The sequence below is a fragment of the Alteromonas sp. a30 genome, from assembly GCF_026788005.1.
GTDB lineage: Bacteria > Pseudomonadota > Gammaproteobacteria > Enterobacterales > Alteromonadaceae > Paraneptunicella.
On sequence record NZ_JABEPE010000018.1, the window covers coordinates 1 to 57,671 of the forward strand.

At 42.1% G+C, this 57,671-nt stretch carries 45 protein-coding genes and 1 tRNA gene (1 of these 46 running past the window's edge); 27 read left to right on the plus strand and 19 right to left on the minus strand.

The window, feature by feature from the left end; all coding sequences use genetic code 11:
* The first annotated feature begins 102 nt into the window (after nt 1-102).
* Nucleotides 103-179: transfer RNA gene (locus tag HJG39_RS15430), tRNA-Arg, on the plus strand.
* A gap of 128 nt (nt 180-307) precedes the next feature.
* On the opposite strand, the gene HJG39_RS15435 is transcribed toward HJG39_RS15430, so the two are convergent.
* Nucleotides 308-1,522 (minus strand): saccharopine dehydrogenase family protein, encoded by a 1,215-nt coding sequence (locus tag HJG39_RS15435; protein ID WP_268410377.1) that lies wholly within the window; start codon nt 1,520-1,522, stop codon nt 308-310.
* A 28-nt stretch (nt 1,523-1,550) separates the two neighbouring features.
* Complete coding sequence (locus HJG39_RS15440; RefSeq protein ID WP_268410379.1) at nt 1,551-2,402, minus strand: peroxiredoxin-like family protein; 852 nt, start codon at nt 2,400-2,402, stop codon at nt 1,551-1,553.
* Between the two features lie 212 nt (nt 2,403-2,614).
* Here HJG39_RS15440 and HJG39_RS15445 point away from each other — a divergent pair, with 212 nt between their 5' ends.
* From HJG39_RS15445 to HJG39_RS15495, 11 genes are all read left to right on the plus strand, one after another.
* On the plus strand, nt 2,615-3,487 hold the full coding sequence (locus tag HJG39_RS15445; protein ID WP_268410381.1) for a sulfite exporter TauE/SafE family protein: 873 nt from the start codon (nt 2,615-2,617) through the stop codon (nt 3,485-3,487).
* A 31-nt stretch (nt 3,488-3,518) separates the two neighbouring features.
* On the plus strand, nt 3,519-5,435 hold the full coding sequence (locus HJG39_RS15450) for an ATP-dependent DNA helicase (RefSeq protein ID WP_268410382.1): 1,917 nt from the start codon (nt 3,519-3,521) through the stop codon (nt 5,433-5,435).
* Nucleotides 5,435-6,142 (plus strand): tRNA (adenosine(37)-N6)-threonylcarbamoyltransferase complex dimerization subunit type 1 TsaB, encoded by a 708-nt coding sequence (gene tsaB / locus HJG39_RS15455; RefSeq protein WP_268410385.1) that lies wholly within the window; start codon nt 5,435-5,437, stop codon nt 6,140-6,142. The genes HJG39_RS15450 and tsaB overlap by 1 nt, the downstream gene beginning before the upstream one ends.
* A 72-nt stretch (nt 6,143-6,214) precedes the next feature.
* A complete protein-coding gene (locus tag HJG39_RS15460) occupies nt 6,215-6,544 on the plus strand; it encodes a hypothetical protein (RefSeq protein ID WP_268410387.1) in 330 nt (109 codons plus the stop codon).
* 174 nt (nt 6,545-6,718) lie between these two features.
* Nucleotides 6,719-7,438 carry a Slp family lipoprotein gene (locus HJG39_RS15465; protein ID WP_268410389.1) on the plus strand — a complete coding sequence of 240 codons (720 nt, stop codon included), beginning with the start codon at nt 6,719-6,721 and terminating at the stop codon, nt 7,436-7,438.
* Nucleotides 7,439-7,513: 75 nt separating this feature from the next.
* Complete coding sequence (locus HJG39_RS15470) at nt 7,514-8,368, plus strand: alpha/beta fold hydrolase (RefSeq protein ID WP_268410391.1); 855 nt, start codon at nt 7,514-7,516, stop codon at nt 8,366-8,368.
* 150 nt (nt 8,369-8,518) lie between these two features.
* Nucleotides 8,519-10,168 (plus strand): long-chain-fatty-acid--CoA ligase FadD, encoded by a 1,650-nt coding sequence (gene fadD / locus HJG39_RS15475; RefSeq protein WP_268410393.1) that lies wholly within the window; start codon nt 8,519-8,521, stop codon nt 10,166-10,168.
* Nucleotides 10,155-11,342 (plus strand): ribonuclease D, encoded by a 1,188-nt coding sequence (gene rnd, locus HJG39_RS15480; RefSeq protein ID WP_268410394.1) that lies wholly within the window; start codon nt 10,155-10,157, stop codon nt 11,340-11,342. Before fadD ends, rnd begins: the two co-directional genes overlap by 14 nt.
* A gap of 54 nt (nt 11,343-11,396) precedes the next feature.
* Nucleotides 11,397-11,726: a YcgL domain-containing protein gene (locus HJG39_RS15485; protein ID WP_268410396.1), complete on the plus strand. Its 330-nt coding sequence runs from the start codon at nt 11,397-11,399 to the stop codon at nt 11,724-11,726.
* Between the two features lie 42 nt (nt 11,727-11,768).
* Entirely contained in the window at nt 11,769-12,449 is a 681-nt protein-coding gene (locus HJG39_RS15490) for a fumarylacetoacetate hydrolase family protein (RefSeq protein ID WP_268410398.1), read from the plus strand.
* A gap of 16 nt (nt 12,450-12,465) precedes the next feature.
* On the plus strand, nt 12,466-12,963 hold the full coding sequence (locus tag HJG39_RS15495) for a YcgN family cysteine cluster protein (protein WP_268410400.1): 498 nt from the start codon (nt 12,466-12,468) through the stop codon (nt 12,961-12,963).
* Nucleotides 12,964-13,040: 77 nt separating this feature from the next.
* Here the strand turns inward: HJG39_RS15495 and dsbB are convergent, their stop codons facing one another.
* Nucleotides 13,041-13,553, minus strand: a complete 513-nt coding sequence (gene dsbB / locus HJG39_RS15500) for a disulfide bond formation protein DsbB (RefSeq protein ID WP_268410402.1) — start codon at nt 13,551-13,553, stop codon at nt 13,041-13,043.
* Nucleotides 13,554-14,236: 683 nt separating this feature from the next.
* Between dsbB and HJG39_RS15505 the strand changes: the two genes are divergently transcribed.
* Nucleotides 14,237-15,556, plus strand: coding sequence for a methyl-accepting chemotaxis protein (locus tag HJG39_RS15505; RefSeq protein ID WP_268410404.1), 1,320 nt, complete (start codon nt 14,237-14,239; stop codon nt 15,554-15,556).
* A gap of 543 nt (nt 15,557-16,099) precedes the next feature.
* Here the strand turns inward: HJG39_RS15505 and nhaB are convergent.
* On the minus strand, nt 16,100-17,677 hold the full coding sequence (gene nhaB / locus HJG39_RS15510) for a sodium/proton antiporter NhaB (protein WP_268410406.1): 1,578 nt from the start codon (nt 17,675-17,677) through the stop codon (nt 16,100-16,102).
* Nucleotides 17,678-18,064: 387 nt separating this feature from the next.
* Between nhaB and fadR the strand changes: the two genes are divergently transcribed.
* The 3 genes from fadR to HJG39_RS15525 all read left to right on the plus strand — a co-directional run bounded on the left by fadR (nt 18,065) and on the right by HJG39_RS15525 (nt 20,024).
* Nucleotides 18,065-18,775 (plus strand): fatty acid metabolism transcriptional regulator FadR, encoded by a 711-nt coding sequence (gene fadR / locus HJG39_RS15515; protein ID WP_268410407.1) that lies wholly within the window; start codon nt 18,065-18,067, stop codon nt 18,773-18,775.
* Between the two features lie 168 nt (nt 18,776-18,943).
* Complete coding sequence (locus tag HJG39_RS15520; RefSeq protein ID WP_268410409.1) at nt 18,944-19,300, plus strand: phasin-related domain-containing protein; 357 nt, start codon at nt 18,944-18,946, stop codon at nt 19,298-19,300.
* Between the two features lie 73 nt (nt 19,301-19,373).
* On the plus strand, nt 19,374-20,024 hold the full coding sequence (locus tag HJG39_RS15525) for a hypothetical protein (RefSeq protein ID WP_268410410.1): 651 nt from the start codon (nt 19,374-19,376) through the stop codon (nt 20,022-20,024).
* Between the two features lie 27 nt (nt 20,025-20,051).
* Here the strand turns inward: HJG39_RS15525 and HJG39_RS15530 are convergent, their stop codons facing one another.
* The gene (locus HJG39_RS15530) at nt 20,052-20,396 is read right to left on the minus strand and encodes a hypothetical protein (RefSeq protein ID WP_268410412.1); all 345 of its coding nucleotides are present in this window, start codon (nt 20,394-20,396) and stop codon (nt 20,052-20,054) included.
* Nucleotides 20,397-20,638: 242 nt separating this feature from the next.
* Nucleotides 20,639-22,117, minus strand: a complete 1,479-nt coding sequence (locus HJG39_RS15535; protein ID WP_268410414.1) for a DUF3336 domain-containing protein — start codon at nt 22,115-22,117, stop codon at nt 20,639-20,641.
* Nucleotides 22,118-22,461: 344 nt separating this feature from the next.
* Between HJG39_RS15535 and HJG39_RS15540 the strand changes: the two genes are divergently transcribed.
* Nucleotides 22,462-23,670 carry a DUF445 domain-containing protein gene (locus HJG39_RS15540; RefSeq protein ID WP_268410417.1) on the plus strand — a complete coding sequence of 403 codons (1,209 nt, stop codon included), beginning with the start codon at nt 22,462-22,464 and terminating at the stop codon, nt 23,668-23,670.
* Between the two features lie 14 nt (nt 23,671-23,684).
* Here the strand turns inward: HJG39_RS15540 and HJG39_RS15545 are convergent, their stop codons facing one another.
* On the minus strand, nt 23,685-24,449 hold the full coding sequence (locus HJG39_RS15545; RefSeq protein WP_268410420.1) for a ParA family protein: 765 nt from the start codon (nt 24,447-24,449) through the stop codon (nt 23,685-23,687).
* A gap of 222 nt (nt 24,450-24,671) precedes the next feature.
* Here HJG39_RS15545 and HJG39_RS15550 point away from each other — a divergent pair, with 222 nt between their 5' ends.
* Nucleotides 24,672-25,301, plus strand: coding sequence for a TetR/AcrR family transcriptional regulator (locus HJG39_RS15550; protein ID WP_268410421.1), 630 nt, complete (start codon nt 24,672-24,674; stop codon nt 25,299-25,301).
* Nucleotides 25,302-25,317: 16 nt separating this feature from the next.
* Nucleotides 25,318-26,793 carry a wax ester/triacylglycerol synthase domain-containing protein gene (locus HJG39_RS15555; protein WP_268410423.1) on the plus strand — a complete coding sequence of 492 codons (1,476 nt, stop codon included), beginning with the start codon at nt 25,318-25,320 and terminating at the stop codon, nt 26,791-26,793.
* Nucleotides 26,794-26,837: 44 nt separating this feature from the next.
* Here HJG39_RS15555 and HJG39_RS15560 read toward each other — a convergent pair whose 3' ends face one another.
* A complete protein-coding gene (locus HJG39_RS15560) occupies nt 26,838-27,557 on the minus strand; it encodes a hypothetical protein (protein ID WP_268410424.1) in 720 nt (239 codons plus the stop codon).
* A gap of 219 nt (nt 27,558-27,776) precedes the next feature.
* Between HJG39_RS15560 and HJG39_RS15565 the strand changes: the two genes are divergently transcribed.
* Nucleotides 27,777-29,333: a hydroxymethylglutaryl-CoA reductase gene (locus tag HJG39_RS15565; protein ID WP_326849267.1), complete on the plus strand. Its 1,557-nt coding sequence runs from the start codon at nt 27,777-27,779 to the stop codon at nt 29,331-29,333.
* A 131-nt stretch (nt 29,334-29,464) separates the two neighbouring features.
* Entirely contained in the window at nt 29,465-30,274 is an 810-nt protein-coding gene (locus HJG39_RS15570; protein ID WP_268410426.1) for a M23 family metallopeptidase, read from the plus strand.
* Nucleotides 30,275-30,279: 5 nt separating this feature from the next.
* Here HJG39_RS15570 and HJG39_RS15575 read toward each other — a convergent pair whose 3' ends face one another.
* The 4 genes from HJG39_RS15575 to HJG39_RS15590 form a co-directional block, all read right to left on the minus strand.
* Nucleotides 30,280-31,806: a SpoVR family protein gene (locus HJG39_RS15575; RefSeq protein ID WP_268410503.1), complete on the minus strand. Its 1,527-nt coding sequence runs from the start codon at nt 31,804-31,806 to the stop codon at nt 30,280-30,282.
* A gap of 35 nt (nt 31,807-31,841) precedes the next feature.
* Nucleotides 31,842-33,125, minus strand: a complete 1,284-nt coding sequence (locus HJG39_RS15580) for a YeaH/YhbH family protein (RefSeq protein ID WP_268410428.1) — start codon at nt 33,123-33,125, stop codon at nt 31,842-31,844.
* A gap of 15 nt (nt 33,126-33,140) precedes the next feature.
* Complete coding sequence (locus HJG39_RS15585) at nt 33,141-35,063, minus strand: PrkA family serine protein kinase (protein WP_268410429.1); 1,923 nt, start codon at nt 35,061-35,063, stop codon at nt 33,141-33,143.
* A 459-nt stretch (nt 35,064-35,522) separates the two neighbouring features.
* Nucleotides 35,523-36,104, minus strand: coding sequence for a Fe-Mn family superoxide dismutase (locus HJG39_RS15590; RefSeq protein ID WP_268410432.1), 582 nt, complete (start codon nt 36,102-36,104; stop codon nt 35,523-35,525).
* Between the two features lie 321 nt (nt 36,105-36,425).
* On the opposite strand from HJG39_RS15590, the gene HJG39_RS15595 reads away from it, so the two are divergent.
* The gene (locus HJG39_RS15595) at nt 36,426-36,773 is read left to right on the plus strand and encodes a Grx4 family monothiol glutaredoxin (protein ID WP_268410433.1); all 348 of its coding nucleotides are present in this window, start codon (nt 36,426-36,428) and stop codon (nt 36,771-36,773) included.
* Between the two features lie 262 nt (nt 36,774-37,035).
* Here HJG39_RS15595 and HJG39_RS15600 read toward each other — a convergent pair whose 3' ends face one another.
* A complete protein-coding gene (locus HJG39_RS15600; RefSeq protein ID WP_268410435.1) occupies nt 37,036-37,227 on the minus strand; it encodes a bacterioferritin-associated ferredoxin in 192 nt (63 codons plus the stop codon).
* A gap of 491 nt (nt 37,228-37,718) precedes the next feature.
* On the opposite strand from HJG39_RS15600, the gene HJG39_RS15605 reads away from it, so the two are divergent.
* Nucleotides 37,719-38,324, plus strand: coding sequence for a peroxiredoxin (locus HJG39_RS15605; RefSeq protein ID WP_268410438.1), 606 nt, complete (start codon nt 37,719-37,721; stop codon nt 38,322-38,324).
* Between the two features lie 84 nt (nt 38,325-38,408).
* Here the strand turns inward: HJG39_RS15605 and rnt are convergent, their stop codons facing one another.
* Nucleotides 38,409-39,062, minus strand: a complete 654-nt coding sequence (gene rnt, locus HJG39_RS15610) for a ribonuclease T (RefSeq protein ID WP_268410440.1) — start codon at nt 39,060-39,062, stop codon at nt 38,409-38,411.
* 411 nt (nt 39,063-39,473) lie between these two features.
* Between rnt and HJG39_RS15615 the strand changes: the two genes are divergently transcribed.
* The gene (locus HJG39_RS15615; protein WP_268410442.1) at nt 39,474-40,349 is read left to right on the plus strand and encodes a flagellar protein MotY; all 876 of its coding nucleotides are present in this window, start codon (nt 39,474-39,476) and stop codon (nt 40,347-40,349) included.
* Nucleotides 40,350-40,420: 71 nt separating this feature from the next.
* Here the strand turns inward: HJG39_RS15615 and HJG39_RS15620 are convergent, their stop codons facing one another.
* The 3 genes from HJG39_RS15620 to HJG39_RS15630 are packed head-to-tail and all read right to left on the minus strand — an operon-like array spanning nt 40,421 to nt 43,614.
* The gene (locus tag HJG39_RS15620) at nt 40,421-41,200 is read right to left on the minus strand and encodes a 3-hydroxybutyrate dehydrogenase (RefSeq protein ID WP_268410444.1); all 780 of its coding nucleotides are present in this window, start codon (nt 41,198-41,200) and stop codon (nt 40,421-40,423) included.
* Nucleotide 41,201: 1 nt separating this feature from the next.
* A complete protein-coding gene (locus HJG39_RS15625; protein ID WP_268410447.1) occupies nt 41,202-42,257 on the minus strand; it encodes an extracellular catalytic domain type 2 short-chain-length polyhydroxyalkanoate depolymerase in 1,056 nt (351 codons plus the stop codon).
* Between the two features lie 58 nt (nt 42,258-42,315).
* Entirely contained in the window at nt 42,316-43,614 is a 1,299-nt protein-coding gene (locus tag HJG39_RS15630; protein WP_268410449.1) for a GntP family permease, read from the minus strand.
* A gap of 208 nt (nt 43,615-43,822) precedes the next feature.
* Between HJG39_RS15630 and HJG39_RS15635 the strand changes: the two genes are divergently transcribed.
* The 3 genes from HJG39_RS15635 to HJG39_RS15645 all read left to right on the plus strand — a co-directional run bounded on the left by HJG39_RS15635 (nt 43,823) and on the right by HJG39_RS15645 (nt 49,828).
* Nucleotides 43,823-46,165 (plus strand): TonB-dependent receptor, encoded by a 2,343-nt coding sequence (locus tag HJG39_RS15635; protein ID WP_268410451.1) that lies wholly within the window; start codon nt 43,823-43,825, stop codon nt 46,163-46,165.
* A 132-nt stretch (nt 46,166-46,297) separates the two neighbouring features.
* A complete protein-coding gene (locus HJG39_RS15640) occupies nt 46,298-46,957 on the plus strand; it encodes a response regulator transcription factor (RefSeq protein ID WP_268410453.1) in 660 nt (219 codons plus the stop codon).
* Nucleotides 46,958-48,322: 1,365 nt separating this feature from the next.
* Nucleotides 48,323-49,828 (plus strand): AraC family transcriptional regulator, encoded by a 1,506-nt coding sequence (locus HJG39_RS15645; RefSeq protein WP_268410454.1) that lies wholly within the window; start codon nt 48,323-48,325, stop codon nt 49,826-49,828.
* 129 nt (nt 49,829-49,957) lie between these two features.
* Here the strand turns inward: HJG39_RS15645 and HJG39_RS15650 are convergent, their stop codons facing one another.
* Together HJG39_RS15650 and HJG39_RS15655 are read right to left on the minus strand one after the other, a co-directional pair.
* The gene (locus HJG39_RS15650) at nt 49,958-53,314 is read right to left on the minus strand and encodes a PAS domain-containing hybrid sensor histidine kinase/response regulator (protein WP_268410456.1); all 3,357 of its coding nucleotides are present in this window, start codon (nt 53,312-53,314) and stop codon (nt 49,958-49,960) included.
* A 79-nt stretch (nt 53,315-53,393) separates the two neighbouring features.
* A protein-coding gene (locus HJG39_RS15655) for an EAL domain-containing protein (protein WP_268410458.1) crosses the window boundary here: on the minus strand, nt 53,394-57,671 show its 3' portion. Its footprint extends 270 nt past the window's final position; 4,278 of the gene's 4,548 nt are visible here — the last part of the coding sequence; the start codon falls outside the window, past its right edge; it ends in the stop codon at nt 53,394-53,396.

The following is a 57,671-nucleotide window of genomic DNA, read 5'->3' on the forward strand; positions in this document are numbered from 1 at the left end:
TGTGTAGCTCAGCTGGATAGAGTACCTGGCTACGAACCAGGCGGTCGGAGGTTCGAATCCTTCCACACGCGCCATTTTTCAAAAGTAAATATTATCTTCTGCGCGTGTGTAGCTCAGCTGGATAGAGTACCTGGCTACGAACCAGGCGGTCGGAGGTTCGAATCCTTCCACACGCGCCATTTCTCCTGATTCCTTTTACACTTTACTTTCAGTTCGCTAAGCTAAATATCCTCAGCGTTTTAACCATCAAAGCCAAACACGCGTCCTTGCGTTTTGCTAATTGATAGTTCAGGGCTTTACCTAAATACTATTGCATTACTTCAAATTTGAGACCGGCTTTATCTTCTAGTCGGCTGACTAGGTCCATGCCAAATAGGCTTGCAGGTGTCCAGAATCCGCCGGTTTTTTCACTTTCCAAATTAGCGAAGAAGATAGCTGTTTCTGCTAACATTTTCGCTGTTGAGCCATAACCTGGGTCCCGATCACCAGTCACTTTTGTACGGATTTGCTTACCGCTAGCGGTTTCGCCAAAAAACTGTAGGTTAAAGAAGCCCTTTTCTTGTTCTTCTTTAGATGGCCCTTGCCCCGGTTTCGGTAAAAAGAAGCGTTCCATCAAAGCGCGAGTGGGTTTCATGGATGCTCCAAGCATAAACAACCCCATAACCAATCCCGTCATTTTAGCCGCCCGTTTTGATTTCATTAACATTGCTTCGTCATATTGGAAGTTGTTACCAAAACGAGCGTCAAGCAAGGCATTGGTCCGATGAACGATGCGTGTATTAATGGCAGCCATGACAAAGGGGGCAATCCAGCGTTTGAAATCGCTATCAAATTTAGGGCTGTTATTACTTGCTTGTCTAACAAAGAATGGATGCCCGTCGCCGCATAGGGCATAAGGGTTTGATAATTCGCGGCGAAGTCCCGGGTTTGAAGATGCCTCTTTTACTACGTTAATTAAGCTAGCAACGGTTCCGCCGGAAAAGCCGCCATTTGCTGCTTTAACACGCATCTTGATGCGGTAACAATCTTCTTTGAAGGCTTCTTGGCTTTTCTCTTGAAGGAAAAGCACGCCTAAATCGGATGGGATGGAGTCGAAGCCACAACTATTCACAATACGAGCGCCAGAGGCTTGAGCTGTGGTGTGATATTTTTTTATCATGGCACCAATCCAATGCGCTTCACCGGTTAGGTCGCAATAATCCGTTCCTGTTTCAGCACATACTTTTACCAATGCCTCACCGTAAAGGGCGTACGGCCCCACAGTGGAAACCACTACCTTTGTTTGCGCACAAAGCGATTGCAAGCTAGTTTCATCGTTGGAATCGGCAATGATCTCTGGAATATCTGAAGCTTTACTTCCTAACTCAGATTTAAGCTCTGAAATTTTACTTTTAGAGCGGCCAGCAATAGCCCATTTCACTTCATCTTCTGAATAGGTATTAACCATGTATTCGCAGATGATTTTACCAACGAAGCTGGTGGCACCAAATAATACGAAATCAAACTGTGTATTTTCCGTCATCGTTTTTCCTGCGTTACTTATGTTGACGTTATGCTTTTAGCTCGCGGAGCACTTTAATAAATAATTCGGGTTCTGGGCGAACGCGATAATTATCGGTTTCATGGGACCAAAGTACAGTATTGTTTTCGTCAGTAATAATGACGGTTGGTAATACCGTGTCGCTATCGTAACCCATGACCTGAAGTCCCATCGGTAAGCCATTTGGGCTATCAATTCCCAGTTTTTTAGCGGCTTGATTATTTAAGTCAGAATAAAACTCAAAGTTCACCTTGAATTTGTCTGCTAGAATTTGCGTTTGCTTCTCTGACTGAGGTGAAATAAGGGCCACTCGAACGCCCATATTATCAAGTTCTTGATAAAGGCTGACCATTTCTTTTACTTGTGCGACGCATAAAGGGCACCAGTTACCTCTAAAGAACATTAGAATGCTCGTTTTTCCTGTTTTGTCGTTAAAGTTAACTTTGTTACCGTCTTTGTCGGTCAGTGTAATGTCGGGCAGCGTTTTTCCTACTGCAAAAGTCGCGTTTTCCCGCTTCCCAAAGCGAGAGTACCAGAAAATATAGATAAGTAAGCCAACCCAAACAATCAATGATAGTGTTGGTGCGAATGTGCTTATGCTTTGTGATGTTGCTTGCCACGTTGTTAATACCACGCCAATAATAGCGAGTATATTGAGTACGGCTAAATTTCCAGAGGTTCGCGCTTGGCTTTCCATCACAAGCCACGCATTGATCATGACTGCGAAAGGCCCTGCACTAAGTAGTACGCCGACCCATAACAAGCTGTTTGGGGACACAAAAAGCTGGTAAATAGCATAAACTGAAGTGATGTTGGTAAAGGTAATAAAGCTGGTAATAAAAAAGGATTTAAGCAAGTTCATCCATCTCTCCTGAATGGGAAGCCTATCTGAAGGTCAACTCTGAGTTGTTCGCATCATACACGAATCTTAGGAGTGGGTAATCCTTTACTCAATCCATTAATGAATTGAAGGTAAAATAAAGGGACTTATTTTATATTCTTGTGTTAGTATCACGCGCTTATTTTTAGTCGTGAATGTGGTATTTCTTCAACGTCTTTTTAGGTGATGATGGTATGAAACTATCTAGTTTAACCTTGGTTCAATGGCGTATATTGCTCTTTTTGTGCTGGTTGACTGTGGTCATATTCTTCAGCGCAGAGCCTATTGCACTATTCCTAGAATATGGTGCCTACGCTTTTGTTGGTGTATTGGCGGCAATTTTTGCGAATGCAACTGGTGCCGGTGGTGGTGTTGTTTTTGTGCCGTTTTTTTCACAACTGCAATTTGAGCAAACTACGATTGTTGCCACTAGCTTTGGTATTCAGTGCTTTGGCATGACATCAGGCTCGATAACGTGGTTTTCCCACTATCGAAAAGAGCGACAAAATGACGAGAAATGGTCGTCGTTATTCAACATTCTGTTGTACACCATTCCATTCTCTATTATTGGCTTAGTTGCTGCTCAATTTTTAGAGTTTGGAGCACCTCAAGGTTTAAATATGACCTTCGGAGTGTTCTCGATTATTTTGGCTTTTGCTTTGTATGCCACTATTCCTATTTTAAAAAGTGGTAGCAATCGCACACAATTAACGCAACTTGATAAAGCTCTGTTACCTATTATTTGCTTAGTTGGTGGTGTGATTACCGCATGGTTATCGGTAGGGGTCGGGGAGTTAGTTGCCATCTATCTTATTTTTCGCAGATTCGATGCACCATTTGCCATTGCATGTGCTGTCATACTCACAGCGTTTTCAGTTTGGAGCGGAGTTATGTATCATACATTCGTCAGTAACCATATCTTTTGGCCCATTGTTGCTTGTGCAGGACTAGGCGCAGTCATTGGAGGGGTTATTGCAAAACGCGTGGTGTTATTTTTCTCAGCAACAAATCTAAAACTTTTCTTCGCAAGCTGGGTACTACTTTCAGGAATAGCATCAATTACCTAATCTTTATTTAAAGAATCATTTAGTCAGTTTGATGCGAAACGTTAACGATATTTTTTCCGCTGAAGGCCCTCTCGCGAAGGCTATCAGCGGCTTCCTTCCACGCCAACCGCAAATTGATATGGCGTTGGCTGTAGAAACAGCCATAAAGAAGCAGCAAACTTTGTTGGTCGAAGCCGGAACGGGCACTGGGAAAACCTTTGCTTACCTAACGCCGCTATTTGCATCCCAGAAAAAGGCCATTGTTTCAACAGGGACAAAAAACCTTCAAGAGCAGCTTTATCACCGCGATTTACCGCTAGTGAAAAAGGCGTTGGGATCTCACAAAAAAACCGCTTTACTAAAAGGGCGTTCAAATTATCTATGTTTGTTTAGGCTACGTCAGCACAGTCATGGCAATACTTTTTACGACAAGCAAACCTTAACCGAACTGAATTTAGTTAAAGAATGGGCTAATTCCACCAAGATGGGGGACGTTGGCGAACTTGATAGCATTCAAGAAGGGGCAGCGGTGCTCCCTTATGTGACTTCTACCGTTGATAATTGCCTTGGCCGCGATTGCCCAGATTACGAAGCATGTTATTTGGTGAAAGCGCGAAAAGAGGCGTTAGAAGCGGATCTCATTGTCGTAAATCATCATTTATTTTTTGCTGATCTGGCACTCAAAGACACTGGTTTTGGTGAATTAGTGCCGGAAGCTGATTGCATTGTCTTTGATGAAGCACATCAGGTGCCTGATATTGCCACTGAATACTTTGGGGAGTCAGTGTCGAGTAGGCAAATCCAAGAGTTATGTAAAGACATCGAAATGCTGCAAAGGACGGTGTTAAAAGATGCGGATCAACTTACCAAGGCCGCAAATAAATTATATTTATTAACGGCAGACTTGCGGATTCTAATGCCTGCATCTCCGCAGAAAGGCAATTGGCGGGATGCGCAAGAGCGCGACGACATTGCTGAACAGATTGGTAAAATTCAGGATGGCTTCGATGTATTGTATGAAGTGGTAAAAGTGCATCTCGGAAGGGAGAAAGCCTTAGATCAGATGTTTGAGCGCACCACCGAATTACGCACACTGTTTACACGTCTAAATGAAACGGAACACCCCGGAGTCAGCCTTTGGTACGAAACCACGCAAAAGCACATCATCTTACATCTCACACCGCTAAGCATTGCTAAACGTTTTAATGCGATTGTCACTGAACCTTCTCGGACGTGGGTTTTCACCTCAGCCACCATTAGCGTTAATAATGACTTTAAACATTTTAAGCGTCAGTTGGGGCTAGAAGACACACAAGAAATGATTTTGCCCAGCCCTTTCGATTATCCTAATCAAGCGTTGTTATGTGTGCCTCGTTACTTACCGGCACCGAATCATAAAGAAATGGGACGCTTTTTGTGTGATGTAGGTAAAAAGCTGATTGCCGCTAGCAGAGGGCGTTGCTTTTTGCTGTTTACCAGTCATTACATGATGCGCACGGTGGCAGAATTATTAGAAGAAGCGGTGGATAATCCAATTCTTGTACAAGGTGAAACCAGTAAACGTCGACTATTAGACCGATATATCCAAGAAAAAGATGCTGTATTGTGCGCGACAGGTTCGTTCTGGGAAGGGGTTGATGTGCGTGGCAACGACTTGACCTGTGTGATGATTGATAAATTACCTTTTGCTTCCCCAGATGATCCGTTATTGCAGGCCAGAACCGAGAATTGTCGAAAAGCTGGGGTCAATCCCTTTGCGACCTTACAAATACCGCAAGCGGTTATTACTCTGAAACAGGGCGCCGGCAGGTTGATTCGTGACCAAAAAGACAAAGGAGTGTTAGTCATCTGTGACAATCGGTTGGTTTCCAAAGAATATGGTGATATTTTCCTGCGCAGTTTACCGAATATGAAACGCACTCGAGACTTAAACGGCGTGTTGAGCTTTTTGAAGGACATACCTTACTAATGAATATCCTTGCTATTGAAACCGCAACTGAAGCGTGTTCTGCCGCCCTTGTAACAAAGGATGAGACATTGAAGGAATATCAAGTCGCACCGCAAAAACATAGCCAGTTGATTCTACCCATGGTGGATAATTTGTTATCTCAGGCTAAACTGGATGTAGCGCAATTGCATTACCTTGCGTTTGGTCGCGGACCGGGGTCGTTCACGGGAGTGAGGATTGCGACGGGGGTAGTTCAGGGGTTGGCTATGTCAGCATCGTTGCCTGTGGTCGCGGTGTCGACGTTAGCAACGATGGCACAGCAAGCGTTTGCTACGCATGATACTCATTATGTGGCATCTGCTATCGACGCCAGAATGGGTGAAGTTTATTTTGCACTTTACACTAAAGATGCCAGTGGTGTAGCGCAGCTAGTCAATGAGGAAGCTGTGTTGTCGCCTGAAAAAGCCTGTGCATTACTTGAGGCGTTTGTGAAAGATAAACAAACCTCTTTTGTTAGTGTTGGTACTGGCTGGGAATCGTATCCTCAGCTTTTATCAGGTGAAACAGCGCCTTTTCAACAATCCTCCGTTGTGCAGCTTCCTGATGCTGAGTACATGTTGCCCATCGCTAAAACGTTAGCTGAAAAGGGTGAGGTATTGGCAATTGATGAGATTCAACCCGTCTATGTTCGTGATGAAGTGACGTGGAAAAAGCTGCCCGGCAGATAGAAGTGGTATAAATTTTGCTGTGGCTAGTGACGTAGATTATTCAAGAAGAATCGATTTAGAGCTGGTCACTAAGTGGAAATAGAATCCTCTGTAGTCGCATCACAAAACGCTATTATTAGTAATCCTCCGGTTAGAGAACCACAGAAGGAGGTTGACACTCGCCAGCAACAAGAGCAACGCAAAAATACCGAACTGCCGAAAACACAAACCGTCATTCGCTCGGGTAATAATCAAGTTTTCGAACAAGCAGAAAAATTCCGCGAAAAGCAATCCTTCAACGAAACATTTAGAGAGCCGAAAGACGCGCGCGCGCAGCAAGCTATTTCCGCTTATCAAAGCTTAGATAAAGAAGCACGACGAGCAGAAATTCAAGCGTTAATGGGCGTCGACACTTACGTCTAGTTACGGTTTTTGATACAGTAACCGCGAGTTTATTTAAACCCTTGCGAATGTTTTTATTATCGCGTATTGACCGTAAAGCCATCCGGTTCAGTCAAGATTCACTCCATCAGTTAATACTGATTTTAATGGCTGACGCACTTTGGTCGGTTATCTTACATTAAGATTGAGGTTGTCATGTTTTTACGCACTGTTATGTTAGCTGGCGTTCTTCTATTATCAGGTTGTGCTAGCTTCCCTGAGTCTGTCCAATTACCGCCTGATACGCCAACCGTTAGTTATGAACAAGTCGCCTCGGAACCTGAACGAGCTAAAGACCAATTAGCTCAGTGGGGCGGAGTGGTTGCACAAATTCAAAATTTAAAAGATGCCACGATGGTGGAAATGGTTTTTTATCCGTTGAGAAGTTACGGACGTCCGTTGTTAGGCAAAGAAAGTATTGGTCGTTTCCGAGTTTATGTTGACGGATTTTTAGATCCAATGGTTTACCAAAAGGGGCGCAGTATGACCTTTTCCGGTGTCGTTCAGGGAGTCGAAGAAGGAATGGTTGGTGAACATCAATACATTTTCCCAACCCTAAAGGCGAAGGGCTACTATTTATGGGAAGACATTGATCGAATTGATGTAACATCAGTTTCTGTTTGGCCTTATCCATATTATGGTGGTTGGTATGGTCGTCGTTATTGGGATGGTTGGTATGGAACGCCGTTCTATACACAGCAACACACTATTCGTATCAAACATGATCATTACCGCTATTCCAATGATGCAAGTTCCAATTCATCTGTCAATCAGCCAGCGGCAAAACCTAAAAAGCCGCCTGTTAATAAAACACCCAATGTCGATCCTCGACCAGCGTTGAAAAAGGCGGCAAAGGGCGGCAAAAACATTCCGTAGGTGGCAAACTGTTACCTGTTTTGAAGGTTGAAGCGGCAAACATTTGCCGCTTTTTTGTGTTCAAGAGATTTAAAAATGAAAAACGTTTCGTTTCAATTAGATCATATAAAATTGGAAGGCTTATCCTTCGGTAATGCAAACAAACCTGTCGTACTAGCGACACATGGTTGGTTAGATAACGCGGCAAGTTTCATTCCTCTTGCTGAGCGTTTAAATGATTATCATATTGTTGCGGTGGATTATGCCGGTCATGGGTTATCTGAGCCAAGGCCCAAAGGGGGACACTATCACTTTCTCGATAATATCTTTGATATGAATGCGCTAATTCAACAGCAAGGTTGGCAGGATGTTATTTTACTTGGGCATTCAATGGGGGGCATTTTAGCCAGTATTTATGCTGCGTCTTTCCCTGAACACGTCCGAGCTTTAGTTATGGTAGAAGCGTTTGGTCCCCTAACAAAAGGTGAAGAAACGAGTCCTCAACAACTTCATGATGCAATTAAGAGTCGTCATGCTGTTGCCAGTAAGGCTGTTCATCACCCGAGTTCTTTTGAAATGGCGGTTCAGGCACGTTTGGCTGCGGGAAAAATGAATACGGCATCAGCCGAGTTATTGATGCAGCGAAACGTAAAAGAACAAAATGGCATGTTTAGTTGGCGAACCGATCCTCGCTTGCGAACATTGTCGCCTTTACGCTTAACGGAAAATCAAGCGAAAGCATTTCTATCTGCAATAACATGCCCAACACTCTCCATTTTAGGGAAGCAAGGGTTTACCGAATTGAGGGATGCTCAGGAAAAGGATGCACATTTAATTCAGGATTTTCATACCGCAGAATTCGAAGGGGGACATCATGTTCATATGGATTCCCCGGAGTTAGTATCGGAGGCTATGCTTGCATTCTTTAACAAGGTGTTAAAAGTAGGTTAATTATTGTGCGAATGATGAAAATATTTTCAATGAATATTAATTTGCATTTAACTTTCTTGTGCCATTCGATACTATCCTAACGAAAACATCGGATCTGATAAAAATATTACCGCTAAGAGCATAATTAAAAATATCTGGGAGCAAATAAGAGTGGAAAAAATCTGGCTTAAGAATTATGAAGAAGGTATATCGGAAGAGATCAACCCAGATGGATATGCTTCTCTCATGCATGTTTTTGAGGAGTCGGTTGCCAAATACGGGGATAAAGTGGCATTCCTCAACATGGACCAGAAACTGACATTCAATGAACTTGATCGTCTAAGCAAAAACTTTGCTGCCTACCTGCAAAATAGTGGTCTTAAAAAAGGCGATGCCGTTGCTATTATGATGCCGAACCTTTTGCAATATCCCATTGCGTTATTTGGTGTGTTACGAGCAGGTATGACGGTGGTCAATGTAAACCCGATGTATACCAATCGTGAATTAAAACACCAACTCAACGATTCCGGTGCCAAAGCGATTATTATTGTTGAAAATTTTGCTCATACACTAGCAGAGGTCATTGCGGAAACACCGACTAACTTGGTGATTACGACACAAATTGGCGACATGTTACCGATTCCAAAGCGTTGGATTGTTAACTTTGTGGTCAAAAAAGTTAAAAAGATGGTTCCCGATTTTAACCTGCCAAGCCGTAAAACTTTTCAATCCGCACTATCTGAAGGGCAGAAGCAAAGCTATAAGCGCCCGGAACTTACTGGTGAAGACTTAGCATTTTTACAATATACCGGCGGAACAACGGGGGTATCCAAAGGGGCGATGTTGACGCATCGCAATATGGTAAGCAATTTAGAACAAGTGTCTGGCTTATTGGAGCTTGTCGTCGTAGAAGGCAAAGACATGATAGTGACGGCGTTACCGCTGTATCATATCTTCGCGCTTACCGCTAATTGCCTCACTTTTTTAAAGTATGGTTGTGAAAACCTGCTTATTACCAATCCAAGGGATCTCCCCGGTTTCGTTAAAGAGTTATCGAATAACCCATTTACTATTTTATTTGGTGTTAACACTTTATTTAATGGCTTACTGAATACACCTGGATTTAAGGAATTAGATTTCTCTAAATTCAAATTAGCGTTGGGCGGCGGGGCTGCGGTTCAACGTCCGGTTGCGGAAAGGTGGCATGCGGTAACAGGCAAGCCATTATTAGAAGGTTATGGTTTGACTGAATGTAGCCCCGTAGTAACTGTTAATCCGACTAATCTGAAAGAATATAAAGGCTCCATCGGTATCCCCGTTCCTTCAACCGATATTCGCTTGATAGATGATGATGGAAACGAAGTGCCACTCGGCGAATCGGGTGAAATGTACGTTCGTGGACCTCAAGTGATGAAAGGGTACTTGAATCGTCAAGAAGCAACGGAAGAAATATTAAAAGACGGTTGGTTGGCAACTGGGGATGTGGCCAAGTGCGACGAAGAAGGTTTCTTCTATATTGTCGACCGTAAAAAAGATATGATTCTGGTTTCAGGCTTTAACGTCTTCCCTAACGAGATTGAAGAAGTGGCTGCGATGATGGATGAAGTGGTTGAAGCAGCGGCCGTAGGTATTCCACATGATGTTTCAGGAGAAGTTGTGAAACTGTTTATTGTTAGAAAAGGCAATGACCTGACGGATAAGCAAGTTATCGAACACTGTCGTAAACATTTAACTGGTTATAAAGTACCGAAAATAATCGAGTTTAGAGAAGAATTACCGAAAACCAATGTAGGAAAGATTCTTCGTCGTGAGTTGCGCTAAGGCGTATACTCCGATTAATCACAATGCTATGCAATTCCAATTTATTAACTCTCAGGACGCGTTCAATGCGGTTTGTAAATCCGCGCTGAACGCCTCTTTTGTCGCACTTGATACTGAGTTTGTCAGAACTCGAACTTACTACCCTAAATTAGGACTTATCCAGTTATTTGACGGCACGCATTTGTCGTTAATTGATCCCCTTGAAATTAACGATTGGCAGCCGTTTATCCAATTATTGGAAAATGAAGCCACTGTAAAAGTGCTGCATTCATGCTCAGAGGATATGGAAGTCTTTTTATGTTACTTCAAAACGGTTCCCACGCCTCTATTTGATACCCAATTTGCAGCGGGCTTACTTGGGTTTGGCGCTTCACTTGGCTATGCCAAATTAGTCGCTGATTTCCTCGATGTGGCGTTGGATAAAGGCGAGTCCAGAACCGATTGGTTGCAGCGCCCGCTAAGTGCTGAACAGTTACAATATGCCGCGAACGATGTTGAGTATTTGTATCAACTTTATCCACTGTTGAAAGCTAAAACTGATGAATGTCAACGAACCCAATGGGTATTTGACGAAATGGCGCAATTGGCTTTGAAAAAGCGTCATGGACTGCCTAGCGATTATGCCTATCTGACGATTAAAAATAACTGGCAATTAAGTGGGAAATCACTGATGGCGCTGAAGTTAATTGCCGGTTGGCGTTTGGATAAAGCGCGAGAGCAAGATATGGCGTTAAACTTTATTATTCGAGAAACGAGTGTGCTCGACATTGCCAGAAATTGTCCAACAGATAAGCGTACTTTGGCTAACCTAGGGTGCTTAAGTGGCAAGGAACTACGTTTGTACGGCGATGAAATCATTGCTTTAGTGAAACAGGCTCTGGATTCTGATGAGTCCGCGTATCCAACAAAAGTGAAGCGTTTACCCGATGTGTCGGGTTACAAGAAAACCCTTCATGCACTAAGAGAAATTTGCCTGAAGAAATCAGAGTCAGACAACATCAAGCCCGAACTCTTAGCGTCGAAAAATCAAATTAATCAATTGCTGAAGTGGCATTGGTTCACGCCAAATGAATTTGAAGCCAGTGGTCTCTTGCCCGATTTAGCGACAGGTTGGCGTAAGCATATCGTGTACGATGAGTTGATGGCGTTTTTAACACGAACGTCGCCTGAATAGCGTAACTTAGGTATACTGCGCGAACTCAGAAATTGATATTTTGGCGACCCTTTTATGTTGAGTTCCATCTATAAAAGTACACGTAAACACGACACCTATCTATATATTGAAAAAGCCGGGGACTTTTCTCGGGTTCCTGATGCTTTAATGGATACATTTGGTAAGCCTGTTTTGGTTATGACGCTTAATTTGAGTAAACAGAAAAAGCTTGCTGGTGCAGATATTGAAACGGTTTTATCCGACCTCAAAGAAAAGGGGTTTTATTTACAACTATCCAAATCAGAAGAAGATATGCTCGCAATGCATAAAGCTATGCAAAAAGCCGATTTGGAGCTGGAAAAGCAAAATGCTGCGGATGCAGCTGAGAATGCGCCGAAACATTAATTAGGTTGCTCAATTTTCATTCACCTCTTTCAGAAGCGATTTATGTCCTATTCTCATCAATTTTTGGAAAATGCACCACTAGATTTGCCGGTAGGTAAAGTCGTCTGTGTGGGGCGTAATTATGCCGATCACATCGCAGAACTGAATAACGCTATCCCCGATGAGCCTTTGCTGTTTATTAAGCCTAATACAGCATGTGTGGATATGTGTTCTCCTGTGGGGATTCCTACGTCTAGCACTTGCCACAATGAACTGGAAGTGGCGTTGCTGATCACACAACCATTGATATCTGGTCAGTTATATAGTGATACCGAGCTCTTAGATGCCGTGGGCGGCCTTGGCTTAGGGCTTGATCTTACTTTAAGAGATAAGCAGTCTGAATTAAAAAGTAAAGGTCATCCTTGGGAGCGAGCAAAATCGTTTGATGCAAGTTGTCCTCTTTCTCCCTTTGTTCGGTTTAATGTTGATACTGATTTACAAGATTTGCATTTTGAATTGAAGGTTAATGATAACGTGCGTCAAAGTGGGCACACTGCCAATATGATGCATCCTTGTTTTGCACTTATTCGGGAGATACTGTCTTGTTTCAGTTTACTGCCGGGTGACGTTGTGATGACAGGAACACCAAAAGGTGTTGGTCCGTTGTTGGTTGGAGACAAGTTAGCAGCACGTTTATGTTATCAACAAAACGAATTGCTCAATATTAAAACCCAAGTTGAGTAGTGTTTAGGTAAAAGCGATGCACGATGAACGTTTTTGGGAGACCAAAGATCTCCACGAAATGACCCGAGAAGAATGGGAGTCCCTTTGTGATGGTTGCGGCAAGTGTTGTTTGCATAAATTTATTGAAGATGATGATGTAGACGAACAAGCACCAACCGATCGCATTGAAGATGGTGAGCAGATTCATTTCACCAATATTGTTTGTGGATTATTGAATACCAAAACCTGTAGTTGTACACGGTATCAGGACAGAACAACGCTTGTGCCAGATTGTGTGCGTTTAACCAGAGAAAACCTTGATAGCATTTTCTTTATGCCGCCTAGTTGCACTTATCGACGGTTGCATGAGGGCCGTGGAATTCCTTCTTGGCATCCGCTGCTTCACCGGGGGGCAAAGAGCAAAATGCACAAAGAAGGCATGTCAGTTCGTGGTAAAACTGTTTATGAGCACGATGTCGACTTGGAGCAATTTGAGGATTATATCGTGACGTGGCCTTTGGGCGATGAAGATTAACCTTCATCGCGCTTTCCAAAGCAGGCTATACAAAATAGGCTGATATAGTGAAAGTGTAGAGAGTTAAAGTCACTTACCTACACTCTATGATGCGATATCAATCTACAAAGTAATACACCAATAAATACAAGGCTATACGCGCCAAAAATCACAATCATCCACTGTGGCATACTCAATGAAAGAAATGACCAATCTATATCGCCACAGTCTCCCGTTGCAGCGAAAAAGGCAGGAACCCAGTCATGCAGTGGAACAGGAAAGTTCGGTACAATTTCACAAGTGACGAAAAAAGGATTGGCTGCTGTTTGAATGTCGACATGCTCAATCGCGATAAATAACCCCCAAATTGCCGACACTCCCCAGCCGATAAAACCAAGTAGGCGAGTCAGCGTGTTATTGATAAGGTACACGAGAAGGCCAGATAGTAGCACTCCCAGCACAGCAGTACGTTGATAGATACACATGATGCAAGGTTCCAATCCCATACCGTATTGGAAGTAAAGCGCGCTTAATTCAAGGCAGAGAGCGGAGAAGAACAAAACTCCCCAAGCGGACTTATTTTCAGTAAGTTGAGCTAAAGTACGGATCATAATGATGCTCTTATTGTTGTTGTAAAAGAATGCGAAGCTGTTAAAACAAAAGCAAACACCGCTTGCGCTGAATTTGCTTGTTGGGTCTTAATCGATTTGCTTTTTTGCCGTTAGCAATATGCTAGCACCTCTTTAGGGGGGAATCTCCCACAAATTCGTGAGAGAGAAGACTTGTCATAAAGTTAAACTAAAGTGAAAAATGTTTTGTCATATCCCACTTGCTTCATCGAAGATATAGTTAGCGAGCTTTAAGTCACAAGCTGGATATAGCACTTGATCTGCGCCAAATATGTGTTTTTCATGTGTGGGCTGAAGTGCTTTGAACTTATCGCTAATATTGATCAAATTTTCAATCACTTAGTTTTGGCTGTGTTTTGAAAAGTAGGCATGCCGAGAGTTCGTAGTAAAGCGTTATATAAATGTCATGTATACGTATACGCCCCCTAGTCGATTTGCTGTAAAAATGGACTACTATTAAATACAAAACTATTGAAAAAGTAAGCCGCAGAGTGATTTTCTTCCTGAATTTCAGGGTGTTGTAAATTAGCGTTTTTTACAAGATCTATTCTGAGGGAGAGTTATGCATTATGGATAACCAATCTGTTCTGATAGAAGCACCATGAGGCCGAAAATTTCCAGTTTTAGGTTTTATGAGTTTTGGTAGAGCTTCAAGAGGAAAGGGCGTGAAAAAATACTATCATTTGGCGCTAGGTGTCAATATCGTATCTATGGCTGTTGCCTTGCTATTCTCCATAGAAAATGTGAATTTTCTGATTTTGGTTGCAGCAATGATTGGGTCGCTCGGCTGCTTGATTAAAATGGATCATTGGGCAAAAGAGAAATTCAACTTTTATGAACAGGTTCTCGATACTATTCCAAATCCTCTCTCTGTCACTGATATGGATATGAAATGGACGTTTGTCAATCGAGCGGCTACCGAGCCTCTAGGCGTAACACGCGAAGATGTACTCGGACAGCACTGTTCAAACTGGGGGGCGAAGATCTGTAATACCGAAGACTGTGGTGTGAACTGTTTAAGAAAAGGTAAGCCTGTTACTTTATTTAATCAGTGGGATAAGGAATTTCGAGTGGATGCTTTTTACATCAAAGGATTAAATGGCAACAAGATAGGCCATGTTGAATACGTGCAGGAAATATCAGAAAAAGTCGCGCTAAAAGCAGTTTACAAAGATGTGGATGACATTAGTGAGAACCTAACGGCAGGGGCAAATGAGCTCAATATTGCTAGCCATGCTCTGACATTAGGGTCAAATCAGCAAGCCGCTTCCATTTCTCAAATCGGCAACTCGCTCAATGAGATTCTTGCTCAGGCCAATGACAACGCCAAGCGAGCATCAAAGGCTAGTGCGGTCTCATCTGAGGCGCAGCAAGCTGCGACTGTGGCCTCCGATGGAATAAAAGAACTTGAACAAGCAATGCAGGAAATTAATCGTTCAAGTGAAGCGATTAGCGATATTCTTAATGTGATTGACGATATAGCATCCCAAACTAATTTACTTGCACTTAATGCTTCCATTGAGGCCGCTCGTGCAGGCGAAATGGGTCGCGGTTTTGCAGTGGTCGCAGATGAAGTAAGAACGCTTGCTGAGCGCAGTACAAAAGCCGCTAAGGAGTCAGCGCAGTATATTCAATCATCAGTGGAAAATGTTGAAAGGGGAAATTCGATATCACAAAAATGTGTGAGTGCATTGAGCAAGATTGTTAAGCACGTAGAAGCAGTCTCCGGCACCATCAAAGAAATAGATGATGCATCGCAAAGTCAAGCGACGGGATTGAGTCAGGTAAATCAGGGGGTGTCAGAAATTGATGAGGTGACTCATTCCACGGCAGCGTCTGCAGAAGAAACTTCCCTCTCTGCTACTCAGCTGAGCAAGCTTTCATTGCAACTCCAAGCCCAGCTCGAAAACATGAGAAAAATCGATGGATTAATTGATGACGAAAAAACACACAGTAACCTTATTGAGGTTAAAGATGTGTCATAACATAAATAAAAAAATCTAAAATGTAATGGGTCTATAACAAGACATTATGGCGTCAATAGCTAAGCTTGAGCCGTTGACGCTTCCCACATTACTCCGTCTCTGAGCATCGAGTTTAAGATAACCACTATCTTTCTATCACAAGCTATTATCGCTACTTTCACGGTTCAGAGGCGCGACACCGACTAATGTAAAAGCTTGCTTGTTGATTATTTAACCTCACTCATCCCTCATTGGAGCCAAAGGCTTGGAAAAAATCTATGCTTGCTCGACAACTGTCAGCCGGAGTTGGTGAGCTTCAATGTAAAGATTTTGGAGAAAGAGTTTTAACTTTAGGCAAAGCAGTCACATATTTAGAAGGGTTTATGACTATCTAAATCTATTAGAAGTATTTCAATTAAGCTGCCCGCTTGACAGAGTATTAGAGGTTAATGCAATGGGTGCCATATACGAAAATTTCTGACGAGATCGTGTGATAAGAATGTTTGAATAACTGGAAAAGTGTGGCAAGCGATAGAGTGTATCAACTTGCCACAACATAATGGATTAGTGTGATGGAGCCGTGCCTAAATTGGCAGTGTGGTGGTTAATCCAGTGCATATCGTAGAACCATTCAGTCATGCCATAAAGGTTTAAATAAACCGAGGCCAAACCAACGATGGTTAATACGATTGTGTAAGGTAAAGCCATATAAACCATCTTACCGTAAGATAAGCGAAGCAGAGGTGCTAAAGCAGACGTTAGCATGAACAAGAAGGCTGCTTGTCCGTTTGGTGTGGCAACGCTTGGTAAGTTAGTACCAGTGTTAATTGCAACGGCTAACATGTCGAATTGGTCGCGGGTAATCGAACCATGCTCTAATGCCGCGCCTACTTCCGTAATGTATACCGAACCCACGAAGACGTTATCACTCACCATTGAAAGCAAGCCATTGGCTAAGTAGAACAGCATCATTTGGGTTTTGCCTTCATAGGTTAATACCCAATCTATAACAGGCGTAAACAACTGTTGTTGAATGATAACGGCAACCACACCAAAGAAGACAACGAGTAGCGCTGTAAAAGGAAGCGCTTCTTCAAAAGCGTGACCAATTTGGTGTTCTTCAACAATCCCAGTAAAGGCAGTCGCAAGTACGATAACGGTCAAGCCGATTAAGCCTACCGCAGCAAGGTGTAGACCTAACCCAATGACTAGCCAAACTGCCACAATTGCTTGGACAGCCAATTTGGCGTTATCGCGAGTGGTACGTTTGTCATCAAGGTGGCGATCATATTCATCTAAGATAGCTCTTACGTTTTCAGGCAATTGAGCACCGTAGGTAAAGAGTCTAAACTTTTCTAACAGGACTGTGGTAATCAGTCCAAAAACAAAAACAGGGATGGTGACAGGGCTCATTCGAATAAAGAACTCGATGAAATCCCAGTTTGCTTTCTGGGCAATGATTAAGTTCTGTGGTTCACCTACCATGGTCATAACGCCGCCTAACGCTGTACCTATCGAGGCGTGCATCATTAAGTTACGTAAGAAGCCTCGGAAATCTTCTAAGTCTTGACGGGTTAAGTGATGTAAATGTTCATCTTCAGTATGATCATGTTCGTGATGGTATTCTTTACCGGAAGCTACCTTGTGGTAGATGGAGTAGAAGCCAGTTGCCACAGTGATAATAACGGCCACAACGGTTAGCGCATCTAAGAAGGCGGATAAGACTGCGGCTGTAATGGTAAAGGCTAGAGATAAAAGGAGTTTGCTTTTCAGTCGAGTTAATAGCTTGGTAAAGCCGAACAATAAAAGGTCCTTCATAAAGAAGATACCCGCCACCATAAATATCAGTAGCAAAATAACTTCTAAATTAACTTGCACCTCATGCATAACTAAATCAGGTGAGGTCATGCCAATGAATACAGCTTCAATTAGGAGTAGGCCACCAGGCTGCAATGGGTAGCACTTCAGAGCCATTGCAAGCGTAAAGATAAACTGTAGTACGAGAGCCCAACCAGCAAGGTAGGGATTCATTGTAAATATGAAGGGATTTATAACGAGAAAACCAATAATGGCTTTTTTGTACCAGTCAGGAGCGTTTCCGAGGAAGTTATTATAAATCGCCTGGGTCATGGTTTGTTGCATTAGTTTTTTACACCTTATGTAATCATAAAGACAAAGGTCTATCTATTATAGACTAGCAAAAATACCTCTAAAAACAGTGAATAGCTAATTTTTTGTTTGCTTAACCCTTCCATGCTAGGTAAGAAAATGACACATTTTAAATCTCTAATATTCAATGTGTCAAAGGTTTAGTTATAATTAATAAAAATGTGATCTATAAGTTAATAGTTTGAAAAAAATGTATTAAAAGTATGCTTAAATTCGTCATGTGAGGTAAGTTACAAAAATCTCTGAAAGAAAGATTCGGGTTTGTAGTGAAGGAAGTGTTATTATTCAGGTCTACAAATTCTATAAGCACAGTCCTGGAAGTCGATTTCCACTAATAAAAATAAGCATGTGAGCAGCTAGATGATTTACAAAGCGCAAAGTCCTGCTGGATTTGCAGAGGAGTATATTGTTGAGTCAATATGGAGCGGGCGTTTCCCCCCTGGAACCATCTTACCAGCAGAACGTGAACTCTCTGAACTCATTGGTGTTACAAGAACAACACTAAGAGAAGTTTTGCAAAGGTTAGCACGCGATGGATGGCTAACTATTCAGCACGGCAAACCAACTAAAGTCAACAATTTCTGGGAGACATGTGGACTTAACATCTTAGAAACATTGGCGAGGTTGGATGAGGAGGGAATTCCAGAGCTTGTCGATAATTTATTGGCTGCAAGAACGTACGTGATTGCTGTGTTTATCCGCGTCGCAATAAAAAGTTCGCCGGAAAAGGTAGTGGCGTTACTGAAAGATTATGAAAAAGTACCGAATGAAGGCAAAGCTTTCGCTGAGTACGATTATAAAATCACTCATGACCTTGCCTTGTTGTCTCGAAACCCAGTATTTATATTAATGATGAATGGGTTTAAGGGGTTATATTCTCGTATCGGTAGCTTTTACTTTTCTTTTGAAAAGTCGAGAGACATAGGCAGAGCTTATTACCACTCCCTTTCTGAACTAGCTAAAGCCAAAGACCACGAAAGTGTAGCGCAGCTAGTGCGTCAATACGGCATTGATAGTGGTCGTGTGTGGTCTGAAATTCGTGATCAATTACCCAAGGGGATCGCTGATTAATCTTTTCAGGCTGGTAAAACTGCCAGCCTTGTCACTTTTCCTTCCTCGATCTTCAAAAATTCTTAATTTTTTTCAAACTTAGTATGCGGTTTCTAATTCCTTTGATTAGTCTGTACCCATAACACCACAGAGTGGAACACATTCAAAAATCTTTAAGAGGGCAATGCCATGACTAAGTTAGACGCGATTAAAAGTAAAGTATCTACCGCAGAAGAATTTGCACGTAAAATCTGGTTAGCAGGTTTAGGTGCTTACGGTAAAAGCTTTGATGAAGTACAAGGTCAGTATGAAAAGCTTAATACTGAAGCGGGTAAGATGTTCAACGAATTAGTTACAAAAGGTGAACAACTTGAAGGCGAAGCGAAAGGTAAAATTAAGGAAAAAACCAACATTGAATCTCGTGTTGCAGAAGTGCGCTCTAAACTTGGTTTAGATAAGCAAAGCAATGACGAAAAAATCGCGGAACTTTCAGCAAAAATTGATGCTTTAACCACTGCTGTCGCTAAATTATCAGCAGAAAAGTAATCCCGTAATTACTTTTTAGGGCAACTTCGGTTGCCCTTTCTCTATTTCATGTCGGATACATCGGGGGACGTTTATGAAAACGGTAAAAGAAATTGAAGAAACTGGTCGTCAGTTTTTTATGGCTGGATTGGGTATTGTTGGTTTGAGTAAAGACTATGCAGTGCATAAACTCGATAATTTTATGGAGGGCGTTAATGAGTTTGTTAACGAACTGCTGATCCGTGGTGAAGCCGTTGAACAGGATTTAGAGAAAAAAGACAAACTCCAGCTTGTGAAAGAAAAGCGGATTGCCCAAATCAGGCAGCGTTTAGGTCTTGCAAATGACCCTTATACAAGTGAACTGGATGCGCTATCACATAAATTGGACGATTTATCTCGCGTCATTGATAAGCTGATTCAAAAGAAAGCTGAAGAAAAAGCGGCAAAAGAAACTTCTACTACTGCAGGTAAGTCGGCTGAGAAGGCCGATACCAAAGAAGATAAGCCAGTAGCAAAAACAACCGCTCGCAAAAGAACCAGCAGTGCCGCAAGTAAACGCACTTCTAGTACGAAAAGCACCGCTTCGTCATCTGCAACGAAATCCGCAGAGCGCGACACCAAGAGCACAACGGCAAAAACTGCATCCAAGCCAGCTACTCGCAGAACAACTCAAAGTAAAACGACTCAGACGAAAAGCTCGTCGACAAATGCCAGTGCTTCGCAGAACAAGACCGACTCTGAGTAAGAATAGCCTTAATACGCAGTAAGGTTCTTAACGTCCTAGATACTCGTCGATTAGTTCGGCGAGTTTTTCTTGTAAATTCTCCTCAAATTCATCCAAGTTTTTATCTAGCGAAGCTAAATACTGGGATGCTCGTTCTTGAGACAGCGACTTGTTTCTCACTTTGTACTCCATTTCTGGCAAAGTTTTGTCGTAACGAGGAGTAATCACCCAGCGAATATAACCTGAATCCAGTTGAGCAACAGACTTTTTGGCGTAAGCACAAAACTCTTCTACGTGGTCAATTCCATCGGGACCTAAGCAACCCGGCTCAATTCGAAATAACACATTCAGCTTTTTATACAGAGGTAAAGACACTGTGCTCCTTCCTAACATAAATTATATTGTTTTATCATCAGCCAGTTTTTGTGGTTAATACTCAAACTCCAAACTTCTGCTTTTTTATTTTTTACCCTATTTCGTCATCATTTGAGAGTTGATTGTTAAATTTTTAAATCGGTCTGATGGCATTTAGGCTACGAGTACAGAAGTAATATCACATTTAGCGAATAAGTATAACGGCTATGAGACAAAAGTGGATTGTGAAAAGGGCGTTTACGCCACGCCCTGAACTTGTTTTATTGGTTTTGAACTAAGCGAAGACCGGGTTGACCGGATAGCAATTGTTCTTCTCGTTTCTTTAGCAGCTTAAGATATTTGCGGAATGTCTTACTTATTTTGGTATTCCGTTTGATAAGATCCAACTGAGGCCAAGTGGCTTTTTCAGCGGTTTTTATTAAGTCTTGAATGCCTTCGAGAGTGGGATTGGCAAATACGTGCATCGCATTATTTATGCTGCGTCGAGGCAGAATATTAATATCCCCCACGTATTGCTGGTCGATGATTGAACGAATTTTGTGGATGCCGAGCTTCATGCTTTCATTAGCGACCAGATCCTCCAGAATATCGAACGCAAAGATACTGTTGGCCTTCACAAGTCCCGCTAAATGACGTTTCGTTTTGGAGAAAATATCCGTAGAGTGACGTTTACTACGAGACAAAAACGGCACAGCTAATGGGTTAGTTTGACTAACAATACTATGGTTTACGCCGTATAAACGCGCTAAGCGATCAAATGGCATGTCGGCCATAATCGAGCCATCACAAAATTTTCTATTTGGAATGTAAGGGACGATTTTACCATCTTGATTTTTTGCTTTTAGCTGAACCGGAGAGAAAAACATCGGAATCGCCGTTGATGCGCGTACCGCCATAGTAATAATGGCATTAGGCGATGTTTTCGCATTTAGTAAGCGCGATGTTTGGTGCAAATTGGAAGGCGACACTGTTATGGTGATTTTACGACCAGTTCTGTTATAGGCTTCCTCAAATGTCATAGTACCAAACATTTCAATTAGCGCATTTTCTAAATTAGTGCTGTTCAATAAGCCGTTGCTTTTAGTGCCTTGCCATACGCACCAGCGTTTGAATTTATCATAAATATTTTCAGCGGAAATTTCTTGAGTGAGCTCATCATCACTTCTTGTTCCAACCATTGCAGTAATGATAGAGCCCGCACTTGCGCCACTGATAACATTAGGAAGTAAATGATGTTCAGCTAACGATTTAATAACTCCCGCATGAAAGAAGCCTAATCCTGCACCGCCACTTAGCATCAAGCAACTACTGCCATAGGAATGATAGGTTTCTTCAAAGAACGATAGTTTTTCATAAAAATCGACTTCGTTTTCATCAGCATGATAAATAGAGCTAAGCGCATCGCAGACTTGATCAATAAAAGCTTCAATTAGGTATTTTGTGCCAACTCGAGAATAATGGTTCATCTCGGGATTCGCGATATTACCCAAATTGCCATGAATACCTTCATGCAAAACTGACATTAGGCCGCTGGGGTCCCCGTGAGCTTTAGCTACCTTGAGTCGTTCAAGGCGTTTACGGATAAGTTTGTAGTCATATTCTCTTGCACTATCTTCAGCCTTCCAATCGTTAGCACCCGACAACATGTCGTGCTCAAGGCTCGCTTCGTAAAATTCCTCGTATGTATCCGCATTATGGATAGCTCTTTCAATTTGAACTAACTTGGATGATAAGGACATAGGCACCTACACACATTGGTTTCTTGTTACTTCAATGAGACAGCTTTTTTTTAGAATCTGCTACCAAGATTGCAAAGTTTTTGGTTTTCAGAGTGCTTATTTACGGTAAAATAAAATACCGAGAATTTGTAATGAAGTTGTAAATTACCACTTTGCCGCTACCTTATCCAATACTTAAATTCTATTAAGTGAGTGGAAACACGTCGTGAAAATCGGGTTTTAGATTGACCATTCTAACTTCTGTGGTTAGCCTGAACGAATAACTTGGTTCCGAAAGCTTCCATTTGAGGTATTTGGACCTAAAACCATAAGAATAATTCCAACGCGCTAAGTTAAAACTCAATATGGAAATAACATCTGAACACCTTTTACTTCTAGCGATTCCGCTAATTAGTGCTTTCGTCGGTTGGTTTACCAATTATCTGGCAGTAAAGATGATGTTCTATCCCATAGAGTTTATTGGCATCAAACCTTTCCTCGGTTGGCAGGGGCTCATTCCCAAAAAACGTCAAGAAATGGCGGAAATAGAAGTCGAGCTTGTTCTTGGCAAGTTGCTAAGTGTTCAAGAGATTGCCGCGCGACTTGATCCACAAGAACTCACCACAAATATTCAGCGACGTTTAAAGCAAGTGATTCGTAAACTTGTTGATGACATCATGCAAGAGGCCGCTCCTACCCTGTGGGCTGCATTACCCATTCATGGCAAAAATCTCGTATACAAACGTATAGAGTGGGACATTCCTAATGTGGTGCAGAAAACCATCTCTGATTTTCAGCATAATGTGACGGAAATCCTCGATATTAAAGAGTTGGTTGTAAAGCAACTCGTTGATAAACCAGAGCTGATCAATGAAATTTTCTTGAAAGCGGGTTCTAAAGAGTTCCCGTTTATTGAGCGCTCCGGGTTATATTTCGGCTTCTTATTTGGTTTACCAACGATGTTTATTTGGCACTTTTACCAGCTTTGGTGGATTCTACCTTTGGGTGGTTTAATCGTTGGTTATGCGACAAATTGGATTGCTATCAAAATTATATTTGAGCCGAAACATCCAATAAAAATCGGCCCGTTTACGCTTCAAGGCATGTTTTTGAAGCGACAAAAAGAAGTGGCAAGAGTGTATTCCGACATCATTGATGAAAAGCTGCTTAATTCCAAGAACATCACTGATATTGTGTTGCATGGTTCCGGTTCAAAGAATTTGTTGGAGTTGGTGGAGCTGCATGTTAACGATGCTATTGAACGCTATGTTGCCGTCGCACAACCGTATTTTGCTTTGGGAGTGGGTTCCGAGAACTATTATAAGATGAAGGCTCTGGCCACTCGACGTTTGTTTGAAAGCTCCGAAAGTTATTTATCTTATGCCTTTGATTATGCCAATAATGCGTTATGCATTGGTGATGATCTATGCCAGAAAATGCAGGAATTAACACCAGAAGAATTTGAAGGCGTGTTGCGCCCTGCCTATCAAGCTGATGAGTGGAAACTCATTGTCACAGGAGCCTTTTTGGGGATGGCAGCAGGGTTTTTCCAAATTACCTTTGTTTTTGTTTAATCGATTTAGGCTGCTTACTGTTCTAGGTATTCGTAAATAGCCATTAGGCTTTGAGATATTTTGTGCTTCGGTGCCATGTGCAATAAAGGCTTTCTTACCTGATGCGACTCCCGCATTTTCACCGATTGAGCTACATAGGTTGGAATAACTGGATGCCCTTCGTTTATCAAAGATTGGATAATTTGATTAGGTAGTTTGGCGGTGCTTAAATATTGATTGGCAATAATGCCTTCTACGGTGAGATCAGGATTATGATCTTCTTGGATTTCCCGAATGTGCTGCTGAAGGTTAAACAATCCTTGAATCGCAAAATCGTCACAATCGATGGGAATTAATACAGAATTAGCGGCAATTAACGCAGATAGACTGTAAAAGTTCAACGCTGGTGGCGTGTCGATATAAATACGTGAATACTGTTCAGTTGCTTCTTGAAGAGCATCTCGTAGTTTATAAATTTTGTGTCGACTATCTAGCTCGTTTTCAATATCCGCTAAGTGCGGAGACCCGGGAATCATCGATAGGTTTTCATAGCCAGTATCGACAGCAAATTCATGGGCAGGTTTACGACGTAGATGAAAAGTAATCGTTTGCTCAAACAAGCCTGCGATGGTGTCGTCTCTTTTGGTGTCAGGTATATTTAAGTAGTGGGTCGAGTTGCACTGAGTGTCGAGGTCGATTAGCAGGGTATTATGACCTTTCGACGCTGAGATCGCCGCTAAGTTTACTGCCAAGCTGGATTTACCCACCCCGCCTTTTTTATTGAATAGCACTCTGATCATAAATTTTCCAAGTCGCAACGTTTGCTTGCATTTATCGCATGATTAATCAACATGAATCAATGCCGTTTTGATAATGATGTTGTTCGTAGCTGATTGTAGTCAATTTAGGGTAGAAAATTCCATAGAGAAATAGCATTACCCTTCCGAATAGCATATGATTCAGAAGCTCGTACTCGTTTGCAATATCTACGGTTAATACCTAGTGGGAGGATTATCTCCAAAATGAAAACCGCCGAACGTATTTTGTTGACTTCACTGGCGCTGTTTAATCAGCACGGAGAAGCAAATGTAAGTTGTGTTGATATTGCGGTCGAGTTAGATATTAGCCCCGGTAATTTGTACTATCACTACAAAGGAAAAGAAGTAATCGTTCATGCGCTGTTCGATATGTTTAAGGAGCGCGTTACCAAATTACTTAATTCAACTAATCATGCCGAGCTGACAGTAGAAGAGTTTTTTTACTTCCAACTCATGCTATTAGAAAGCGTACATTTGTTTCGGTTTTTCTATCACAATCCCGCCGATCTTTTAGATAAGTATCCCAGTATTAGCCGCGGCTTTAAACAGGTCCTGCTTAACAAAGAAGCCTGTTTTCGCAGTTTGTTTGAAAGCTATGTGAAGCAAGGGAAAATGAAGTTGTCACAGTCTCAGATCGAGCAGATTGTGTATTTATCGTCTATGCTTTTTACCTCGGCCCATAATTATTCCCTACTTAAAGGCGAAGATGTGAATTCTGAAGCATACCTTTTTCATATTTTGGGGAATTCGCTGTTTATGTTGAAGCCCTACATGCAGATTGAGGATGGGGTGTTGGAACATTTAAGACAAGACATAGAAAACCAAACTCTATAGACAGGTGGGACTACTAATGAAACGATCAATTCGTTTTCTGGATAAAACATTTTGGATCACAGAATCCAAAGATAACCCCAAACATGTCGCTAGCTTGCAGCTACTCCAAAAACCCGACGATGCGGGTGAAAGCTATATTGATGAGCTTGTTACTCGATTACGTACCTTTTCAGATGCCGTACCACCGTTCAATATGATCGTGAAAACCTTTCTAGGATTTCCTCTGTGGTTGAGATGTGTAGACAAACTTGACATGAATTATCATGTGCAAGTGCGTGAAATGGAGGACGTATCGGATTCTGAAAAGCTCAATGAGTTAGTTGCGCGATTGCATGAGCCTCGGTTAGATAGAGATAAACCGCTGTGGCAATTTATTGTGATCAAAGGGAAGCAAGGTAATCGTTTCGCGATTTATGTAAAAATTCATCATATGTATGGTGATGGCGCGAGTTTAGTGAAATGGTTTCAAGCTGGATATTTACCTGAGCCGCAACAAGCCGAATTTGTTCCAGTTTGGGCGGTGAACAGACCATCACGAGAGAAACCAACGAAAGGGGTTTTAGCAACCGCTCTTGTTAAAACTTGGGAATTTATTGTAGTCATGGCAGATCTTTTCTGGATTCTGTTACGCTTATTTCTCAAAATTATACGCGTTAACCGTGAATACATGCCAATTCCGTTTACAGGCACGAAAACAATGTTGACGGGGCAAGTTAAACAGGGAAGGGTTGTGTCGACGGTAGATATTGACTTTAAACGTGTTAAGGAACTGTCGAAAAAACTTCGAGCAACGGCAAACGAAGTATTACTGTGCTGTTTTGATATTGGGATAAGGCGCTACTTAGCCGATGAAGGTCAGATATTTGAACGTGCTTTGTATACCAATATGCCAATTAATCTGCGAAAGCCGGGAGAGCAAGTATCGGGAAATAAAATCGCAATTGTGCCAGTGAAGCTGGCTCATGGTGAAAATGACCCTTACATTCGCTTACGCCAAATAATAGAAAATCACCGCATTGTTAAGCGAGCGGCAAAACGTTCACATCCTGCTGCGTTTAGCTCTTACACAATTTTGATTCAGTCGTTTGCATTGTTATTTGAAGTGTTACGGATATCGGATTTGGTCCGTCCTATCGCTAATATTCTGATTTCCAATGTTCCAGGTCCCAGTGATGTTCGCTATTTTGGCGACGCTAAGCTAGAGGCCATTTATCCTATCTCCACTATTGTTCCGGGGGGCGGAGTGAACATTACCTTGTTGACTTATGGTGACATGGCTAATGTCGGCTTGGTGTGTAGCGATCGTAAAATAAAATCCTTGGAGTCTATGGCGCATTACTTCAATGATGCTTTTGAACTGCTTGAGAAGAGCGTAAGTGACTACGATGTTAGTATTCAGGATATTGGTGAGCGAGTCGTTTCCGATGATAAAGCAATTGTTGATGATCATCCTTATCATCACATTTCAGAAGAACATCACTCCAGCGTTTAAGTTGCTCAATTGCCTTGGTTAGTTAATCTGTTGAAGGCAGAGGTTTAGGGTTTAGAGTGGAAAATGAAATGCAGTTCGCCATTTTCCACTTTAACTTCCTTCCCATACTGAGCGAATAATTTCTCTTCCAGAATTTCCGGGTCCATGGCGCATTCTAAATCGCCAGATTCCGCCATTTCAGTAATAATCTTTTCTATTTCTGGCTTATGAAAATCCACAATTCGTTGTTTGCTGCCAGTCAAATATATTGACAGGTAATCCGACATTTCTTGGTAGGTTCCTGCGCTCAGTAGGTTCAAAGTTGTTTTGAAGGTTGTACTTAGCAAACCCCGAAAAGGTGAGGGGGTGAGTTGTTCGATGATGCTGCGGGTGTCTTTCAATAGTGCATATTCATCTTTGACGAGGTGTACACCTAGTACCTGTGCGTGCTGCATTCTAACCACGCTCTCATCGGGTAAGTAATAAGGCTCGCCAGAAGCACTAATTACTAAATGTGCCCGATAAATGGGATTGCTAACGACCTTAATGTGCATCGCGCAAAATAAGCTTGCATCAATGCGATTTGCATCTTTCGGCATACTGAGTTCGGCAGATTCAACTATCAATTCACCTGAGCTACCCGGAACCGATAATGGAAAGGTTTCAGGTAAATTGTCGGCGAGCATTTCATTTAGCTCATTTGCGCTAAAAGCAACATATTTAATGCGTTTGGTTCGGATGAGCAGGGCAAGGAACCAATGCTTAGCTTTTTCTTTTAGCGACATGAGTATTGAATATAGGTGCTAAGTAAAATGAGGTTAGCAGAACTTTATCTTTATTCGTCATGGGGTTCAAATATTAGCGATGTTAGTGTTGTATTTATGCGTTAAATCAAGGAGTAGTAAATTTTTATACGGGATGAATAGCTAATACTCTGGACAGTGGTTAGTATGATCTATGTTAAATATTTGTTGCGTTGGCTTTATTAACTGGGAAGGGCTTTCATGTTTGTACCAAGTATCCTATTGAAACAACTTTATACACGGGGCAGTTTGTCGAATAAAAAAGATGGCATCCACTTTAGTTTAAAAAACCGTCTTAAAGATTCCACTATCAAGAAAATTATCAGTGTTAGCATAAATGGGAAGTCAGTACCGTTAGAGCAGGTTTCAGTGCGTGTTGGTAGTGAAGATGAAATAAGTGTTTTGTCGCTGAATGAAGCACAAAATACTCCCTTCGCGTTACGTGCTGTTATTGATATTCACATTAACGGACATCCAAACCTAACGCATGCAGAAAAGCAAGTTGTGGGCTTAAGCTTCGATGTTGCTCCTTTTGGTACATTGAAATTGGACGTTGAAGACGTAATTGCGTTCGATGCCGATGAAAAGCCTGTCGGCATTCCGCGAGATGATCATGATGATTATGGCGATGATATTATTAAACAGCGACAGCGTTACTTCTGCGAAGCTTCAGGCGCATCAATTGAGCATCTCGCCAAATATTCCATCAATCCACAAGACTTAAAAGGCAATATTGAAAACTTTATTGGTGTTGCTCAAGTTCCCATTGGGGTGGCTGGTCCTATGATTGTCAATGGCGAGCATGCAAGGGGAGAGTTTTTAGTGCCATTAGCGACCACGGAAGGAACCTTGGTGGCATCTTATAATCGAGGTATGAAGCTCATGAACATGAGTGGTGGTGTTAAGTCTACCGTGGTAGATGATGCCATGCAGCGCGCACCTGTGTTTGTATTTGAGGATGCCAGAGGGGCGAGGGATTTCGTCGCGTGGATAAAAGAGAATTTTAGTTTCATTAAAGAAGAAGCTGAGGCAACCTCATCTGTCGCGAAGCTGACTTATATTGACCACTTTTTGTCGAACAAGTTTGCGTTCTTACGTTTTAACTTCAAAACCGGGGATGCTGCTGGTCAGAATATGGTAGGGCGCGCAACGTTTGCTGCATGTGGCTGGATACTTGATCATTATAAAGACAACAAAGTAACGGATTTTTACTTAGAGTCTAATTTTGCGACCGATAAAAAAGCGTCGCAGATCAATATCATGCGAACTCGGGGTAAGCGTGTTACTGCGGAAATTACACTTAAGCGTGAAGATTTACTGCAAGTGATGCGGGTTGATCCAAAGCAAATTGATTATCACGGACGCGTTGCTTCGGTTGGTTCGTTTTTGTCGGGCGTGAATAATACTGGCCTGCATTCGCCAAATGGTATTACTGCAATGTTTATTGCGACGGGGCAGGATGTCGCGAATGTATCGGAATCCTCAGCGGGTATTCTTTATTCTGAACTTACCGATGAAGGGGATTTATATCTCTCAATTACCATCCCGTCGTTGATTGTAGCGACTTACGGTGGGGGAACAGGCATAGGCACACAAAAGGAATGTTTAGAATTGATGGATTGTTACGGTCGAGACAGAGTGTTGAAGTTTGCTGAAATTGTAGGGGCCGTTGTATTAGCCGGGGAAATATCCTTAGCGTCGGCTATTTCGTCTTCCGATTGGGTGTCATCCCATGAGCAATACGGGCGTAACCGTTAAACACGATTCGTCGTTAGCCTCGGTATTTATAACGCCTTTATCACGCTGGTGTGAATATGATTTTTGGTTTCTACGGTCTGGGATAAAGACACAAAAAACTGAACACTCATAATGCACAAAGGAGGAAGGCGTTGCGATCCTATTTAGCTTGCATAGTTGGTTTAAGTGCGCTCGCGTTTAATGTGAGTGCCAGTCGTTACTGTGTGGAAGATTGGGCGTGTGCAGGTGTAACCGAAGTCGATAAACAGCACAAAGTTTGGTTGTCCAATGAGCGCAGTTATCCTATTACCATGACGCTTTTAGTGACCACGCAAAATTTACAGGATGCAGTGGGTACAAAAGGCGATTTTGAAATTACCAAAGTGGTTCCCGGTAATCAAAAGATTCCGGTATTAAGCCTTCAACAGGCAGACCCCAACTCGCGCTGGCGTTATCATTACAGTTTTGATTGGAGCGTGGGCGATATGCATGCCGAGCATGATGACTCGTATCGTTATCTTGCGCCTTTTGAACAGGGCAAGCAGTTTAATGTTATTCAAGGGTACAACGGCGGTTTCACGCACCACGGTTCAGAACGTTACGCCCTAGACTTTGGAATGCCCGTAGGTACGCCGGTTCATGCTGCACGAGAAGGGGTGGTTGTTGATACCGCAGAGCATAATGATTTAGGGGGAGGTTCAGAAGAATATTCCCAATATGCTAATTACGTGATTATTTTGCATGATGACGGCACAACTGGAGAATATTTCCATCTTATGTATCAGGGAGTAGAGGTGGATATTGGTCAGTATGTGCAAGCAGGAGATTTATTAGGTTATTCGGGCAATACAGGGTTCTCGACCGTTCCTCACCTGCATTTTGCCGTGTATCGCGCAAGACCGAAAGGTGATTTTCAATCCATTCCTATCCAATTCGCAGAAGGGCAAAAAGTAGACTCGTAATGAGTCTACTCTTTATTTTGAGGTGGACAGGTATCCAATAAATAAGGTGCATCACCATTAGGTGGCGCAACTTCTAATTTGATTGGAAAGCCCCAGAGTCGATGTAAGTGTTTCAACACTTCAGACTTACTGTCTGATAACGGAATATCATTTTGAGGGATATAACGCAGCGTTAACGACCGATCCCCTTTCACATCTACATTATAAACCTGAATGTTTGGCTCTAAGTTAGATAGGTTATATTGGCTAGATAACTTTTCTCTTATTGCGTAGTAACCCTGTTCATCATGAATGGCAGAGACCTTCAGGTATGAGAACTTATCGTCATCCTCAATGGCGAATAAGCGAAAATCACGCATGAGTTTCGGAGATAGAAATTGGCTGATAAAGCTTTCATCTTTGAAATTTTTCATGGCAAAGTGCAACGTTTCAAGCCAGTTGGAGCCCGCGATTTCTGGGAACCATTCTCTGTCTTCATCAGTTGGGCTTTCACAAATACGCTTAATGTCCATGAACATATTGAAGCCTAGCGCGTAGGGGTTGATGCCAGAGTAATACGGACTGTTATATTCTGGCTGCATCACCACACTTGTGTGACTGTGCAAAAATTCCATGATAAAGCGATCCGTTACTTTGCCTTCATCATACAAGTGATTCAGGATATGGTAGTGCCAGAAGGTGGCCCAACCTTCGTTCATTACCTGCGTTTGTTTTTGTGGATAAAAGTATTGTGAAACCTTTCTCACAATTCGCACAAGCTCTCGCTGCCAAGGCTCAAGCAGTGGCGCTTTCTTCTCGATAAAATATAGAATATTTTCTTGTGGTTCTTCGGGAAAGCAATGCACTTTAGGCTCGGCTTCGGAACGTGTATCTGGAATAGTGCGCCAAAGTTCATTCACTTGAGATTGCAGGTAACTTTCCCGTTCTTTTTGCCGCTCTTTTTCCTCTTGCATTGAAATTTTTTGCGGCCTTTTATAACGATCTACTCCGTAGTTCATTAAGGCATGGCAGGAATCCAACAGGTTTTCGACTTCAGAAATACCGTATTTCTGCTCGCATTGACTGATGTAGTTCTTAGCAAATACTAAGTAATCAATAATTGAGCTCGCATCAGTCCATGTTTTAAAGAGGTAATTATTTTTAAAAAAAGAATTGTGACCATAACATGCGTGGGCCATAACGAGCGCCTGCATAGTAATGGTGTTTTCTTCCATTAAATAAGCAATACAGGGGTCAGAGTTAATCACAATTTCATAAGCCAAACCCATCTGCCCTCGACGGTAGTTTTGCTCAGTCGAAATAAATTTCTTGCCAAAAGACCAGTGCGTGTAGTTGAGAGGCATGCCTACACTTGCATAGGCATCCATCATCTGTTCGGCGGTAATGACTTCAATTTGGTTAGGGTAAGTGTCAAGACCGTATAGTTTAGCAACACGGTCTATCTCATTTTCATAATCTTCCAGTAATTCGAATGTCCAGTCTGGGCCATCACTTAATGCCTTAACTGATTTTTTTTTAGTTGCCTTGGGAATGGCTTTGCTTGCTACTGCCTTAGTCGGTGTTGCCACTAGCTCTCCCCCTTACTGGTTATGCCTTTCTTAAACAATTCACGGAACACAGGATAAATATCCTCGACTCGGCGAATATGCTTCATGGCAAAATTAGTGTTGGCTTCGCCTAATTTTGTGTACTCTCGCCATAAGCTCTGATGCTGACGTTCAGTAATCTCGATGTACGAGTAGTAGCGTACTTTTTTCAGCAATTTATTATGCAAAATATGGGTACACATAGGCGAATCATCTGCCCAGTTATCGCCATCAGACGCTTGCGCTGCGTAGATGTTCCATTCATCAGCCGGATACCTGTCTTCCACGATCTCATCCATAAGTTTGAGCGCGCTGGAGACAATAGTACCGCCAGTTTCTTGGGAGTAGAAAAACTCTTGTTCATCCACTTCTTTCGCTTGCGTGTGGTGACGAATGTAAACCACGTCTACGTTTTTGTAGCTGCGAGTTAAGAACAAATACAGCAGAATATAAAAACGCTTGGCAATATCTTTTGTGGCTTGGTCCATTGAACCAGACACATCCATTAAGCAAAACATTACTGCTTTGCTGGTGGGCTGAGGACGTTTCTCATAATTTCTAAAACGCAGATCAAAAGTGTCGATAAATGGGACTTTGGCTATCTGACGTTTCAGTTCATCAATTTCTTTTTCAAGTTCCAGTATTTCTAATTGATGGTCGTGGGTATCCTGCTTTAATGCTTCTAGAGTTTCTTCTAGTTGCTTAAGTTTTTTCTTCTTGCCAGAGGTTAAGGCAATACGCCTAGCGACAGAGCCCTTCAAACTGCGCACAATGTCCAAATTGCTGGGGACGCCATCGGTTTGGTAGCCAGCCCGATAGGTTTTGTACTGCACTAATTTGTCGAACTGATTTTCTTGAAGATTAGGGAGCTCGAGATCTTCAAAGAGTAAATCTAGGTATTCATCTCTGGAAATTTGAAAAATAAAGTCATCTTGACCTTCGCCAGAATCGCTCGCTTGACCTTCACCAGCACCCTCTCCAGCGCCGCCAAGGGGGCGTTTAATTTTGTCACCTTGAGAAAATTGATCGTTCCCTGGGTGAACCATCTCACGCTTACCACCTTTGTCTGTGTGAAATACGGGCTCTGAAATATCGCGAGTAGGGATGCTAACTTCTTCGCCAGAAGTAACATCCGTAACGCTGCGGCCGCTGATGGAATCCGAAACGGCCTTTTTAATTTGTTGTTTATAGCGTCGGATAAAGCGCTGTCGGTTGACAGTGCTTTTACCCTTGCTATTTAACCTTCGATCAATGAAGTGCGCCATAAGCCACCTCTTTCGTTAAGACGATTTTCTAACTCTTAAGTACCACTCACATAACAAGCGAACTTGCTTTTGTGTGTAGCCTTTTTCCGTCATGCGTTTAACAAAATCGTCGTGTTTTTTCTGATCTTCGGCTGAGCCTTTGGTATTGAATGAAATGACTGGCAATAAGTCCTCCGTATTTGAGAACATTTTCTTCTCAATCACGGTGCGCAGTTTTTCGTAGCTAACCCAAGATGGATTCTTGCCTTCGTTATTTGCACGAGCACGAAGTACAAAGTTAACAATCTCATTTCTGAAGTCTTTCGGATTGCTAATACCGGCAGGCTTCTCGATTTTTTCTAACTCTGCATTGAGTGCTTCTCTGTCAAATAGTTGACCGGTTTCAGGATCGCGATATTCCTGATCTTGAATCCAGAAGTCAGCATAGGTGACGTATCTGTCGAATAAGTTTTGTCCGTACTCAGAATAGGATTCCAAATAAGCGGTTTGTATTTCTTTACCGATAAATTCCACATATTTCGGAATCAGATACCCTTTTAGGTGCTCTTTGTACTTCTCTTCTGTTTCCGATGGGAACTGTTCACGCTCAATTTGGCGTTCAATGACATAGAACAGGTGAACCGGATTAGCGGACACTTCTAGGTAATCGAAGTTGAATACTTTCGACAAAATCTTAAAGGCAAAACGCGTAGATAAACCGTCCATGCCCTCATCGACACCTGCGTAATCGCGGTATTCTTGGTAAGATTTTGCTTTTGGATCGGTATCTTTTAACGATTCGCCATCATACACCCGCATTTTTGAGTAAATGCTTGAGTTTTCTGGATCTTGTAAGCGTGATAGAACACTAAATTGTGCCAAGGTTTCCAAAGTGCCAGGTGAACAAGGTGCTTCAAAAAGCTCACTGGATTCTAACAACTTCTCATAGATTTTGACTTCTTCAGAAACGCGTAAGCAGTAAGGAACTTTGACAATATAGACCCTATCCAAAAAGGCTTCGTTATTTTTGTTGTTTCTGAAAGCTTGCCACTCTGATTCATTTGAGTGAGCCAAAATTAGACCGTCGAACGGTAAAGCAGAAAAGCCTTCGGTTGGGTTGTAGTTACCTTCTTGAGTCGCGGTAAGTAATGGATGCAAGACTTTAATTGGCGCCTTGAACATCTCGACGAATTCCATCAGACCTTGGTTAGCCTTACACAATGAACCTGAGTAGCTGTAAGCATCAGGATCGTTTTGTGCGAAATCTTCTAAACGGCGAATATCGACTTTACCCACTAAGGTACTAATGTCTTGGTTGTTTTCATCGCCTGGTTCGGTTTTGGCAATACCAACCTGATCTAAAATCGATGGATAAACTTTTACGACTTTGAATTGACTGATGTCACCGTTGAACTCATGTAGGCGCTTGCGTACCCAAGGTGACATGATGCACTTCATATAGCGCTTTGCGATGCCGTATTCTTTTTCAAGGATGTCGCCATCTTCATTTACGTCGAATAAGCACAGTGGTGAGTCGTTAACCGGGCTGCCTTTTAACACGTAAATTGGCACTTTTTGCATCAGTGCTTTTAATTTTTCGGCAAGCGATGATTTACCACCACCTACAGGTCCCAGCAAATACAGAATTTGTTTTTTCTCTTCCAGACCTTGTGCAGCATGTTTTAAGTAGGACACTATCTGTTCGATAGATTCTTCCATGCCATAAAACTCACTGAACGCAGGATACTGAGAAATGACTCGGTTGGAGAAAATACGGCTTAACGTTGGATTTTGGGATGTATCGACCAACTGAGGCTCTCCGATTGCCTCTAGTAAGCGCTCGGCGGCGTTGGCATAAACCATACGGTCTGCTTTGCACAGTTCTAAAAATTCCTGTATCGAATACTCTTCTTCCTTGTGAGCTTCATATCTTTGTTGATAATGCTCGAAAATACTCATGACGACCTCCAGCTATGGAAACGGGTTGGTGCGCAATCTTATATAATGCTAGTGCGTCCGCTTTTCTTTAAGGGTAGTACCTTGTTCCACGGATTGCTTGACAAATTAGATTAATTTTTTGAAGAGCCAGCATAACAAAATATTTTAATTTCAATATTTTGCTGACCTAAGAGGGTGATTTCCTTCCTAGAGCAATGCTAGCTAAGCAAATTCTTTTACTTCCGGCAATGGTTACAAGCTAACCAACAAACTGCGTGTTGTCTATGCTTCTTTTACTGCGATCTTTAATAAATGTGCAGAGATAATCTCTGTAGGGCTTGACTGACTTGGGGTACGGGAAGTTGTAACAGAGGGTGAAAAAATTTAACTGGTTGAAAATTAAACAGTTGTTGTGTTTCGATAAGTAAACCAAGTTCCCCTAGTTAAGGGGAACTTGAACATCAATTATGACAGGAATGATTAACCGAAGTTCTTCGCTGCGAAGTCCCAGTTAATAAGTGCCCAAAACGCTTCCAAGTATTTAGGACGAGCGTTTCTGTAGTCGATGTAGTAAGCATGCTCCCACAAATCAACCGTCATTAATGGGGTAACGCCTTCTTCAGTGATAGGTGTTGCAGCATTGCTAGTGTTAACAATGTCCAAGCTACCATCAGCTAATTTTACTAACCAAGTCCAGCTAGAACCAAAGTTGTTTACTGCTTTGTCGTCGAATGCTTTTTGGAATTCTGCAAAAGAACCCCACTTTGCATTGATTGCGTCAGCCAGTGCACCAGTTGGCTCGCCGCCACCATTTGGGCTTAAGCTATTCCAGTAAAACGTGTGGTTCCAGATTTGCGCCGCGTTGTTAAATACGCCGCCTTCAGAATTTTTAACAATCTCTTCAAGAGATTGGTTAGCTTGATCAGTACCTTCAACTAAACCATTCAACTTGGCAACGTAAGTTGCGTGGTGCTTACCGTAGTGAAAGTCTAATGTTTCCGCAGAAATATGTGGCTCAAGTGCGTTTTTCTCGTACGGTAATGGTGGTAATTCAAAAGCCATGGTGATTCTCCAAAGTTCAAATGGGATGCAATCCTAAGTGTGATTAAAGCGGACTAAACACTGTTGCTCTATATTAGAAACCTTGCTTAGCCATTGATCGCAGTCAACAATATGGGCTCTTATTGGTTAAAAACAAGAGTCTATTTTGCAAATACTTATAAAAAAATGAACTAACCAGAACTTGAAATCGCGCAGAATGTCTCAATCATATGATGTTCGTAGTCGTCACTTTTGGTAGAGACTAGAAGTTCCACTCTTGATGGTCAACTGTTAGCATTGAGGGTACGAACCAATTATCAACGAGTAATAGGTAAACTTTTAATGGAAACCCTAGATAAAATTAAGCAGCAAATTACTGAAAACCCAATCTTGTTATATATGAAGGGCTCACCAAAGTTACCCAGTTGTGGCTTTTCTTCTCAGGCGGCTCAAGTCTTAATGTCTTGTGGTGAACCTTTTGCCTATGTCGATATTTTGCAGAATCCTGATATTCGTGCGGAGTTACCTAAATATGCAGATTGGCCCACATTTCCGCAATTGTGGATTGAAGGTGAGCTGATTGGAGGTTGTGACATTATTTTAGAAATGTTCCAACAAGGTGAATTGCAACCAATCATTCAAGAAGCTTCAGAAAAGGCGAAAGAGGGTAGCGAGCAAAACGCTAACTAATTGCTTCCTCAGGCTGTCGGCGCATAAGTCGGCAGCCTTATTTTACTCTTTCCTGAGTGTTACCCGTTCCGGTATTCCTCAACTTGGGAACACAATCCCTTAGCTACTAAAAGACTCTTTCCAATGTTACCAAGCTTATTTTGGTCTCAGAACAATAAGGCCGGATTGCTATTATTTATTGGTAGGGACTTGTTATGTATTTTATCAAGGCGAGGGGCACTTGGCATTCGATAAGGATAAAAGTAAAGGGGAGAAGTGTCAGTTAAGACACTTCCTTAAATAAACTGCAGTCGACGATAGTTTGATCGATAATTTGTTGGGCAACTTGTGTGCATTTTCCACATTGGCTAGCAACGCCGAGTTGTTGTTTCAACTCACGTATGTTGCCTGCGCCATCCTCTACGGCTTCGCGTATGGTTTTGTCTGTGATTGCATTGCATAAACAAACGTACATAATCTTTATCGCTATCTATATGCGTTGTTCGCGCCTCAATATGCTGATTGGAGGGCGGACGCTATTGTTAAGGTGTACCTTGAGAGAAGAAATAGAAAAGCCAGCCAATAATTGTTGCTAGATAACCTTTCAATTTACGCTCAAAGTTTCTGGAACATCACACTTAAAACGTTATGTAAATGATAATAATTGCTATTTGTAATATTGGCAAGTAGAAAATAACACCTATTAGAAATTAAAAAATGTGCAAAAGGTGTCCGTTTATTAACAGTTGTGAAGAAATATTTCCGACCACATAGAATTTCTTGAATAAGACAATTAAGTAAATCGATTGGTTTTTTAGTTCTTCATCACTATATTGTGTTTGGTCCAAGCCTAACAGGGTTGGTTTGTCTAGAATTCAGACATTTTGACCTCGGCGGGGTGGAATAATTTTCGCATTTGTAAAAGCGAACCCCTTTTGATTGAATTTCTATTAAACGGAGAACTCAATGAGTGTATTAGTTGGTCGTCCTGCTCCTGACTTTACTGCAGCAGCAGTAAAAGGTAACGGTGAGATTGTTGACAGTTTCACGCTGTCTGAAGAGATCAAAGGCAAAAAAGCTGTTATTTTCTTCTATCCACTAGATTTTACTTTTGTATGTCCTTCTGAATTAATCGCTTTCGATAAGCGTTTTGAAGAGTTCCAGAAGCGTGGTGTTGAGGTAATTGGTGTTTCTATCGACTCTCAGTTCTCTCACAATGCTTGGCGTAACACTCCTGTTGAAAAAGGTGGTATCGGTGCTGTTAAGTACACTTTGGTTGCTGACGTTAAGCATGAAATCTGTCAAGCATACGACGTTGAGCACCCAACTGATGGTGTCGCATTCCGTGGTTCTTTCTTGATTGATGCGGAAGGTAATGTACGTCACCAAGTTGTTAACGACTTACCACTTGGCCGTAACATCGATGAAATGTTACGTATGGTTGATGCCTTAAACTTCCACGAAGAGCATGGCGAAGTTTGTCCTGCTGGTTGGGAAGAAGGCAAAAAAGGTATGGATGCAAGCCCAGAGGGCGTTGCTGCATTCTTATCTGAGAATACTGACCAGTTATAAGATTGATAACAGTCTTAGAATTAAAAAAGGGAAGCTTTGGCTTCCCTTTTTCTTTGCTTAGTCTGCATCAGCAAATTTCACCTTCTAGGTGTTTGGCCAGCCCACTTTTTCCTGCCATTTGTTTACCATAATACAAAATAGCTCTGCGGTTTTTTTCGCATCGTATAATGCCGAATGAGCAGATTTAGGATCAAACTCCATACCCGCTGCTTTACATGCTTTTGCAAGAACAGTTTGCCCAAAAGCAAGACCTGCTAAACTGGTTGTGTCGAACGAGACAAAAGGATGAAAAGGGCTGCGTTTTAATTCTGTTCTGTCTATGGCGGCGTTAATAAATCCCTGATCAAAGGCGGCGTTATGTGCAACAATCACTGAACGTTGACAGTTGGCTGCTTTTTGCCCTTTGCGGATGTTCTTACAAAGGTCTTTCATGGCCTCAACTTCAGGAATGGCTCCTCGTAACGCGCAGTATGGATCAATACCGTTAAAATCCAGAGCAGCCTGTTCCAAGTTGGCTCCCGGAAATGGCATTGTATGATAATGAAACGTTTTATCGGGATGCAACATGCCATCTTCATCCATTCTTAACGTTACCGCTGCGACTTCAAGAAGCGCGTCTTGAAGGGCGTTAAAGCCTGCGGTTTCAACGTCAATAACAACGGGATAGTAACCTCTAAAGCGATTACATAACTCGAATTTTTCCTCTGTTAGTGGCATATCATCAAAGCTGAATTCCATAAAAATCCTAAGTGTTAGCCTAAGACAGGCAAATCGTGGAACAACGGCTTGATACTAGCAAAATACAGAAGTTGTTTTCGAATTTTCTATGCACTTTTTTCTGTGATGATGTAATTGTCTACAAATTGTTTGAATTACCGACAAAATTTAAAGATATTCAATTTTTATTATTCGTAGTAGACTCCGGTATAGGTATATTGAGGTTTTGTTCATTCATATTGATTTTGGTGTTTTGCCAAATACGGTATGGCAGTTGAAGTGCATTAGATATCGCTGTTATCTAGGCTTCACTTGCATGAATAAAATGTAAAGAGGCAGTTATGTGTAAAGTCCTGTTAAGGGATTTTTGTGTCTGCCGATAAAGTGAGGGTAAACGAAGCTTTAAACCGATGAAGTTGGATTAATACCTTTATGAGAAAATATGCTGCTTTCTTTCCTTTGTCATTAATGGCGCTTTTTAGTGTCTCTGCGTCCGCTCATCTTCGTCAATATTCTGCCTCCGTTGATAATTCCGTTTGGAGCATCAATGTGCCCAATCGTCTTGAATGTACTCTAACGCATAACCTTCCAGGGTATGGTAAGGCTATTTTTAGTAGTGTTGCCAGTAAACATTTAAATATGGAATTTACCTTGGAGATGCGTCGCCTACCTAAGCATTACAGTGTGGCATCAGTGTACTCTGTTCCACCGGCTTGGATGCCCGGTGAAATTCAGCGTCCGATTGCAGAAATGGTGATTCGTAAACAATATGATGGTGACTTACCCGAACAAGCAGCATGGACAATGCTTTCAGAATTAGAAAAGGGATATTGGCCAACATTGTATTACCAAGATTGGTATAACCAATACGACAATATTTCTGTTTCACTCAATGCTAGCAACTTTGCTCTACCTTACGAAAGCTTTGTCAATTGTGTTTCAAATTTGCTGCCGTTTAGTTTTGAGGATATCGCTTACACTGTTTTAACGTACAAAAGTAACGCGGTGGAATTAACCAAAGCCTCAAAGAAAAAGCTTGATATGATTGCTGAGTATCTAAAAGAAGATACTGACTTAGAACTGGTATTATTAGATGGCTACGCCGATAGTTACGGTGGACGCGCTAAAAACAAAGAGTTATCTGTTCAGCGTGCAGTTGAAATCAAGAGCTTTTTCAGAGATAGCGGGGTCGCTGCTGATCGGATACAAGTAACAGGTCATGGTGAGCGTCGTCACATTGCACCTAACATAACACCGGAAGGTCGCGCTAAAAACAGACGCGTGGTTATCCGATTGCAAAAAGCCTAGTTAAACTAGGCTTTTTCGTTTCCAAGGACTGTCACCCTGAATGGTCATCGTCAATGGTGAGGCTTGGAGTGCTATCGGGCAGTCCATCCACCATCTAATACAAGTGTTTGGCCTGTAATATTTTTGGCTGCATTACCCATCAAAAAAGCAGCTGTTTCTGCTAGTTCGTCTAAACCAATAAAGGCTTTTTTGGGCATGGGCTCAAGCATGATTTTATTAACAACTTCTTCTTCGGTGATGCCGTGTTGCTCTGCTTGAGAAGCAATTTGCTTTTCCACTAAAGGTGTTTTTACGTAGGAAGGACAAAGCGTATTAATCGTGATATTTGCATCGCCAGTTTCCAATGCGACAGTTTTCGCAAATCCCAGCAAACCATGTTTTGCGGCAACATAAGCAGACTTATACGGCGAAGCCACCAAAGAATGAATAGAGCCTACATTAATGATTCTACCGTAGCCTCTTTCTCGCATAGAAGGTAAAAAAGCCCGAGTTAGCATGGCTGGCCCAACAAGCATAACCTGCAATAAAAACGCCCATTTATCCGCAGGGAAGTCTTCAAGTTTTGATACATGCTGAATACCCGCATTATTAATCAATACGTCGACAGGAGTATGAGTGAGTCGATTTGGAAGAGACTCAATTTGCTCAATGTTCGATACATCTAACGCTAATGCAGAAGCGCTGATATTCTCATCTTGTAGCTTATGAGTTGCGCTAATTGCAGCATCTTCATTTAGATCAGCAATAATAATGTGATGTCCTTGTTTACCTAACAACTCGGCCATTGCAAAGCCGATGCCGCTTGCTCCACCCGTAATGAGTATATTCTTCGAATCTTTTTGCTTGGACATGTTATTTTCCTGTCATTTTCTGTACTAACGCGTTAATGGCTTTGAGTTGTTTGCCATCTTGAGTGGCATAATTTTCATCCGTGTATCCCCACCAATCCCAGCATCCTTGTGGGTTAAACGGCATCATATTGCTATTCTTTGTTTGAGGATAAAGCACAACTAAATCGTTATTTTCGGCCCAGCGGTTATACCCTGTTTTTTCTACAAATTGCAGCGAAACAGCGGTGTCGTTTTGATTGCAACCATGAAACGCAATGTGAAGTCGACACATTGCGCCAGACTCACACTGGCTTGGAACATAAGCATAAGCGTAAGCACCAATGCTATCGCCTAGTTCATCCGGTAAGGTTTTGGTCTCAATGCGCTTAATTCTGCTTTTTTGTGCGACAGTTGGTGCCTTTAGATTGCCGTACAAATGTGAAAGTAGGCTTCCAGCTGTATCAAAGCCGCAATTTCCAATAAAGGGGGACTCTGAGGTATCGCAACTTACCCCTTCATTTAACGTTGGAAAATGATGTGCGAAAGGTTTGTCGTACTCGTAATGAATTTGCGCTTCAGGGAGCCATTGTTGATATTGGTTATATAATGACTTGACGATTTTCTGAGAGACTTTCTGATCTTTTGTGCCTCCAAGAATCCATACTCTGTCATTCTTGAGGTTTGCCAATGGTTGGATCTTTTTTTCTTTTTCCCAACGTTTGATAGTGGTTCCTAAATCCGCTAGATCAATCGCCTTTTTAGGTGAGCCAATACAATCAGAAAGTGCTGTGGTTAAACTATTTCTGGCGCAGTACAGTGGGCCTGCTGCAATGATAGCAGCGCCTTGAATCCAGTCAGAATAGGCAACATGCATCTGATTCGCCATAAAGCCGCCGCTGGATAGGCCAGAAACGGTGGTTTCCTTGAGATTAAGCTGTAAAGGTGTACTGAGTGATTCAACTTCTTCTGCCGCCAGTGTTGGGAGAGAGATAAGGCTGCAACTCAAAAAAGGTAGCCAGAATCGGAGCTGACGTTTGTGGCTGGTGAGCAGTAACTGCTTGATTTTTGCTCTTGTCATAGCGTTCTTCCGGTAATGTTGACTAAAGAAAGCGGGCGCTTGCGCCCACTTTGAAGAATTAACCCATAATGTTGAATAAGGCGACTGCAATTGCGAGCCCAACCAATGGCACAACAACGGTCAAGGCTCCAACGGCACCATAAGCGCGTTGATGTGTTTCACGACAAATAGCGCGGATTGTTGTTACCACGTAGCCGTTGTGTGGCAAGGAGTCAATGGCTCCAGAAGAAATAGAGACAATTCGGTGCAACTGTTCAGGATCGACCCCTTGATCGAGATAATGAGGGCCAATTAACGGCAGAGCGATGGCTTGTCCACCTGAGGCAGAGCCGGTTAAACCTGCAATAACACTTACTGCCACTGCGGCACCAATAAGCTCATTGCCCGGAATACTTGTGGTAAGTTCAACAGCCGTTAAAAAAGCGGGGGTCGCTTTGGCTACTGAGCCAAATCCAACCACTGCGGCGGTATTACCGATGGCAACAAGGGCGCCAGTTGTACCTTCATTAACGGCATTTGATAAATTGTGGAAGTAACGCCAATTTATAATCATCAATGTGATTACCCCACCGCCAAGTGCAAGAATGAGCGCCAATTGCTGCAATGATTCATGGAATGAAAATGAAATAACTAACACCACAAGCAAGGGAATGATACCCGTGATAGGGCTGGGCAATTTACGTTCAGGAACGTCAGGGTCGCCAGCAAATGATTCAAATACTTCGCCATTGGCAACGGCTTTTTTGATCATTTTATTGAGCCAGAGAAAGCCTAAAGCGGCCATGATAATGGCAACAATTAAGCTGACTTCCCAAGCGGCAAATGGCGATGTTCCAAGGTATTTGATAGGGATCCAGTTTTGAATTTCCGGCGAACCAGCAGAGGTCATGGTGAAAGTTACTGAGCCGAATGCAAGTGCCGCAGGAATAAAACGACGAGGTAAATTTGCATCCTTAAATAGGCTTAACGCCATCGGATATACAGAGAAGGCGACGACAAATACGCTAACACCACCGTAAGTAAGAATCGCACAAGCCAAGACCACGGCAACAACGGCGTGCTTTTTCCCTAAACGTCCAATAATCCAAGAGGCAACTGCGTCGGCAGCCCCTGTGTCGGACATAAACTTCCCGAAAAGTGAGCCCAGTAAAAACATGAAGAACCAAGAGGCAATAAAGCCCGAAAATCCAGACATGTAATTGGACACGAAATTCTCTTCACCGATAAATACGGGAAGCCCGCCAGTTAGCCCAACAATCAGGGCACAAAGTGGAGCGGCGATGAATAAATTCATACCTCGAATGGTTAGCACGATAAGCAGTAGTAAACCGCCCACCAAGCCAAAAATGCTCAACATATTATTACCTTAAATGAAAATGACAATGATGCAGCTAGGTTGTGCGCACCCGCAGGTGTTTAATAGTGAGGACGCTTCCTGCTGGGTAACATGATAGCGGTTATGGTGTTACAAGATGGTAGTGAAGACCATAGTACTATCGTACTGCATACGAACCAAAATCCCTGGAGTATCCTTATTCGCGGCTTTTTATACGAAAGGTAATATTATGAACACACCCAAACATTTAGCTTCATCAAGCCCAACACTTTGTGCTCTTGCTGTATGCCTTGCTCTTTCTAGCACTGCTACGGCACAGGAGACCGGACAGGAAAACAATGGCGGTCTGGAAAAGATCGAAATTACTGCTCGTAAGGTTGTTGAAAGCCTACAAGAAGTACCCGTTGCTGTAACCTCCATTGGGGAAATACAGTTAGCAGAAAAAGGCATCGCAGTGTTAACTGAAGTGCAGCAATTTTCGCCAAATACAACACTTCAGCGAAGTCGTGGTACCAACTCAACTATTACCGCGTTTATTCGTGGTGTCGGTCAACAAGATCCTCTTTGGGGTTATGAACCTGGCGTTGGGATTTACATTGATGACGTTTATATTGCACGTCCTCAGGGTGCTGTTCTTGATTTACTGGATGTTCAACGTATCGAAGTCTTACGAGGTCCTCAAGGGACGCTTTATGGCAAAAATACAATAGGCGGAGCTATTAAATACGTAACTAAACCAATGGTTGGAGATGCCACTTTTAAGGCTCAAGCAACCGTGGGTAGTTACAGTCAACGTGACTTAAAAGTCACAGGTCAGATTCCACTCATTGAAAACGAACTATATTTTGGATTTGGTGTAGCCACATTAAACCGCAATGGTTTTGGCACTTACCTAGAGTCAGCTTTACCAAACCAAGACCGTGAAAACTACAATAAAGACGTGACTGCTGCGCGCATGACACTAGAGTGGGAAGCAACGGAAGATCTTTTCCTTCGTTTCAATTGGGATAGAACGCAGGATGATTCAAACGCAAAAGGCGGTTTCCGTTTACTGCCTAGTTTGTTAACTGACGCGCCAGTTCCGGGCAGCGTATTCGATTCTTACACAAGTTTGCCAACTGAAAATGAAGTTGAACTAGATGGCTATAGCTTCACTGCCACTTGGGACATAACCGATGATTTCGCCCTGAAATATGTGTATGCAGACCGCGAAAGCACCTCTGATACCAATATCGACTTTGATAACACAGCATTACGTATTTTCGATGTACCAGCTTATTACGATGATGAACAGGAGTCTCATGAGATTCAAGGGACTTACCTCGGTGATAATTTTAAAATTGTCGGCGGCATTTACTATTTTGATGCTGAATCATGTGGTCGCTTTGACGCGATATTAGAAGTGCTGGGTCAAACCGCGCTCGGTTCGCCTGGCTTAACGCGTGAAATTACTGGCTGTAGTAATGGTGAAAGCATCGCCGCTTATGTACAAGGTGCTATCGACCTGACTGATAAGTGGTCTATGACTGTTGGTGCGCGTTTCACCGATGATGAAAAAGAAGCTTTCGTTAATAACGGTTTAGTGCCTGCCACCATTTATCCTGAATCCAACTGGGTTCCGGGATTTTCTCGTGATGAAGCATTCATTTCTCAATTTACCCCTCGCGTGTTAGGTACAGATACCAATGGAGACGGCATTTTAGATGCGGCGGCAAAAGAAAGTTGGTCACGCTTCACGCCTCGCGTTGGCTTTGAATACCAAATGAATAGAGATCTAATGTTCTTCGTTAGTTATGGTCAAGGCTTCAAGTCGGGTACTTTCAACCCGCGAGCTCAAACCAATGAGCCTGCTGCAAGTCCAGAAATCGTAGACTCTTATGAAATTGGGATGAAGAGTGATTGGAACGACATTCTACGTGCCAACATTACGGTGTTCTCACTCGATCATGAAGACCGTCAATACATTACCGCATTGCCAAGTGATGTCCCGGGTTCATTGAACCAATTCCTTGGAAACGTGGGTAAATCTGATGCTTGGGGGATTGAAGCTGACTTTACTTACGTTGCAACGGATGCGCTAACGTTTACGGCCAATGTTGGTTACATTGATGCCGAGTTTAAAGAAGTACAGCGCTTCAATGCGGAAACCAATAGTTTCGACAACATTGCTGATACATTTGATGTGTCTAATACCCCAGAAGTCACAGCAAACCTAGCAATGAATTACACCTACTCAAATAATTTAGGTGATTGGGTATTCAACGCAAACTATTACTACCGTGCGGATTATGCCATTAACGAAGAACAAAACCTGCTGACTCAAGAAGGGTATGGTTTAGTGAACGTTGGCTTAAATTGGTATCACCCAGACGGTGAATGGTATGCGTCTTTACATGTTAAAAACCTAACAGATAAAGAATACCTTGTTGGTGGCTATCAGTTTGTTACGCCAGATTCATCTGACCCGAGCAACACCGCACTTTATACACCGGGTTTAGGTGGTGACAATACGTTAATTGGGTACTACGCGGATCCAAGGACTGTCCACCTTACGGTCGGTTATCAATTCTAAGCTTTTTATTGTGTGTCAGAACTGGGCTAGTGGCTGCGGTCACTAGTCCTTTTTTTACAAATCTTGACTTCCTCCAGGAGTTCGTTTTAATTAACGCCCCTAAGCAGAATTGAACAGAACAGAGTTTAGTATATGAGTGCTCAAGTAATAGTCGCTGATGATCATCCCTTATTTCGAAGCGCTCTTGTTCAAGCTGTAAAATCAGTCCTTCAAAGCAATATACTTCAAGCTGCAAATTTCAACGAAGTTGTTACCCTATTGGAATCAAGCCCTGACGTCGAGCTGGTGTTGCTTGATCTAAATATGCCGGGTAATGATGGGTTAACAGGCTTAACGTCTATCTTAAACGCATTTCCAGGCGTGCTGGTTATTGTGGTTTCGGCGCAAGAGGACCCATACACAATTCGCCGTGCAATGGATTTTGGAGCCAGTGGCTTTGTGCCTAAATCCTCTCCTATTGATGTTTTATCAGAGGCGGTCGAAACCGTCTTGGAAGGCGGGACTTGGCTCCCTGAGAATATTAGTCTTCAGCTTCAGCATATCGATGGGGATGAGTCTCAAGCTTTTGCTGAAAAACTTAAATTGTTGACGCCACATCAGTTTAGCGTACTCAAATTGTTAGCCGATGGATTATTGAATAAGCAAATCGCTTATGAACTCAACGTTCAAGAAACCACCATAAAGCAACATGTTTCTGCTGTTCTGAAAAAACTCGAAGTTAATAATCGCACACAAGCGGGAGTGATTTTTAAACAAGCCATGGGAACCGATAACTCCAAAGAAGCGAATTAATCCGTTAATTAAATACCCTGATTTTCTCCTACATTTGAACAAGTTCTCGCCAGCACGGCTCTGTACTATCTAATCTCTCTTATTTTGTTTTAATTTATCCAACCACATTTGGAGAAATCGAGTGAACACTCAGGGAAATGTTATTTTGTCGATCCGTTTGCACTTAAGAAGGACCCTTCGTCGCAGCTTGGTTATGGGTCTATCAAAAAAGAAGCAAAGCGGGGCATTCCCCCACTATTTTGAGTGGGCAGAAACTTTCTTGTTGCGCTTTTAGCGGCGTTGGGAAGATCGCAAGAAATTCGCAGTAATAATGAGCTCACCCTCAAGCAAGTTGATATTGCTATGTTGTTGTGGCATCAAGATAGGCAAACTCATAGGGGAAAAACAGGGTTTCAGACTTCATCTTGAAGTGGCGTTTACGACAGTATCAAGAACTATTGAGCGCCATGCTTGCAGGAAAACAAGCTAAGGTTAGCCATCTCTAATGTTTTATCAGGAAGGAGCGAATGAATGACGATATTCAATCTGTTTTTGAGTACATTTTGTCTCAACTTTCAATTGAGTATGAAGACGCAGCGTCTTAGTTAATCGATGTAATCAATTCAGTATTGTCACAACGAAGCGAGGCGTTGCAAGAATTAGTCAATGCTTTATGAGCGGGTGAAATTTCATTAGATGAATATGAAATTGAGGTAGAAAGAGAAAAGCAAATCATCAATGCCCAAATGATAACATTGGAAATTCACGCGAGGGCATCTTTGCAAAAAAGTGATTAATGCAGCATTTAATAGGTTAACGGCGAATGTGGCGGGTAATTTATAACACGATTTTGATATGTGCTTAAAGACAAGGATGTATTTAGAGGTGTATTCAAAAAAATTCTATTTAAGATCCAACTTACGTTCGAAGGTTTTTTATTATTCGCTTTTTTCATAAAGAAATAAATCAATCTCTCAAATCTATTTTCCTCCAAGCTCTTTTTATGTTCGTTATTTTCTTGCCAACTATTACTTTCCTGCTAGGTGTGGGTAATAAATTTGTCTCAAAGGTCTTAATGTTTAACGTGTGAGTCCTAAATTTATACCTTTTATCTATTTCTAATATTAGTGATTTTATACGAAAAACTTTAACCAAAATTCGAAAACCGCATAGATTCACCCGATTAAAGTCGGTTTGATTATTTTAATTTTGAGGCTCCCTATGAGTAAGTGCGAAATAATTAAGGGAGCCTTGAAAAGTGCATAACTAGAGGAAATAGCAATCACATACGTGAAAAATTAGTAATCCATTTCTTTCAGTATATGTTGCGTTCAAAGCTTCCCTTTCGCCTTTAATTCTTAAAGAGCTAAAACGGAATCTTGTCAAATGAACGAAGAATATACCGAAATCAGTCAAGCCTTTTCAGTTGGAAAATTTAGTGTTTTGCAGCATCAGTTAACACAAACACTTTCAGACAATAACTTTGAGTCCGCTTCCATCCGACTTATCGATAGTAGTTTTGACAATGTCATTCCGAGTGAAATCCGGTTTGGCTGTGAAAGCGAGCCGCATTCTAACTTTGTTTCTTACCCCATTTTGTATCGAAAAAGGAAACTTGGGGATTTACGACTTCAAGAAAGGCAAGTGAGCGATCCCAGAAACCGGGAAGTGCCAGCACTAGCTAAACGTATCGCATTGATATTAAAACGCTTTCAAGCGACTGAGTTAAAAAGTCATTATATTGGTAAAGAGTTATGCTTGGCGGGTTACAGTGAGCATTTGCTTGAGTTAGAGCATTTTATTGAGAAAGCTGCGAGTGCGAATTGTCCGGTTATTATTGGTGGACCGATGGGCAGCGAGTCCCTTGCGGTTGCTAGCGCCATTCACTGTAATAGCAGCGTGTCTGAGCAACCTTTTGTCGAAATTCGCTGCGTATCGGGTAATGATAGAACGTTTCAGATGCAAATTATGCGAGGTGTTCGACGTGCCCAAGGTGGTAGCATTTTTATTAATTCCATTGATGAGTTATCGCTGGAACAACAAAATATTTTAACGGAGTTAATGTCGTCGCAAATTCAAGCGAAAGGGGAAAACCGGCTTAGAGCGAGTGCAAGCAATGTACGGATTTTAGTCTCGACGTCTAAACCACTAGAGGGTTTAGTTGCGAGTCGCTTGTTTTCTCGTCGTTTGTATTCTGAACTTAATTTTTTACAGGTGTGGCTTCCACCGCTGGCACAACGCAAAGAAGATATACCCAGCATAGTTGAAAAGTTGCTGAGTAAATATTGTCATCCCCAAATACGCTCGTTGACGCCAGAAGCAATGACACTGTTGCAGAATTATCATTGGCCAGAAAACTATGAAGAATTGGAGCGGGTTATTGCCCGAATTAGTACCTTTGCTGAAGAAGCAACAATTGATGTCTCTGATGTGGTTGATTTTGCCCCAGAGGTGGTCGATTTCAAAAGTCTTGCGCCGAGTTTTGCCGAAAACATCCGTCAAAACTTTGAGGGGTTAGTTGATATTTTATTAAAACAAGAGTTTGAGGTGCTTCAGGGGTTTCACCCCAGTTTAAATAAGGCCTTAGTCTTTTTAGCTGAGAATTATTGTCAGGAAATTACACTGAGCAGTTTATCGAGTAACGCGTTTATTAGTCCTTCACATTTATCTTTTTTATTTAAGAGTACCTTGGGGACGAGTTTTAAACCTTTGTTAGCAGCAATGCGTATCGAGCGAGCTAAATCCATTTTACAGGAGCGGCCAAATGCAAGAATCACGGATGTCTCGTTAGAGGTGGGGTTTGGCGATTTGAGCCATTTTGAGAAAATCTTTAAGCGCCTAACAGGCATGACCCCTAGGGACTACAAAAATCATTGGAAGAAACGGTACTAAAACGCCCATAATTCATCAGTATTATTCGGTTACACTAGAGCGCGTTGTATGCGAATGTAAGTCATTAATCTAGATGGAAAAGCCTTGTAGATTCTTCCGTTGGGCGAGCAAGGCTTTTAAATGTTCTCATTATTTCTCATCAAAAATATTCTTCAGTAAACGCTTTAAACTTGCCAGCTTCAGTGGCTTATGCAAAAAGTGTAGCCCGGCTTCTATGGCTTGCTCTCGAATTTCATCATCGTGATTGGCACTATTCAAAATAGTTGGAATGTCATGACCCACTCGCCCAAAAATACGAATGGCTTCAACATTACCCGTTTTGTTTTCATCCAGATGATAGTCAATGAGTAACAAGTCGGCTGGGTTAGCGCCAGGGGCACGGACCTGCTCAAATAGGTTATCCGCATCCTTAGCCGTAGTGACGCTGGCATTCCAAGATAAAAACAGGTCCCGTGTCGCGTCTAGCACTTGTCGGTCATTGTCGACAATCCAAATGTATTTTCCACTAAGGCTGAATTTCAGGTCGCTTTTTTTATTGGAGGCGAGTTTGGCGCCATTGTTTTGATGGAGCGGAGGCGCAATAGGATGTATTTGAGTAAAGAAAACCGTGCCTTTTCCGGGGGTTGATGCGAGCCCTACCGGAATATTGAGTAATTCACTCATTCTTTCAACAATTGTTAGGCCAAGCCCTAGCCCTTGTTTTGATTCGGAATTTTGCAATTGCTGGAATTCTTCAAAAATTTCTTTTTGTTTATGGCTTGGGATGCCGATACCGGTGTCCGCTACACAAATAAGCAAGTCCTGTTGACGACGTTTTACGCCGATGAGAATTTTTCCTTTTGGGGTATAACGTATAGCGTTTGAGATGAGATTAGCAATCATCCTGCGAAACAAGGCTTTGTCTGTTTCTATCCAGTGTTTACTGGGCACATATCGCAGCTCTAAACCTTTTTGTAGGGCGACGATAGATGCTTCGGCAACCAGTGGTCCGAGAACATCATTCAGTTGAAATTGGCTCGGTGAGGGGCGGAGAACGCCGGATTCTAATTTGCTGAAGTCCAATAATCCGGTGAGCAATTCTTCTGCATTGTGTAATGCTTGTTTTAAGCCATCACTGGTTTGAGCTAAATCCGTGTTTTTGGTTTTTTCTGCCAGTAAGGATGCATATAAGGTCGCGGCATTGAAAGGCTGCATGAGGTCATGACCTGCCGCTGCCAGAAAGCGTGTTTTACTTAGGTTGGCCTGCGCCAATGCTTTGTTGGCAAGGCTAAGTGCTTTGGTTCTGTTTTCGACTCGTTTTTCCAGTTCATCTTTAGAACGTTCTAATTCTTGCTGCGTTCGAATAAGGTCGGTAATGTCGGTATAGGTGGTTACAAAACCTCCACCGGGCATGGGGCTACCTTGGATTTCAATTGCGCTGCCATCAGGTTGGTAACGTCGGTATTTGTATCGACTGCCGTTGGTTAGGAAGTCCAAGCGTTTTTGGATTTCTGTGTTGGCGTCTATTTGCTTGCCTAATAAACCTCTGCGAGCGTTAAATTGCAAGATGGACTTCATACTCAAACCAGCTTGCAAGTAATTTTCTGGGTAAGAGAACATGGTTTCGTAGTATTGGTTCCAAGCAACTAGATTCAACTGTCTGTCAATAACGCAAATACCTTGTTCAATATGCTGCATTGAAGCTTGCAGGAGTTCTTGATTGAACTGGAATGTTTGGCTTGCTTCTTCAACCCAAACCAGCAGGTCATCAAGGGCGAGTTTTTTCTGGTTAGTTAACGTTGTCAGCAGCATACGGCTGCCGCCTTGACCTAAATATGCACTGAGTATCTTTTCCACTTTGCTCAGCATTTGAGGCGAAATATAACCCGATTGGGTTTTGTCTTTTAAAAAGCGGCGCACTTTTTCATAATCTTTCGCGGTAAGCAGTTTGGTTAGAATGTTGTGTAATTGTTCAGATTGAATGGCGACAGGCTCACCATAGTCTTGGTGTTTAACCCGTGAAGTGTAGAATGCGTTGTTAAACAATAAGTAGAGTGAAATGTTTATACCAAGACTAATTAAAAATCCTTGGCTTAAATCTGCATCGGTAGGCGCGGGCGCGAAAGCGTAAGTGTGTTTAATGCTGGGCCAAAGCAACAAGTACAACCAGCCTACTATTCCCGCTAGAGTGGCAGCCCAGAATGAAAATACGCCATTATTTTTCCAATAAAGACTCATCAAAAGGGCAGGGATAAACTGAGCGAGCAAGGCTATGGATAAAATACCGCTGTTCGCTAAAGGTTCGGTTTGCCCAACCGTTTGGTAATACAAATAAGAGACACCTATCACCAAAAGAACCGTGGTACGGCGAATCATTAACAGCATATTACCCTCAATTCCTTGTGCATCACCTGCGCGTAATTGACGTTTTAGCCAAATAGGAGTCACGAGGTTATTGGCTAGCATAATGCCCACCGCTAGCGTCGCAACAATGATCATACTCGTTGCTGCGGCCAGCCCTCCAAGATAACCAAGGAGTGTGAAAAACGCCTGTTCCTGCTGCTGAGGTAGCGCGAGTATAAACAGGTCAGGGGAGAGTTGCGTGTCGTTGAATTGAAGGGTCCCTGCAAGTGCAATGGGCAGTACAAATAGGTTAATTGCGGCCAAGTAAAGGGGGAACACCCAGCGCGCTTTGGTGATTTCTTCTGGTGAGTTGTACTCGACGAAGTTGATATGAAACTGACGAGGTAAACATATCATCGAACAAAAGCCCAGCAACATATGTCCTAAATAGGCGAGCCACGCGCCTTCGCCTTGCATGATTTTTCGGGTGGTTTCATTGTTGCCAGCTTGAGTGATTAAGTCGAACATGCCATCGAAAATGCCGTAGCAAATGTAAATGGCAACGCCCACGAAGGCGACCAGTTTGACCAAGGACTCAAAGGCGATGGCGGCAAGTAAACCGCTACGTTTTTCCGTAAGGTTTGTGCTGCGAGTACCAAATAAAACCGCAAAAATGGCCATTAAAATAGATATGTAAAGGCTGGCGTTATGAGAGCCATCGTCAGGTTCATCACTCAGAAATATTAAACTGTTGGTAAGCGCGTCTAGTTGTAACGATGTGTAGGGAACAACGCCAATTAGCGTAACAATCGTGACCATTGCTGCAATGCTGGTGGAACGGTTGAAACGTAAACTTAATAATTCTGCCAAGGAGCTAATTTGATGCTGTTTACAAAGAGCAGCTATGCGCATCAGTAACGGATAACCAACGGCAAATAGTAGAATTGCGCCTAAGTAAGTTGGGGTGAATGCCCAGCCATATTGCGCACTTTGTGTGGTCGTACCAAAGAATGACCATGTTGTGCAATGCACACCAAGTGCGAAACTATAAAAGTATGGTCGAGGTTTGCGGTTTGGTAGATATTTGTCGCCGAGATAACCAACAACAAACATCAGACCCAAATAAACAACGGCAATACCAATTAGCAACCAGATACTAAACACGGGCGAAGTCCAACATTTAGGCAAAAAACTGCCAATATCATACCTGTATCAGGGCATGAAATGTAGCGATACCCCTTGCTTAGTTTGCGTGTGCTTTTGTGTCTCGATGTTGAGAATCTTGGTATAGCTCTAAGCTGGTAAAATCTTTCAGTGGTAACGGTTTGCTATAAAAGTAACCCTGAATCAAGTGACACCCTAATTGACTCATGTAACTTAACTGTGTTTCTGTTTCTACCCCTTCCACAACACAATCGAGTTCAAGGTTGCGCGCCAACATGACGATGGAATTCACAATAGCTCGGTTTGTTTTGTTTTCCAAAGCGTGAACAAAGCTTTTGTCGATTTTGATGTAGTCAATGGAGAATCGACTTAAGTAACTCATGGAGGAGTAACCCGTGCCAAAATCATCCAGCATTAATTTAAAGCCTAACTCTCGTAATTCATCCAAACGGCGCAGCGCGATGTCTAGGTCGGCGAGTAAGGTGTTTTCGGTAATTTCCAAGCGTAATACCTTGGGAGATAGCTGATGTTTTGCCAATTGTGAAAGCAAGGTCTGACCTAACCCTTCTTGCAAAATGTGAATAGGCGACAGATTGATGGAAATGTAAAAGTCTGGCACCGTTATAAATTGCTTTTTGTAATCCACAAGGGCTTTTTCAATGGCTTGAATCGTCATGTTGGAAATCAAGCCGATTTCTTCCGCAATGGGAATGAAAATATAAGGCGGGATCAACTTGTCTGCATTAAACCAACGAAGCAACAATTCAGCTCCCACCACCTTATTTTTCTGAATATCCACAATCGGCTGGTAATAGTTAACAAATTCGTTGTTTGAACAGGCATGTTGCAAATCATTTTCTAGCGTTAGTCGCAAATGTGCTTTTTCATTAATGTCTTGAGTAAAGTATTGGAACTCACCTCGACCTTTGTTTTTGGCATGGATCATTGCTAAGTCGGCTTTTTTAATGATTTCACTGGAACAGTTGGAATCATCGGGGTAAATGGCGATACCGACGCTGGAGGTGATGTGCACATGCAAATCATCTAACACGATGGTTTTGGATAACTGTTTTAGAACCGTTTGGGCGATATGGCTGATTTCGTTAATGTCTTTGAATTTATCAATCAAAATAATAAATTCATCGCCACTTTGTCGGGCAACAATATCTTTGTGACCGACACAGTTGAGTAAAATGGAGGAAACCTTTTTCAGTAGTTGATCGCCAATAAAGTGCCCATACAAGTCGTTTACTTGTTTAAATTTGTCGAGATCGATAAAGAGCACGGCGAAACGTGAGTTCTTTTGCTTAATTTTGTTTTCGATTTTCTCGAATAGCAATTGGCGATTAGGCAAGTCGGTTAAATAATCGTAGTGGGCTAAATGACGTAGTTTTTCTTCAGCGTCTTTTTGCTGAGTGATGTCGGAAACCACGATTACATAATGGCAGATAATATTCTTTTTCTGAGCAATGGCGTGTATCTTGATAAGCACTGGTGAGCGCTCACCGTTGGGGACATCAATGACTTCTTCGCCTTGCCAACTTCCTCTGGGTTTAAGGCCCGTAAGAATCTCTTTAAACTCTTGATATTTTTCCTCTCCTAAACTTTTCAGAAGTAATGATAGGATCTCTGGAGAAGGTTTATGCTCCATATTAAATTGTTTTTGGAACGCTTCGTTTGCGGTGACAGGAATGAGCTTTTCATCGAGAATGAGTACCCAGTCATTAATCTGCCTAAAGGCTTCGCCAAATAGCTTGGCTTTATCTTCATTCAATTTGGTTTCGGTGATATTGGTGTAAGTACCAATGACACGGGTTGCTTTTCCTTCACTGTCGTAGGCAATGACGCGGCCAATGACACGGAACCAAGGCCACTCTTTATCCTGAGTTTTCACTTGGTAAGTTGCGTCCCAATTGACACTTTCTCCGCTTAGGAATTTTTCCCATCGCTTTAATAAACCTTGAGTGTCATCAGTTTTTATTTTTTGTATTAACTCTTGCATTCCAAGTTGCAAGTGAGAGCTTTCACCATCAAATCGGCTTGGGATGAGTTCAACGTATATGGTGTCTTTTTCCAACCAGTAATCCCAAACACCGCTGTTGCTGCCAAACATGGCCATTTGCATCCGATTATGACTGGCTTGTGTTCGTTTATGTAATGCTTTGAGTTCGCGCTCTTTCGCTTTGCGGTTGACGGTGTAATTTAAGAACAAAATCAATAGGATGAGCACATAGAACACTTTTGCCGGTGTTGCTAGCCAAGGCGTATTATTCACCACCATTTGTAAAACAAGGGGTTTGCTTTTTATTCCGTGTTGCGCGGAAATAGCGCTGATGGTCAGCGTATAGTGCCCAGGTGACACGCGGGGAAGTAAAAACTCCCCTCCTAGATAATGTTCTAGATGTAATGTATGTGGACCATCAAGGTGAATATTGTAAAGTGTTCGCTCTTGCTGCCTAAATTCTAGCGTAGAAAACTCAAGTTTTAGACCGTACTGATCATAGTCTATTTCTATCGTATCTCGGGCACTGTTGAGAATTTTTGCATTTTTATCGGACAGCAAACTAATGTCACTGAGATGGATTTCGTAGTTATCTTTTTTGAATTGATCAATTTGAAAATGATTGGGATTAAAGTAGTTGATACCTAGCGGTGAACCAAAAGCCAAATAACCATTTTGTAGTTTAATGGAAGAGGAACCATTGAACTCAGAAGAAAGAAGGCCATCGTTGGCGAGGTAAACATCAACATGATTCCGCTCTGCATTGAATTTATACAACCCGTATTGAGAACTTAACCAAATTTGGTTGTTTTCATCGAGTTGTAGTTGGTAAACCTGATCGTTATTGAGTTGATTGTTGACGTCAAAACGATACTTTTCTTCGTAAGTGTCACTATCTAGCCCGATTAAGCCTTCACCTGTAAAGGCAATCCAAAGGATGCCATCTTGATCAATAACCCAACTGTCGACGCTATCGTAAGCTTGACGTTGAAAGTTTTTAACTTTGTAGATCAGATGGAGTTTATCGGTGACGAAATTATATTCGTACAGATGCCCAGAAGTGGTTAGTAATATGGTGTTGGGTCGGTTTGGTAATGCTGCTAAAAACGCCCAACTATAGAAGGGATTTGCTTGCTTATCTATGCCTGTGAGTGCAAAAGCCTCTCCGGTTACTGAGTTATAGCGAAAGTGACCGTCATCGTTGAAGAAAAAGATATTTTCAGCATCTTTAACATGTACACCGTAAATATATTCCGAATAAATAAGATTTCGGTGTTGCTCAGTAACGTAGGGGCGGGATAATTCACCCGTGGATTTATTAAATAAAAATAGACCGGTGCCAGTGTGTACCCACATTTGATTTGGGTCGGACTCATCCCAAAACATATCAATAATATTACTTTCCAAGGTGATACGGCTGCCGCTCTCTTCACCTAGAAAATGTTGAAATGTCCCTTTTTCTAAGTCGATTTTATTAATACCGTTATCCGTTGCAATCCAAATAAAGCCGTCTTTATCTTGCAGTATCTTCCATGTACTTTCATGACTTAATTTAATCGTTGTGGTTGTCGAAATATGTTTAAATCGGGTTGATACATCACTCCAAATTAAAACTCCTTGAGAACGAGAACCTAGCCAAAAGTTGCCAGATTTATCCCGAAATAGGTCGGTAACATTATTGTCGATGGTTCTATAATCTGAACGACTAAATTGGATTAAATTAAAGTATTCGTTTGTTTTAGGATTGAAATGAAATAAGCCTTTATTCGATGCAATTAAAAAATAATCGTCGACTTTTTCAATGTCCCAAACGCCTATTTCTGGAATAAGGGTGCGTGATTTTCCGGTTTTTTTGTTTTCAATATCAAGTGAATATAAACCTGCTTTTGTGCCAATGACTAATCCAAGTTCATTGTCGAGAAATATTTTTCTTACATTCAAATTTCGTTCATTGGAAATATTATCGGGTAAAAAGGGAAGGGGGGAACTATCGCCCGTTTTTTGATTAACCGTGATAATGCCATCAGTTGATGCTGCAATAATGTTGTCTTGGTATGTGAGGATATTGGTAATCCAAGTGTCTTTTTTCTGCCCCTGATACAAGGAGGTCATTTTCCTATTATTAACATCGAAATGTTGAATGCTGTTATTGAGGACTAACCAAATGGCGTTATCGGATGCCTGGATCATGTCAGAAACGACAGCAAAGGGCGTATTTTGTTCTGGCATGATACCGTTGAAGTAGCGTTCTGTGACAAGTGTTACGGGGTTGACACGATACAAGCCGGAAGCAAGAGTGCTTACCCATAAATAGCCTTGGTTATCTAAATGCAGCGCGAGTATTTCTTCTTGATT

Coding starts and splice junctions, on each gene's coding strand:
- HJG39_RS15435 (WP_268410377.1), bottom strand. CDS start 1,522: ATGACGGAAAATACACAGTTTGATTTCGTATTATTTGGTGCCACCAGC.
- HJG39_RS15440 (WP_268410379.1), bottom strand. CDS start 2,402: ATGAACTTGCTTAAATCCTTTTTTATTACCAGCTTTATTACCTTTACC.
- HJG39_RS15445 (WP_268410381.1), top strand. CDS start 2,615: ATGAAACTATCTAGTTTAACCTTGGTTCAATGGCGTATATTGCTCTTT.
- HJG39_RS15450 (WP_268410382.1), top strand. CDS start 3,519: ATGCGAAACGTTAACGATATTTTTTCCGCTGAAGGCCCTCTCGCGAAG.
- tsaB (WP_268410385.1), top strand. CDS start 5,435: ATGAATATCCTTGCTATTGAAACCGCAACTGAAGCGTGTTCTGCCGCC.
- HJG39_RS15465 (WP_268410389.1), top strand. CDS start 6,719: ATGTTTTTACGCACTGTTATGTTAGCTGGCGTTCTTCTATTATCAGGT.
- HJG39_RS15470 (WP_268410391.1), top strand. CDS start 7,514: ATGAAAAACGTTTCGTTTCAATTAGATCATATAAAATTGGAAGGCTTA.
- HJG39_RS15485 (WP_268410396.1), top strand. CDS start 11,397: ATGTTGAGTTCCATCTATAAAAGTACACGTAAACACGACACCTATCTA.
- HJG39_RS15490 (WP_268410398.1), top strand. CDS start 11,769: ATGTCCTATTCTCATCAATTTTTGGAAAATGCACCACTAGATTTGCCG.
- HJG39_RS15495 (WP_268410400.1), top strand. CDS start 12,466: ATGCACGATGAACGTTTTTGGGAGACCAAAGATCTCCACGAAATGACC.
- dsbB (WP_268410402.1), bottom strand. CDS start 13,553: ATGATCCGTACTTTAGCTCAACTTACTGAAAATAAGTCCGCTTGGGGA.
- nhaB (WP_268410406.1), bottom strand. CDS start 17,677: ATGCAACAAACCATGACCCAGGCGATTTATAATAACTTCCTCGGAAAC.
- fadR (WP_268410407.1), top strand. CDS start 18,065: ATGATTTACAAAGCGCAAAGTCCTGCTGGATTTGCAGAGGAGTATATT.
- HJG39_RS15520 (WP_268410409.1), top strand. CDS start 18,944: ATGACTAAGTTAGACGCGATTAAAAGTAAAGTATCTACCGCAGAAGAA.
- HJG39_RS15525 (WP_268410410.1), top strand. CDS start 19,374: ATGAAAACGGTAAAAGAAATTGAAGAAACTGGTCGTCAGTTTTTTATG.
- HJG39_RS15530 (WP_268410412.1), bottom strand. CDS start 20,396: ATGTTAGGAAGGAGCACAGTGTCTTTACCTCTGTATAAAAAGCTGAAT.
- HJG39_RS15535 (WP_268410414.1), bottom strand. CDS start 22,117: ATGTCCTTATCATCCAAGTTAGTTCAAATTGAAAGAGCTATCCATAAT.
- HJG39_RS15540 (WP_268410417.1), top strand. CDS start 22,462: ATGGAAATAACATCTGAACACCTTTTACTTCTAGCGATTCCGCTAATT.
- HJG39_RS15545 (WP_268410420.1), bottom strand. CDS start 24,449: ATGATCAGAGTGCTATTCAATAAAAAAGGCGGGGTGGGTAAATCCAGC.
- HJG39_RS15550 (WP_268410421.1), top strand. CDS start 24,672: ATGAAAACCGCCGAACGTATTTTGTTGACTTCACTGGCGCTGTTTAAT.
- HJG39_RS15555 (WP_268410423.1), top strand. CDS start 25,318: ATGAAACGATCAATTCGTTTTCTGGATAAAACATTTTGGATCACAGAA.
- HJG39_RS15560 (WP_268410424.1), bottom strand. CDS start 27,557: ATGTCGCTAAAAGAAAAAGCTAAGCATTGGTTCCTTGCCCTGCTCATC.
- HJG39_RS15565 (WP_326849267.1), top strand. CDS start 27,777: ATGTTTGTACCAAGTATCCTATTGAAACAACTTTATACACGGGGCAGT.
- HJG39_RS15580 (WP_268410428.1), bottom strand. CDS start 33,125: ATGGCGCACTTCATTGATCGAAGGTTAAATAGCAAGGGTAAAAGCACT.
- HJG39_RS15585 (WP_268410429.1), bottom strand. CDS start 35,063: ATGAGTATTTTCGAGCATTATCAACAAAGATATGAAGCTCACAAGGAA.
- HJG39_RS15590 (WP_268410432.1), bottom strand. CDS start 36,104: ATGGCTTTTGAATTACCACCATTACCGTACGAGAAAAACGCACTTGAG.
- HJG39_RS15595 (WP_268410433.1), top strand. CDS start 36,426: ATGGAAACCCTAGATAAAATTAAGCAGCAAATTACTGAAAACCCAATC.
- HJG39_RS15600 (WP_268410435.1), bottom strand. CDS start 37,227: ATGTACGTTTGTTTATGCAATGCAATCACAGACAAAACCATACGCGAA.
- HJG39_RS15605 (WP_268410438.1), top strand. CDS start 37,719: ATGAGTGTATTAGTTGGTCGTCCTGCTCCTGACTTTACTGCAGCAGCA.
- rnt (WP_268410440.1), bottom strand. CDS start 39,062: ATGGAATTCAGCTTTGATGATATGCCACTAACAGAGGAAAAATTCGAG.
- HJG39_RS15615 (WP_268410442.1), top strand. CDS start 39,474: ATGAGAAAATATGCTGCTTTCTTTCCTTTGTCATTAATGGCGCTTTTT.
- HJG39_RS15620 (WP_268410444.1), bottom strand. CDS start 41,200: ATGTCCAAGCAAAAAGATTCGAAGAATATACTCATTACGGGTGGAGCA.
- HJG39_RS15625 (WP_268410447.1), bottom strand. CDS start 42,257: ATGACAAGAGCAAAAATCAAGCAGTTACTGCTCACCAGCCACAAACGT.
- HJG39_RS15630 (WP_268410449.1), bottom strand. CDS start 43,614: ATGTTGAGCATTTTTGGCTTGGTGGGCGGTTTACTACTGCTTATCGTG.
- HJG39_RS15635 (WP_268410451.1), top strand. CDS start 43,823: ATGAACACACCCAAACATTTAGCTTCATCAAGCCCAACACTTTGTGCT.
- HJG39_RS15640 (WP_268410453.1), top strand. CDS start 46,298: ATGAGTGCTCAAGTAATAGTCGCTGATGATCATCCCTTATTTCGAAGC.
- HJG39_RS15645 (WP_268410454.1), top strand. CDS start 48,323: ATGAACGAAGAATATACCGAAATCAGTCAAGCCTTTTCAGTTGGAAAA.